This window comes from Pseudomonas sp. HD57-3, assembly GCF_056113135.1.
This window is the reverse complement of sequence record NZ_CM148568.1, coordinates 1,511,427-1,569,097: the sequence shown is the minus strand read 5'-3', so window position 1 is coordinate 1,569,097 and position 57,671 is coordinate 1,511,427. Positions and strand designations below refer to the sequence as shown.

Sequence of the window (57,671 nt, the reverse complement as noted above, 5' to 3'; positions counted from 1 at the left end):
GCGGCAGTACCGTCAAAGTAACGATGGTTGTGTGCCTTGAACTCCTCGGTCTGTGCAGTACCGATTGCTCGACCTGCATCAACGCCACGACCATGATCCCACCCGCGCAGGAACTCGCCACGAGACTCCGGCAATCGGAAGTTACCCGCGCCCTCATTACCCTTGTTGTAAGTCGTGCCGAGATACGCCGCCAGATCCGGATAGGTCGCAATGCTTTGCACACTGCCATCCAGTTCGAGATAGCCGGGTGGAACAAGCCCTGTCGGAAAAGCCATGACGGCACCAACCGGTACGGCTGACTTGAGCCTTTCCACTTCCTTTGCCAGCGCGGCTACGTCGATGTTTCCCTGATTGACCGGGGCGTTCCAGGCCTTGATGCACCACATGACGGCGATGTTGCGCGGACGAGTTTCAATCCCCCCGGAGTTAACGGTTGTAGTTGGGGAGGTCAGGTTGTTGGAGTCAGGCCCTGAAGTAGCCAAAAAACCGCCTGTGGCGGGAGGTGTCACGACTCCGTTGACAATGCCCGCTGCGGTCCCCCCGAAAGGGTCAATGTTCGCAGCTGCGCCATCAAAATACCTGTGACTGTGAGACTTGAGTTCATCCGCCTGAAAACTGCTGACTTGACGCCCCGCGTCTACACCCCGCCCATGATCCCAACCGCGCAAAAACTCCCCACGCGCCTCCGGCAAGCGGAAATTCCCGACACCCTCATCCCCCTTGTTGAACTTGCCGCCCAGATAGGCGCTCAAGTCCGGGTAGGTCGCGCTGCTCTTGACGCTGTTGTCCAGCTCAAGAAAACCCGGTGGCGGAGTATCGACAGGGAAGGCCACAATCGAGCCCACCGGCAGCGCCGAGGCCTTGGCAATCAGCGCCTCGACTTCAGCCTTGGTGTACGAATCCTTGATGCCGAAACCGGCCAGCGTGTCGGGATTCGACCCGGCCGTCGCGCGACCGTATTCGTCGACGCTCAGACTTTTGTAGGTGCCGGCAGCAATCCCGGTACGCCCCGCGAGCATCTTGAATGTCAACGCGGTTGTGCCGAGGGTAATTGGCGCATTGGTGGTCAGGTGCCACAGCGAATCGCCGTTGAGCGTGCCCTCTTCCACCATCACCGTCAGGCCTGGCGTGACCTTGGCGCTGACGTTGGCATCATTCGCCCGAATCCAGTTACCGTTGGCGACGATCCACAGGCCGTTGTCCTTGGCCAGGGTCTGGTTCGGCAGCAACACGCGATCACCGGCGATCACCGCCACGCCGTCGATCTGCTGTGCACCGTTCAACACCACGTTGGCGGTGGCGGCGACACGTACCGATTGCTTGCCATCGAGTTTGCCGAGTTCTTCGGCGAGATAACTCATGACCCAGGCGCGAGTGGCCTTGACCACGGTGTCGTCGATCAGCAGCGTCACCAGCGAGGCATTGCTGGTCTCGAAAATCGAGCGGATGTAGAACTCCTTGCCCGAGCCGGAGTTAGCCAGAACCGGCTTGAACGACTCCGGGTATTTGACGATCGCGTAGAGAATGCCGGTGTCGGTCCACAGACCGGCTTCACGCACGTACCAGCCACCGACGTCCGGCGGGATGGTGACTTCGGCGAGCAGCCAGCTCGGATTCTTCTCGTCCTGGAACAACGCGTTGAGCGGACCGCGCCAGACTTCGCGCTTCAGCGCGGTGGCGGTTGCTGCCGGGTTGTAGACCCCGCCCTCGCCACCGTCGCCGACGGAAATCTGCGTCAACTTGATCGGTACGCCCGCTGCCTTGCAGGCGGTTTCGTAGGCAATCCCTGCGTTGGTGAGCAGGGTGTAATAGTCAGCCATTCAGGCCCCCTGAGGATAAATAGTGGATGTTTCGACGGTGTACAGCGCCGCCGCCATGAAGGCCTCGCCGGATGTCTCGAGCCCTTCGAGGAACACCGGATAAACCGTGGTCAGCTCACCGCAGAAGGTCGCGGCGCCGATGACGTGATTGCCGAAGGCGCTGAGGCCGACCGACACCGACAGCACGTCCCGCTCGCTCTTGGCATCAGCCAGGCGCCGGTCTAGACGGGCGTCGATTTCTTCGCTGTAGGGTTGTTCGCTGAAGGCCCGCACGGAAAAGCTGTAAGGCTCGCCGGGCGGGGTCTGTTCGTACCAGGCGCGGATTTCCGGCCTGAGCTGCAACCCCTTGGCGGCGTTCTCCAGCGCCTTGCGAGTGCCGGCCTGGCGCGCGGTGGGCCAGGCCAGTTCGACGGTCAGGCGCTTTTCCGCTTCCGGTGCGTCGGTGCTCCACTCGGCAACACCACGATCCGCCGCGAGATACGGCAGGAATGCGACGGGTGTCGAAGCCGGGTTCATCAGTTCGGGAAACGGCGGCGCGACGCGGTCAAGCAATGCGCCGAAGCCGATGTCGAGTGCCCGTTCCAGCGCCGAGCTGTTCGCCGGCAGCAGGGTCGGACTCGGTGTCTGATCGGTCATAGCGTCTGCACCTCGACTTCGACCGCCGTGCAGTACGGCGCTTGAAACGCCGAGCACACAACGGAATCCAGAGGTTCAAGAATCTGCAATTGCACGGCGCCGGCGCTGTGCAGCGTGTAGTCGATCCAGCTCGGATCGACCCGGCCTTCCAGGCGATGGCAGCTGTCGGCGTAGGCCTGCAAATGCTGCTGCGCGGCGACTTTGGTCAGGCCCGAATCCGGACCGGAATTGATCTTCGCCACCACGCGGATTTTGTAGCGCTGAATCTCGGCGGCCTGCACCGTCACCTTGTCCGTCTCGGGACAAACGTCGGGCCGTGCAAAGTGTCGACGTACGCCTTCGAGCAGCGTCGGGGACGGTGTACCGTCGCCCTCGCGGGCAAGCACAGTGACTTGCACTTCACCCGGTGCAGTGCGACGGCCGTTACCGTCTTTGACCTGCGCGGCGAGGCCGTCCGGGTCGAAGGTGTAAGTGACATTCACGACACCCGCATCGGTGGATTCGACTTTCACCGTCGGCCGTTCGCCCAAGGTGAACACCTCGCGGCGATACTGCATCCGCGAACCTGCTGCCGGCGCATGGGGCGCCAGGTAATAGCGCAGCCGGGCGTCATCGTCGCTCTCGTAAATCGCCGGTACCGGCGGGAATGCCGCCGGGTCGCCCGGATCGAGCAACTGTCGCTCCAGGCCCATGTCCGCCAGCCGCGCATCAAGATTGCTGCCGGTGGCCCACCACGCCAGCATCTGCTTGATCCGGGCGTTGTATTTGCGTTCGTGGGTTTGCAGGCGAACGCAGAAAGCTTCAAGCGCGAGGGTCAGCAGTTCGCTTTCGTTTTCCAGGCTGGTCTTGAGTTTTTCCGCGCTCTGCGGCGAGCGTGCGCCGACGTACTCGATGACGAAGGTCTTGAACTCGGCGAGCAGATCCTCGAAGGCATCGACCTTGATCAAGGAGGGTTCGGCCAACTGGTTCTGGCCGGGGATCAACATGCTCATGTCACAACCTCGAAAGTCTGTTGGCGGTTTTTCCAGGTGCCGGCGAATCGCAACAGCAATCCCGCGCCCTGTCGGGTGGCGACGATGACGCCGGGCTGGAAATCGCTGATGCCATTTTGCGGGTTGTAGAACGCCTGGGCTGCGTGGCTCTGGGCGAGCAACAGGATGTCGTCGCCCAGGTTCTGCCCCAGCAGCGTGGGGATCAGCGAACCGTATAAGGGCCGTTTTTGCCGGGTGCCCAGCGGCGTGGTCAGGGCCCGGGTCGCGCGCTGCACGAACTGCAGCCAGTCGTCGACCGTGGCCCCGCTGTCTCTATCGATTCCGATCATGGGAAGCTCTTGATTCAGGGGCTGATGACGCGGCCCTGGTGATCCACCAACGGGCCGCTGAAATGCACGCCCGAGGCGTCGATGGTCAGGCCGACCGCGCCCAGTTGCAGGTTGATCGCTTGCGGGGTCATCGCCAGCCGTGCCGGACCGATGCTCAGCTCAAGCGCTTCGCGAGAACCGTTGAAGGCGGCCGGACCGTTTTGCCAATGCAGGGTGTGCGTCGCGTCGTCGTAGCCGCTTTCGCTGCCGTCCTGATGGACGCGACGAGTCAACGTCGGCACCGTCGAGGTCGGCGGAAAACGGTCACTGTTCAGGCCGAACAGCGCCACGCTTTGCGCGCCGCTTTCACCGCTGCCGTAGTTGAACAGCAGACACTGTTCGCCCACCGTCGGGATCCGCGACTCACTCTGCGCGCCGGCGCTGGGGTTGAAGAACTTGATGGCGGGTGTCAGTAATCCACCGTGGCTGACCCTGCAGGTGTTGCTCGCGGCATCGACGTCCTGACAGATGCCGATGCGGCAATAACTCTCGGCGCGCCGGTGCAGGTCTTCGATCTCTGCTTCCATCTCGGCCAGGCGCTCGATGATCGGGCCCAGCTGCATTCGCAGTAACGCGTCGAACATCGGTCAGGCCTCCAGCGAGGTGTATTGGTCGGGGTCGTCGATGTCGCTGACTTCCCAGGTGCGGGCGAATTTCGGCGTGCCGAGCGGATCGTCCAGCAGAGTCGGGCCGAGGTAGAGCGTCTGGTTGAACGACAGGGTCCAGGCTTTGTTCGGCTGATCGGCGCGGATGAGCACTGACGGCAATCCATCAATGTTCATCGGCAGATCGCATTGCTCGCCAGGCAAGCCCCAGCGGTTGTCGGTGACCAGGTTTTTCAGTGCGGCGATTAAATCGCACGCCGCAAACGCCGTGGCAGACAGCGCCGGAATGATTTGCAGCGACAGCGTCAGCACATGAGCGATGCGCCCGTTGGCGGCGCGCTCCCCCGGTGCATTTCGCTCGATGTCGATCAGCACCCAGGCCTTGTCGCCGGGGGCCGTGAAGTCATCGTGATTACCGACCTGCACGTTCAGGTCGGCGTTGTTGCGCAAGGCTGTCGCCATCGCCGTGAACAGCTGCGAAGGCTGCTGAATCGGTGTGGGCATGCTTGACCTCCTTTTCTGATGTCCACGCGAAGTCCCGCCGCACACAGTGCAACGAGGCAGGAAAGTGAAGGGTTTACTGTGAGTCGCGGGGCGGGATTTCGCAGACGCCAATGCGCTTGGCGGCCCAGCGTTCATAAAGACCGATGGCTACGTCGGCACCGGCCATTGCTGTCAGGCAACCGATCGCGCACGCGGCCCAGATGGACATACCGGCGGCATACAGCAGCATGATCGCCGACACTCCGCAGATAACGCAGGCCCCGGAACGCAACGCCAGACGCCGGATCAACGCCCAGCCGCGTGCGCCCTCCTTGTCAGCGCGCCACATTTCGCCGGATACGCCGCCCACCAGGGCGAGCAGAATGACCAGCCAGATCGGCATGTCCGCCAACGCTTGTTGCTCGTTTGTCATGTCACGCCTCCTGGTGTGATGGATGAGTGGTGTGTGTTGGGTTCAAACGATTTCTCTTGAGGTAGGCATTCCAAAAAGCCCGGCGCAGAGTCCGGGCTTTTCAGTAATGCGCTCCCGATGACTGAACTGGCTGAGCGCCTGGGACAGTCGCACCCGGTCAGTTGATATCGCAGGCTGTCAGTAAGGAGCTACTGGCCAGACAATATTTGCCGGATAACCCGGCTGCTTATCGATGTCGCTGACGGCAATCGAATACTGCTTGTGCGCCAGCAACTGAGCCTCGTCCGCGGCCGAAGCGACGCCGAGGTCAACTTTGAACTGCAGGGAATTCAGCAGCAGCCAGTTGGCGGCAAAATTCAGCAATTGCCATTTCTGTTGCTCGGCTTCGTTACGCAGGTCTTCGTCGGACGGCGGGGTAAATGTCCAGACCTCATTAAAGGTCGCCGACCAACCCACACGAATTTCGCTGTTACCGGTGACATCAACCCAGAAGGACGTCGGCGAAGCCGGTGCGTCCGGGATGACCTCACTTTCTCTCAGCTGGGTGACTTTGCTGTATTCAACCAGTGCATAGAGATTCATGGTTTAACTCCTTGGTTTGTTGTTGATCCAGATGCGTGCGGTGATGAAACCTGGCAGGCATTCCAAAAAGCCCGGCAATTGGCCGGGCTTTTCAGTAATGCGCTCCTTCGCCTTCCTTCAATCCTGTGTTCGTGAAGGAAGCTGACTTTTCGGCGCTACTGGCGCGGTACGAGTCCATTCAAATTGTTTTTCCGACCGCGGTCCCTGCCCGCCGGATAACTGCTTCTGGTGCTTTACGCTGCACACCCGGGCCAGTTGCCAACCCTCTGAACCGTTGAGGCCGGTTCATCGCTGCCTGTTCTTGTGGAACTAAAGAGCTGTTGTTGCCAGCCGCTTTGTCGAGCGGCTTGGTGGCAAGAATATGCATGGATGCATATACAGTCAATGCGCAAATGCATTTATTTATGCACGAGAAATGCACGGATGCATGAAAGCCCCGTCGTTCAAGGGTTGGCCGGTTTTCTACAGGCGAAAAAAAACCCGCCGAGGCGGGTTTTGTCAGAAAGGAATCAGGTTATCGGGCGTACATGCCCCACCAGAAGACGTGACCGAGGATGACGATCTGCTCTTCCTGCATATCCTGGAAGCTGTAGTCCTCGTCCGGGTGTTCATCGCGATTGAAGCTGCGCAGACGGATACCGGTAGGCAGGCGATAGAGCTGCTTCACTCGCAATTGACCGTTGTGGTTGATCGCATAAAGATCGCCATCAATGATGTCGCCGATCCCGCACTTGCCGGCATTGACGCCGACCGTGGCGCCGTCGCGCAGTACCGGCAACATGCTGTTGCCCCGTACCGTCACGCATTTGGCCTGATCGAACTGCACACCGTTATGGCGCAGGCTGCGCTTGCCGAAGCGCAGGCTGGAGCGTTCGCTCTCTTCGATGACGAATCTTCCTGATCCAGCAGCCAATTCAACCTCGCGAAGAAAGGGCACCGACACCTCGTCGTCATCGACGGGGGTGTCGTCGTCCCACAGGCTTATGTCCTTGAGTTCGGAATGCAACTCGTCGCGTCCGGCGTTGGCGGCGGGCGCAACATCCGCGCGCCCGCGCAACTGATCTGTGCTCACGGCAAAGTACTCGGCGATCTTCGAGATGTGTTTATCCGAAGGATCGACGATCTTCCCGCTGAGAATCCGCGAGAGCGTGGATTGAGGCACGCCGGTGCGACGGTGGAGCTCCGTGGGGGAGATCCCGTGCTGGTCGAGCAGTGCTCTTAAGACGGTAGATACGTTGCGTTTTTGCATAACGCGCATAGTGCTTGAAGTTTTTCGCGAAGACAAATGCTGATTTGCATAAATCGTGCATAGTCGACCTTTTCAAGCCGGATAGCTGTCACCCGGCCGCGATGCCTGCGTCCGACAGACCGCCCATGGTAACCTTGCGCCCATCGCGGAAATGCCCGGCCACTGCCGCGCTTTTGCCCCACACCTTTGAACGAGTTGCCTGACAATCCGATGAATAAAGCCGTCTCCGACCTGTCCTCCCACACTCCGATGATGCAGCAGTACTGGCGCCTGAAGAATCAGCACCCGGACCAGCTGATGTTCTACCGCATGGGCGACTTCTACGAGATATTCTACGAAGACGCGAAGAAGGCGGCCAAGTTGCTGGACATCACCCTGACCGCGCGCGGGCAGTCGGCGGGTCAGGCGATTCCGATGTGCGGGATTCCGTATCACGCGGCGGAAGGCTACCTGGCGAAGCTGGTCAAGCTCGGCGAGTCGGTGGTGATCTGCGAACAGGTTGGCGACCCGGCTACCAGTAAAGGCCCGGTGGAACGTCAGGTGGTGCGGATCATCACCCCGGGCACCGTCAGCGACGAGGCGTTGCTGGATGAGCGTCGCGACAACCTGATCGCGGCGGTGCTGGGCGACGAGCGCCTGTTCGGCCTCGCCGTGCTGGACATCACCAGCGGCAACTTCACCGTGCTGGAGATCAAGGGCTGGGAGAACCTGCTGGCGGAGCTGGAGCGGGTCAATCCGGTCGAGTTGCTGATCCCGGATGACTGGCCAAAGGATCTGCCGGCGGAAAAACGCCGTGGGGTACGTCGTCGCGCACCGTGGGATTTCGAGCGCGACTCGGCGCTGAAAAGTCTCTGTCAGCAATTCTCCACTCAGGATCTGAAAGGCTTCGGCTGCGAAACCCTGACCCTGGCGATCGGCGCCGCCGGTTGCCTGCTGGCATATGCCAAGGAAACCCAGCGCACCGCCCTGCCCCATCTGCGCAGCCTGCGCCATGAGCGGCTGGACGACACCGTGGTGCTGGACGGCGCCAGCCGCCGTAACCTGGAGCTCGACACCAACTTGGCTGGTGGCCGCGACAACACCCTGCAATCGGTGGTCGACCGTTGCCAGACCGCCATGGGCAGCCGTTTGCTGACCCGTTGGCTCAACCGTCCGCTGCGCGACCTGACCGTGCTGCTGGCTCGTCAGACCTCGATCACTTGCCTGCTCGACCGCTATCGCTTTGAAAACCTGCAACCGCAGCTCAAGGAAATCGGCGACATCGAGCGGATCCTGGCGCGGATCGGCCTGCGCAATGCCCGCCCTCGCGACCTTGCACGCCTGCGTGATGCACTCGGCGCACTGCCTGAACTGCAAGTGGCGATGACCGATCTGGAAGCACCGCACCTGCAGCGTCTGGCGTCCACCACCAGCACCTACCCGGAACTGGCGGCGCTGCTGGAAAAAGCCATCATCGACAACCCGCCGGCGGTCATCCGTGACGGCGGCGTGCTGAAAACCGGTTACGACAGTGAACTCGACGAGCTGCAATCGCTGAGCGAGAACGCAGGCCAGTTCCTGATCGATCTGGAAGCCCGGGAAAAGGCCCGCACCGGCCTCGCCAACCTGAAAGTCGGCTACAACCGCATCCACGGTTACTTCATCGAATTGCCGAGCAAGCAGGCCGAGTCGGCGCCGGCAGACTACATCCGCCGTCAGACCCTTAAAGGTGCCGAGCGCTTCATCACACCAGAACTGAAAGAGTTCGAAGACAAGGCGCTGTCGGCCAAGAGCCGCGCTCTGGCTCGCGAGAAGATGCTCTACGAGGCGTTGCTGGAAGATCTGATCAGCCAGTTGCCGCCGTTGCAGGACACCGCTGGCGCGCTGGCCGAACTGGACGTACTGAGCAACCTCGCCGAGCGTGCGCTGAATCTCGACCTGAATTGCCCGACCTTCGTCAGCGAACCGTGCATGCGCATTTCCCAGGGTCGTCACCCGGTGGTCGAGCAAGTGCTGACCACGCCGTTCGTGGCCAACGACCTGAGCCTGGACGACAACACCCGCATGCTGGTGATCACCGGCCCGAACATGGGCGGTAAATCCACCTATATGCGCCAGACTGCACTGATCGTGCTGCTGGCCCACATCGGCAGCTTCGTGCCGGCGGCCAGTTGCGAACTGTCGCTGGTGGACCGGATCTTCACCCGGATCGGTTCCAGCGACGACCTCGCTGGCGGGCGTTCGACCTTCATGGTGGAAATGAGCGAAACCGCGAACATCCTGCACAATGCCACCGAGCGCAGCCTGGTGCTGATGGACGAAGTCGGTCGCGGCACCAGCACCTTCGACGGTCTGTCCCTGGCGTGGGCAGCAGCGGAACGTCTGGCGCAGCTACGCGCCTATACTCTGTTTGCGACGCACTATTTCGAACTGACCGTTTTGCCGGAAGCCGAACCGCTGGTGGCCAACGTTCACCTCAACGCTACCGAGCACAACGAACGCATCGTGTTCCTGCACCATGTGTTGCCGGGGCCGGCGAGCCAGAGTTATGGCCTTGCGGTCGCACAGCTGGCCGGCGTGCCGAGCGAGGTGATCGTGCGCGCTCGTGAGCACCTGAGCCGCCTGGAAGATACCGCGCTGCCGCATGAGGCGCCGAAACCGGCCGCCAAGGGCAAACCGGCGACACCGCAGCAGAGCGACATGTTTGCCAGCCTCCCGCATCCGGTGCTGGATGAGTTGGCGAAACTGGATCTGGATGACGTGACACCGCGTCGTGCACTCGAAATGCTCTATGCACTAAAGAACCGGATCTAAGCACCGACGAACCGGATATAACGCAAACGGCTTCAAGCTGTTAGAATCTCGCGCGGTTCGGGATGCTGCTGGCTAATAGCCTGGCTGGCAGACATCGCTCCCGAACCTGGCGACCCCAACCGTGAAGGGGCAACGCTGCCGCCGCCTGAGGAGAAAATTAGAAATGACCTTCGTCGTCACCGACAACTGCATCAAGTGCAAGTACACCGACTGCGTAGAAGTCTGTCCGGTGGACTGCTTCTACGAAGGCCCGAACTTCCTGGTGATTCACCCGGATGAGTGCATCGACTGCGCCCTGTGCGAACCGGAATGCCCGGCCGTCGCCATTTTCTCCGAGGACGAAGTTCCGGAAGAGATGCAGGAGTTCATTCAGCTGAACGTTGAGCTGGCCGAGATCTGGCCGAACATCACCGAGAAAAAAGAATCGCTGCCGGATGCCGAAGAGTGGGATGGCGTCAAAGGCAAGATCAAAGACCTCGAACGCTGATCTGTCCCGCGTTTGAAGAAAAGGCCCCTCGCGGGCCTTTTTGCTTTTCCCGGTTTTGCTTTTCTTCGGGCAAAAAAAAGGGGCGGTTTGACCCGCCCACATTTTTTCCCTATTCCCTGTGTTCCTTTTCATCGTCCTGATGAATCGCTTCCTGCGATGTCCGTTCCCCTCTTCCTTGAAGGGCGTGTCTATCCGTCGACACAACCCAGATACTAGAGATTTCCCCGCCGGGGGCAACCGGCCTCCAGCGCACGAGCCTGTTGTCATAAGCCCTTCACATTAAAAAATAACCATATAAATCATTAAGTTATGAATCAACAACGATCGTAATCGCCTTCAGCGGCAGTGTAAAAATAACGAACACTTACGATACAGTCAGCAAAGGCTTACAACGCAAACCTACAAGCTGGGAACGTATCCGCCCTTTCAGTGCGCCAACAAAAAGCCCCGAACCAGTCGGGGCTTTCTGGATAGCGGTCATGCGGGTGGCTTATTGAAACAGCGACTCGCTCGACAGGCCGTTTTTCTCGAGAATTTCACGAAGGCGCTTGAGGCCTTCAACCTGGATCTGTCTCACCCGTTCCCGGGTCAGGCCGATCTCCAGGCCTACATCTTCCAGCGTGCTGCTCTCGTGGCCGCGCAGGCCGAAGCGGCGCACGACCACCTCGCGTTGCTTGTCGGTCAGTTCCGAGAGCCATTGATCGATGCTCTGCGACAGGTCGTCATCCTGCAGCAGTTCGCACGGATCGGTCGGACGATCATCCGTCAGGGTATCCAGCAGGGTTTTATCCGAATCCGGACCCAGCGAGACGTCGACCGAAGAAACCCGCTCGTTCAGGCCCAGCATGCGCTTGACCTCGCCCACCGGTTTTTCCAGCAGGTTGGCAATTTCTTCGGGTGAAGGTTCGTGGTCGAGCTTTTGCGTCAGCTCCCGTGCAGCCCGCAGGTACACGTTGAGCTCCTTGACCACATGGATCGGCAACCGGATGGTCCGGGTCTGATTCATGATCGCGCGTTCGATGGTCTGACGAATCCACCAGGTCGCGTAGGTCGAGAAGCGGAAGCCGCGCTCGGGATCGAACTTTTCCACCGCGCGGATCAGTCCGAGGTTGCCCTCTTCGATCAGATCCAGCAGCGACAGCCCCCGATTGACGTAACGCCGGGCGATCTTGACGACCAGCCGCAGGTTACTTTCGATCATGCGCTTGCGCCCGGCAGGATCGCCACTTTGCGACAAGCGCGCAAAATGAACTTCTTCTTCCGGGGAGAGCAGTGGGGAAAAGCCGATTTCGTTGAGGTACAGCTGCGTGGCATCGAGTGCCCGAGTGTAATCGATGTACTTATGTTGTTTAAGTGAAGCGGAGTGTTTGGATTTGGCACGAACGGAAGGTGGAGCAGCCCCTTCATCATTCGACATCGAATCCGAATCGATGCCGGTCTCCATCAGGAGAACCTCATCGTCGATGTCAAACTCCGGCACTTCTTTACTGAGAGCCATTGTTATAGTCCTTTGGTGAGTTCGACCCCAAGCTCAAGCGACGCCTTTATCCTTGGCAACGCTGGAGCCTGTCCCCTCTACGCGACGGAACAGGCTGGTCTGCAAATCAACGTCTTGGCAGGAACTGCAGCGGATCTACAGGTTTACCTTGTCGGCGAATCTCAAAATGCAGTTTCACCCGGTCTGTACCCGTTGACCCCATTTCGGCAATTGTCTGTCCGACCTTGACCTGCTGTCCCTCCCGTACCAACAGCCGACGGTTGTGTCCGTAAGCACTGACGTAGGTTTCGCTGTGTTTGATGATGACTAATTCGCCGTAGCCCCTTAAGCCACTCCCGGCGTATACCACCGTCCCATCAGACGCAGCTAAAACAGGCTGTCCCAAATCTCCGGCGATATCAATTCCTTTATTCAAACTACCGTTTGAAGAGAATTTACCAATCAGAATGCCATTAGATGGCCATCCCCAGCCGGTCGGGGCCGGGCCCGGTGGAGGCAGCGGAGTGGGTGCTGGCTTGTTGGCGACGGACGGTACAACCGTAGTGGAAGCCGCGCCGGAACCCGTGGTTGTGGTCGTTGTCGTGCCAATTGCCTGGCGCCGGATAACCGTGGTTTTGCTGGACGAAGACGCTGAGGAACCGGAGTTGGTGACGACCGCCGTCGACGTTGAACCGGTGCGGCCATCGAAGCGAATCGTCTGACCCGGATGGATCGTGTATGGCGTAGGAATATTGTTCCGGGCGGCGAGGGCTTTGTAGTCCCAGCCGTAGCGAAAAGCGATGGAAAACAAAGTATCGCCCGGACGGACTACATACTGCCCGGTCGTCACGACCGGACGCTGGGCCACCGCATTGTTGCGATCGACGACCCGAACGTTGTTCGATTTTGTGCTGGAGCAACCGACCAGCAAGGTGCTCAAGACAAGGCCAGTCACCAGGCGCTGAAAGCTCGTGTTACCCATACGCTGCGCAATGACTGTGAGACTCACCCGCCGCTCCCTTTGTGGTGGCTGAAAAATGTGGAATGCCGATTCCGGCATGAAACTTCGCAAGTATAACGGGCGCAACCGGCTTTACCTTTATAGAAGCGCTATGGCTCGGCGCACACGTTTGCTTGTAGACGATCCATCCTGTTTAAACATTCGCTGCCGCTGTAAGACAGGCGCGTTCGACAGGAATTCAGCGGTCCCGAACAAATGCTCAGGCCAGCGGACCGTTGAGCAATGGCACGAAACGTACCGCCCCGAGAACGTGTCGGGAGAAGCCGTTTTCTTCGCGCACGATCAGCATCAATTGCTGCACTTCACCGGAGCCGACCGGGATCACCATCCGCCCGCCCGGTGCCAGTTGATCAAGCAGAGCCTGAGGCACATCGGTCGCCACCGCCGTGACGATGATGCCGTTATACGGCGCCAGCGCCGGCCAGCCTTCCCAGCCATCGCCCCAACGAAACACCACGTTGCGCAGGTTGAGCTCGACCAGGCGTTCCTTGGCCCGATCCTGCAGCACCTTGATGCGCTCCACCGAGAACACCCGCTCGACCAGTTGCGACAGCACCGCCGTCTGGTAACCGGAACCGGTGCCGATCTCCAGCACTTTATCCAGCGGCCCGGCTTCCAGCAGCAGCTCGCTCATGCGCGCCACCATATAAGGCTGGGAAATGGTCTGGTTGTTGCCGATCGGCAGCGCGGTGTCTTCATAGGCACGGTGCGCCAGCGCTTCATCGACGAACAGGTGTCGCGGGGTGCGGCGGATCACTTCCAGCACGCTGGCGTTGGAAACGCCCTCTTCGTACAGACGCTGGATCAGGCGCTCACGGGTTCGTTGGGACGTCATCCCGATGCCGCTGCGCAGCCTGTCGTCTTGTTCACGAGCCATCAGTTGAGCCCCTCCAGCCAGCCGTCGAGACTTCTGAAGGCATCATTGAAGGTGCGATCGAGCTGCAACGGAGTGATGGATACGTAACCTTGCATCACGGCATGGAAATCGGTGCCCGGCCCGCCGTCTTCCGCATCACCTGCCGCTGCGATCCAGTAACCGGCCTTGCCGCGCGGGTCCACGACTTTCATCGGTGCCGCCGCACGGGCGCGATGGCCGAGACGGGTCAGTTGAATGCCGCGAATGTGATCGATCGGCAGATTCGGAATGTTCACGTTCAGCACCGTGCGCGGTGGCAGATCGAGCCCGGCGTGGGCCTCGACCAGTTTGCGCGCAAAGTAGGCGGCCGTGGGCAAGTTGTCGACCTGGCGCGAAACCAGCGAGAAGGCAAACGACGGGCGCTCGAGAAAGCGGCCCTCGAGGGCGGCTGCCACCGTTCCGGAATACAGCACGTCATCACCCAGGTTGGCGCCCAGGTTGATGCCCGAAACCACCATGTCCGGCTCGCGTTCGAGCAACCCGTTGAGCCCCAGATGGACGCAATCGGTCGGTGTGCCATTGAGGCTGATAAAGCCGTTGGCCAGGTATTGCGGATGCAGCGGACGGTCGAGTGTCAGCGAGCTGCTGGCACCGCTCTTGTCCTGTTCCGGGGCGATAACCACGCACTCGGTGTAATCCGCCAGCGCAGCATAAAGCGCGGCAAGACCGGGCGCAGTCACCCCATCGTCGTTAGAAATCAGAATACGCATGGGCTGTCCGTCTGCCCCACCGGCACCAGATCAACGAGTTCGCGCACCAATACGGTGGCGAAGCATCCGGCCGGGAGGACGAATTCCAGTTGCAGAATGTCAGGCTCGGGATAATGCCACGTCAACCCGCCAATGGGCAGCCGCAGGATGCGACGTTCGTGGCTCATACCGGCATTAATCAACCAATCGCGCAGATCCGCCTCGCGTGCGGCAATCCCCTGCTCCAGATCATGGACAACCCCGGCCGCCGGCGAGTCACCTTCGCCCCACTGTGGACCGGTCGGATGCAGGTCTAGGATCGCCAAGCGCGGGTCGCTGCACTCGGCCTCACCAGCCGGGAAAAAGCTGCGGCTGTCGGTAAACGCCAGCAGATCGCCGACCTGGGCACGCTGCCAAGTGCCATCGGCGACCCGCGCTGCGAGCACCTGATTGAACAGAAAACTGCGCGCGGTCGACAGCAGGCGCGAACGCACATTGCGCTGTTCCGGCAGTGCCTTGCGCGCAGCCCACGAACGGGCATCGACCACGTTGCCGCCGTCATGGCCAAAACGCTGGGCGCCGAAGTAATTCGGGATACCTTGTTTGGTGATCAGTTGCAGGCGCTCGTCGATGGCAGCCTTGTCGCCATTGAACTGGGTCAGGCGCAGGGTGAAACCGTTGGCCGAATGCGCACCGCGCTGCAGCTTGCGCTTGTGGCGGGTGGTCTTGAGGATTTTCAGCGTGTCGTTTTCCGCCGCCGACAGATCCGGATCGGCCTTGCCCGGCAATTGCACGCTGAACCACTGACGGGTCAGCGCCTGACGATCCTTGAGCCCGGCGTAGCTCACCGTACGCAGAGGCACACCGGCGGCCTTGGCGATACGGCGCGCGGCTTCTTCAGTATTCAGGCCGCGCTTTTCCACCCAGATCCACAGGTGCTCGCCGTCACCGCTGAACGGAATGTCGAGGACTTCATCGACCTGAAAATCTTCGGCGATGGCTTTGAGTACCGCGGTGCCGAGGGCGTCGCCATAGGCACGTGGGCCGAGCAGTTGCAGTTCGTTCATGCGCGCAGCAACAAGGCAACGGAATGCACGGCGATGCCTTCTTCGCGACCGACGAAGCCAAGCTTCTCGGTGGTGGTGGCTTTCACGTTCACTTGATCCAGTTCTACTTGCAGATCCGCGGCAATCAGCGCGCGCATCGATTCGATATGAGGGGCCATCTTCGGTGCCTGGGCAACGATGGTGTTGTCGACGTTGCCGACCTTCCAGCCTTTGGCGTGGATCAGACTGACCACGTGACGCAGCAGCACTCGGCTGTCAGCACCCTTGAATTGCGGGTCGGTGTCCGGGAAATGCTTGCCGATATCGCCCAGCGCAGCGGCACCGAGCAAGGCGTCACTCAAGGCATGCAGCAGGACGTCACCGTCGGAGTGAGCGAGCAGCCCGAAGCCGTGTGCGATTCGCACGCCGCCCAGAGTAATGAAATCGCCTTCAGCGAAACGGTGCACATCATAGCCGTGGCCAATACGCATAAAAAAACGCCCCGAATTTTGTCAGGGCGTGATTCTACCTGCATTAGCCCTTGAGGGCGCGTGCGTGATGCTGCAAGTGGTCGTCGATGAAGCTCGCGATGAAGAAATAGCTGTGGTCGTAGCCCGGTTGCAGGCGCAACGTCAGCGGGTGGCCCGCTTGTTTTGCCGCTTGTTGCAGGGCTTCGGGTTTGAGTTGGGTGGCGAGGAAGTCGTCGCGGTCACCCTGATCGACCAGCAGTGGCAGTTTCTCGTCCGCTTCGGCGATCAGTGCACAGGCATCCCATTCGCGCCATTTCGAACGGTCTTCGCCCAGATAGCGGGTGAATGCCTTCTGGCCCCACGGGCAGTCGATCGGATTGTTGATTGGCGAAAACGCCGAAACCGACTGGTAACGACCCGGATTGCGCAACGCACAGACCAGCGCACCGTGACCGCCCATGGAATGGCCGCTGATGCTGCGCTTGTCCGAGGCCGGGAAATGCGCTTCGACCAGTGAAGGCAATTCCTGCACGACGTAGTCATGCATCCGATAGTGTCGCGACCAGGGTTCCTGCGTGGCATTCAGATAAAACCCGGCACCGAGGCCGAAATCCCAGGCCCCGTCAGGATCACCCGGCACATCCGGGCCGCGCGGACTGGTGTCCGGCGCCACGATGATCAGGCCGAGCTCTGCCGCCATGCGCATCGCGCCGGCCTTCTGCATGAAGTTCTCGTCCGTGCAGGTCAGGCCCGACAGCCAGTACAGCACCGGCAACTTGCCGCCCTGCTCTGCCTGCGGCGGCAGATACACGGCAAACACCATGTCGCAACCCAGCACTTCGGAACGATGGCGATAGCGCTTGTGCCAACCGCCGAAACTTTTCTGACAGGAGATGTTTTCCAGACTCATGTAGGACTCCTACGCAGCCACGGCTGCACATCGGCAGCCGTGGCATCGCGATTGATCAGAAATGAATGACGGTGCGAATGCTCTTGCCTTCGTGCATCAGGTCGAAGGCTTTGTTGATGTCTTCCAGGCCCATGGTGTGAGTGATGAAAGTATCCAGCGGGATTTCGCCGCTTTGCGCCATGTCGACGTAGCTTGGCAATTCGGTACGGCCACGCACGCCACCGAACGCCGAACCACGCCAGACGCGGCCGGTGACCAACTGGAACGGACGGGTAGCGATTTCCTGGCCGGCACCGGCCACACCGATGATGACCGACTCGCCCCAGCCTTTATGGCAGCACTCGAGGGCTGCGCGCATCAGTTGCACGTTGCCGATGCATTCGAAGGAGAAATCGACGCCGCCATCGGTCATGTCGACGATCACTTCCTGGATCGGACGATCGAAGTCTTTCGGGTTCACGCAGTCGGTCGCACCCAGTTGCTTGGCGATTTCGAACTTGGCCGGGTTGATGTCGATGGCGATGATGCGCGAGGCCTTGGCTTTCACCGCGCCAATCACGGCCGACAGACCGATGCCGCCGAGACCGAAGATGGCCACGGTGTCACCTGGTTTGACCTTGGCGGTGTTGATCACTGCGCCGATACCGGTAGTCACGCCGCAACCGAGCAGGCAGACCTTTTCCAGCGGGGCATCCTTGGAGATCTTGGCCACGGAGATTTCCGGCAGCACGGTGTACTCGGAGAACGTCGAAGTACCCATGTAATGGAAAATCGTTTGGCCCTTGTAGGAAAAGCGCGAAGTACCGTCCGGCATCAGGCCCTTGCCCTGAGTGGCGCGAATCGCCTGACACAGGTTGGTCTTGCCCGACTTACAGAATTTGCACTGGCCACATTCCGGGGTGTACAGCGGAATCACGTGGTCGCCGACGGCCACCGAGGTCACGCCTTCGCCGATCGCTTCGACGATGGCGCCGCCTTCGTGGCCGAGGATCGACGGGAAGATACCTTCCGGGTCCGCGCCGGACAGGGTGTAGGCGTCAGTGTGGCAAACCCCGGAAGCCACGACGCGCAGCAACACTTCACCGGCCTTGGGCATGGCGACATCGACTTCTACGATTTCCAGCGGCTTCTTGGCCTCGAAGGCAACGGCGGCGCGCGACTTGATCATGCTGACTCTCCAGTGAATCGATTGAATAAAAAACCAGACAGGGAGTGTAGTCCAGCGCTGCTTGATGAATAATCCGGGCAAAAGCAAAACATTATTGCCATACAGGGATAATCCCCATGTCCGAAAACCGCTGGGAAGGCATCGACGAGTTCGTCGCCGTTGCCGATTGCAGCCAGTTCACCGCGGCAGCCGAACGCCTGGGCGTTTCTTCCTCGCACATCAGTCGACAAATCGTACGGCTGGAAGAGCGTTTGCAGACGCGACTGCTGTATCGCAGCACCCGGCGCGTCACGCTTACCGAAGCCGGCCAGACCTTCCTGCAACATTGCCAGCGTCTGCAGGATGGTCGCGAAGAAGCGTTGCGCGCAGTCGGCGACCTGACCAGCGAACCCAAAGGCATGCTGCGCATGACCTGCGCCGTGGCCTATGGCGAACGCTTCATCGTGCCGCTGGTGACCCGGTTCATGGGGCATTACCCGCAACTGCGCATCGATATTGAACTGACTAACCGGCAACTCGATCTTGTGCATGAAGGCCTGGACCTGGCGATCCGCCTCGGTCGTCTTCAGGACTCCCGGCTGGTGGCGACTCGCCTTGCACCGCGACGCATGTATCTGTGTGCATCGCCTTCCTACCTTGAACGGTACGGACGCCCACACAGTTTGTCGGAACTGGGACGACACAATTGCCTGATCGGCAGTTCGGACATCTGGCAGCTTGAACAAAACGGGCGGGAATTTTCCCAGCGGGTACAGGGAAACTGGCGCTGCAACAGTGGGCAAGCGGTGCTCGATGCGGCACTACAAGGTGTCGGACTGTGTCAGTTGCCGGACTATTACGTGCTGGAGCATCTGCACAGCGGTGCGTTGATTTCTTTGCTGGAGGCGCATCAACCGCCGAATACGGCGGTGTGGGCGCTGTATCCGCAGCAACGGCACTTGTCGCCGAAGGTGCGCAAACTGGTGGATTTTCTCAAGGAGGGCTTGGCCGAACGGCCGGAGTATCGGATTTAACGACGGATGGCCCAGCGCTGACGCAACCATTCGAGGTCTTCGGGGCGAGTCACTTTCAGGTTATCCGCACGGCCTTCGATCAAGCGCGGCGCCATGCCGGCCCACTCCATCGCCGAGGCTTCATCGGTGATCACTGCATCGGCCACCAGACTGTCGGCCAAAGCCCGATGCAGCGCACCGAGGCGGAACATCTGCGGCGTATAGGCTTGCCAGATCACACTGCGATCGACGGTTTCCACCACCCGACCGTGCTTGTCGACCCGTTTCAAGGTGTCCTTCGCTGGCACGGCCAACAGGCCGCCGACCGGATCGTTCGCCAGCTCAGCGAGCAATTTGTCGAGATCGTCACGGCTCAGATTGGGCCGCGCCGCATCGTGCACCAGCACCCAGTCCTCGTCGTCGGCACCTTGGGCATGCAGATGAAGCAAGGCGTTGAGCACTGAGCCGGAACGTTCGGCACCACCGTCAACACGCTGAATTCGCGGATCGCTGGCGCTGGCCAGGTTCGGCCAATAGGGATCATCGACGGCAAGACTGACCACCAGGCCCTTCAGGCTCGGGTGATCGAGGAAACAGCCGAGGCTGTGTTCGAGAATTGTGCGCCCGCCCAGTTGCAGGTATTGCTTGGGACGGTCCGCGGCCATTCGGGCACCGACGCCCGCGGCAGGAATCACGGCCCAGAAGGCCGGCAGGGAATCGATCATTGGGCCAACTGGTAAAGGGTTTCGCCGTCCTTGACCATGCCCAGTTCGTGACGAGCCCGCTCTTCAACGGTCTCCATGCCTTTCTTCAACTCGCTGACCTCAGCGTCCATCACCCGGTTGCGCTCCAGCAGGGCTTCGTTCTCGGCGTGTTGATCAGCAATTTGCTGATTCAGTTCGGCGACTTGCGCCAGACTGCCATTGCCCACCCACAGGCGGTACTGCAGACCGGCCAGCAGCAAGAGCAAAACGAGAAACAACCAGTAAGGACTGCGCATCGAATATCAGGTATCCAGTGAAAAAAGACAGCCACGCCAAAACTTTGAAGCATCTGATAGCACGAAGCCTGGAATATCCAGGCTTGTGCATATAAGGCATCAGATTAGTGGCAAATCCATCGCTGTCACGACTTTTCCGACACAATCCGGTGTCTTTCTATCATTTACTGCTCAGCCGCGAAACTCGCTGCGACCGTTGTACTTGGCCTTGCCATTCAACTGCTCTTCGATACGCAGCAGTTGGTTGTACTTGGAAACGCGGTCTGAACGGCACAGCGAACCGGTCTTGATCTGGCCAGCCGAAGTACCCACAGCCAGGTCGGCAATGGTCGAATCTTCGGTTTCGCCCGAACGGTGCGAGATCACGGCGGTGTAACCGGCAGCCTTGGCCATCTGGATGGCTTCCAGGGTTTCGGTCAGGGTGCCGATCTGGTTGAACTTGATCAGGATCGAGTTGGCGATCTTTTTATCGATGCCTTCTTTCAGGATCTTGGTGTTGGTCACGAACAGGTCGTCGCCTACCAGCTGGGTCTTCTCGCCGATCTTGTCGGTGAGGATCTTCCAGCCAGCCCAGTCGGACTCGTCCAGGCCGTCTTCGATCGAGATGATCGGGTAACGCTCGGTCAGACCTTTCAGGTAGTCGGCGAAACCTTCAGCGGTGAACACCTGGCCTTCGCCGGACAGGTTGTACTTGCCGTCTTCGAAGAACTCGCTGGCCGCGCAGTCCAGAGCCAGGGTCACGTCGGTGCCCAGCTTGTAACCGGCGTTGGCAACAGCTTCGGAGATCACTTTCAGTGCGTCTTCGTTGGACGCCAGGTTCGGCGCGAAACCGCCTTCGTCACCGACAGCAGTGCTCAGGCCACGGGCCTTCAGCACAGCTTTCAGGTGATGGAAAATCTCGGTGCCCATGCGCAGACCTTCCGAGAAAGACTTGGCGCCAACCGGCTGAACCATGAATTCCTGGATGTCGACGTTGTTGTCGGCGTGTTCGCCACCGTTGATGATGTTCATCATCGGAACCGGCATCGAGTAAACACCCGGAGTACCGTTCAGGTTGGCGATGTGAGCGTACAGCGGCAGGTCCTGATCCTGTGCAGCCGCCTTGGCCGCAGCCAGGGACACGGCGAGGATGGCGTTGGCGCCCAGGGTCGCTTTGTTTTCGGTACCGTCCAGCTTGATCATCGCGTGATCCAGCGCTTTCTGGTCGCTTGGGTCGGTGCCCAGCAGCAGATCGCGGATCGGACCGTTGATGTTGGCTACCGCCTTGAGCACGCCCTTGCCCAGGTAACGGCTCTTGTCGCCATCACGCAGCTCGAGCGCTTCACGCGAGCCAGTGGATGCACCGGACGGCGCGCAAGCGCTGCCGATGATGCCGTTGTCGAGAAGCACGTCCGCTTCCACGGTGGGATTGCCACGGGAGTCGAGAACTTCACGACCTTTGATGTCGACGATTTTTGCCATTGTTGTAAACACTCCAAAGTTGACGAAAACGACGCAGCTAGAGGAAATCTTTTTACCGTCGGCAAGTGGTGTGCAGCGGGCAGCTTGCAGACGACAACGCTCATACCCGAGGGCATGAGCGACAAATCGTGCGGTACTTTACCGGAGAATTGAGGTTTACGCGGTTTCTACCGTCGGAAAACTCTTCACCAGTTCGTCCAGGGCTTTGAGCTGGGCCAGGAATGGCTCCAGTTTGTCCAGACGCAAGGCGCAAGGGCCGTCGCATTTGGCGTTGTCCGGATCCGGATGCGCTTCGAGGAACAGGCCCGCCAGCGACTGGCTCATGCCAGCCTTGGCCAGGTCGGTGACCTGGGCGCGGCGACCGCCGGCGGAGTCGGAACGACCGCCAGGCATTTGCAGCGAATGGGTCACGTCGAAGAATACCGGGTACTCGAACTGCTTCATGATGCCGAAGCCGAGCATGTCGACCACGAGGTTGTTGTAGCCGAAGCTCGAACCGCGCTCGCAGAGGATCAACTGATCGTTACCCGCTTCCACGCACTTGTTCAGGATGTGTTTCATTTCCTGAGGTGCGAGGAACTGGGCTTTCTTGATGTTGATGACGGCATTGGTCTTGGCCATCGCGACGACCAGATCGGTCTGGCGCGACAGAAAGGCCGGCAGCTGGATGATGTCGCAGACCTCAGCGACGACCGCGGCCTGGTCAGGCTCGTGGACGTCGGTGATGATCGGCACGCCGAAGGCTTGTTTGATGTCCTGGAAGATGCGCATGCCTTCTTCCAGGCCAGGACCGCGATAGGAGGTCACAGAAGAACGGTTGGCCTTGTCGAAACTGGCCTTGAAAACGTAAGGGATACCGAGTTTTTCGGTGACCTTCACGTACTCTTCGCAAACCTGCATGGCCATGTCACGGCTTTCCAGCACGTTCATGCCGCCGAACAGCACCATGGGTTTGTCGTTGGCAATCTCGATGTCGCCGACGCGGATGATCTTCTGTGCCATCGGGGTTACGCCTTCTTCTGGTGTTGAGCCAATGCCGCTTTGACGAAGCCGCTGAACAGCGGATGGCCATCGCGTGGCGTCGAGGTGAACTCTGGGTGGAACTGGCAAGCGACGAACCATGGATGATCCGGGGCTTCGACCACTTCAACCAGCGCAGCATCGGAAGAGCGACCGGAGATTTTCAGGCCAGCCTCGATGATTTGCGGCAGCAGGTTGTTGTTCACTTCGTAACGGTGACGGTGACGCTCGACAATCACATCCTTGCCGTAGCAGTCGTGCACCTTGGAGCCGGCTTCAAGCAGGCATTCCTGAGCGCCGAGGCGCATGGTGCCGCCCAGATCGGATGCTTCAGTACGGGTTTCGACTGCACCGGTAGCGTCTTCCCACTCGGTGATCAGACCGACAACCGGATGGCCGCTGGCACGATCGAACTCGGTGGAGTTGGCGTCTTTCCAGCCCAGCACGTTACGGGCGAACTCGATGACTGCCACTTGCATGCCCAGGCAGATACCCAGGTATGGAACCTTGTTTTCGCGAGCGTATTGAACGGCGGTGATCTTGCCTTCCACGCCGCGCAGACCGAAGCCGCCCGGTACGAGAATCGCGTCGACGCCTTCCAGCAGCGCGGTGCCCTGGTTCTCGATGTCTTCGGAATCGATGTAGCGCAGGTTGACCTTGGTACGGTTGGTGATGCCGGCGTGACTCATCGCTTCGATCAGCGATTTGTAGGCGTCCAGCAGCTCCATGTACTTGCCGACCATCGCGATGGTGACTTCGTGCTCTGGATTGAGCTTGGCATCAACGACCTTTTCCCACTCGGACAGGTCGGCGCCATTGCATTGCAGGCCGAAACGCTCGACGACGAAATCGTCCAGACCCTGAGCGTGCAGCACGGCCGGGATCTTGTAGATGGTGTCGACGTCTTCCAGGGAGATCACCGCACGCTCTTCAACGTTGGTGAACAGCGCGATCTTGCGACGCGACGACACATCCACCGGATGGTCGGAGCGGCAGATCAGCACGTCTGGCTGCAGGCCGATCGAACGCAGTTCCTTCACGGAGTGCTGGGTCGGCTTGGTCTTGGTCTCGCCTGCGGTGGCGATGTACGGAACCAGGGTCAGGTGCATCAGCATCGCGCGCTTGGAACCGACTTCCACACGCAGCTGGCGGATGGCTTCGAGGAACGGTTGCGATTCGATGTCGCCAACGGTACCGCCGATTTCCACCAGGGCCACGTCGGCATCGCCGGCGCCCTTGATGATGCGACGCTTGATTTCGTCGGTGATGTGCGGAATCACCTGGATAGTTGCACCCAGGTAGTCACCACGGCGCTCTTTGCGCAGCACGTGTTCGTAGACACGGCCGGTGGTGAAGTTGTTGTTCTGGGTCATGGTCGTGCGGATGAACCGCTCGTAGTGGCCCAGGTCCAGGTCGGTCTCGGCGCCGTCGTGGGTGACGAACACTTCACCGTGCTGGAACGGGCTCATGGTGCCCGGGTCGACGTTGATGTACGGATCCAGCTTCAGCATGGTGACCTTAAGCCCCCGCGCCTCCAGGATGGCCGCCAATGAAGCCGATGCAATGCCTTTCCCCAAAGAAGAAACAACACCGCCCGTGACGAATATGTAGCGCGTCATGAAAAACCCTAGAAGTCTGCGTTAAAGCGGTCCGAGCCGCCGGGGAAAGCGAAGGAAGGCCGAAGCCCCCGATCACCTGCATTAATCACAGTGCACCTTTCAAAAAAACCGCCGCGTTGGGACAGACCGGAAGTGAAAACACCGGTACGTTGCTCGCTACACATTTTTTGGAATCGCCCAGCAAAGACTGCTTGGTAATCGGCAACTCCTGCAATTCAGGCGAATCCACAGAAGTTGTATCAAGAAGGGAGCGTAGTCTACCGGAATGCCCCCTTCATCTCAAACCTTGATCTTCGTCCAAAGGCTGCCAATGCAATCGCCAGCCTTCCATTGCATTGCCGTCGAGCCCCGGCAGGTTCGCCACGGCGAGCAATTCTTCACCGCGAAACAGCAGCGGCAATCTGCCACGCACGAAGCCCGGCACCGCGCGCTCATTGAGCAGGCGCTTGAGATCGCGATGTCCGCGATCCGCCAGATGCATCACCTCGCCGCCCTGCCGATAGCGGATCTGCAGCGGCCCGACGGGAGTCTGGCCGATGAACATGACACGTCCGTTATCGGGCAAGCGTAGCGCTGACGACAGGTCATGCCAGTCGCCGCTGACCACCGGCGTACGTAGCCATTGCCCGCTGAGCCACCACAAGCGACCGGCGCTGCGATGCAGCTCGCCATCCGCCAGGCGCCAGACAGGCGAGGCATCGTTGCCGGCATCACGCAGGTCCGCCCAACCCGACCAATGGTCGGTATCCGGCAGTCGGGTCAAAGGTTCAAGCCAGTGGCTGAGTGCATTTCGCTGACGGGCCTCGGACAAACTCTCGATGACTGCGAACTCCAGTGACGGCAATCCAGACCACTCGAGCGCAATGGGCAAGCTCGATTGAGCCAGATCGATTTGCGCCAGCTCATCAAGCAACCCCTGCGCCTCACGCAAATGCGCCGCACTGCGAGCCATGCTGGCATGCGCCTGCGGCCAGCGACCGGTCAGCAGCGGCAGGACCTGATGGCGCAGATAGTTGCGTGAGAACTGCCGATCCTGATTCGACGGGTCCTCGACCCAACGCAGGCTATGGCTCTGCGCATAGGCTTCCAGTTCTGCACGCGTAACGTCGAGCAACGGCCGAACCAGACTGCCCTGCCCCAGCGCTCGCGTGGCCGGCATTCCAGACAACCCACGCACACCGGCGCCACGCAGCAGGCGAAACAACAGCGTTTCAGCCTGATCATCGCGATGCTGCCCGGTCAGCAGCACATCATTGGCCTGAGTCGCCGCACTGAACGCTGCATAGCGCGCATCCCGCGCAGCCCGCTCCAGACTGGCGCCCGGCTGCACCTGCACACGCACCACTTGCAGCGGCACCGCCAGTTCATCGCAGACAGCCTGACAATGCGCCGGCCACGCGTCGGCCGCAGCCTGAAGGCCGTGATGGACATGAATGGCGCTTAGTGCCGGAATGGATCGGGTTTTGGCGAGACTGGCCAGAAGGTGCAGCAGAACGGTGGAATCGAGGCCACCGGAGAAGGCGATGCGCCAATGGGAAGCACCGAGCCAGGGCTTGAGATTGCGCAGAAGCCTGGAAGGCAAATCAATCGAGGGCTGACCCATTTTTCTACCTTTTCACAAACCAAATGTGGGAGCGGGCTTGCTCGCGAAAGCGGTGAAACAGCCAACACAGTCGTTGAATGTTACATCGCATTCGCGGGCAAGCCCGCTCCCACAGTGTTTTGCATCGTTGGCCGAAACGGCTCGACTTAGAGGCCGTAGCTCATCAGACGATCGTAACGACGCTTGAGCAGCGCTTCGTTGTCGAACTTCCTCAGCATCGCCAGTTGCGAGCTCAGCTCGGCGCGGATCGAGGCAGCGGCCGCAGCCGGATCGCGGTGAGCGCCACCCAGAGGCTCGCCGATCACCTTGTCGACGATGCCCAGGCCTTTCAGACGCTCGGCAGTGATGCCCATCGCTTCAGCAGCATCCGGCGCTTTCTCTGCGGTTTTCCACAGAATCGAAGCGCAACCTTCCGGCGAAATCACCGCGTAGGTCGAGTACTGCAGCATGTTCAGCTGGTCGCACACGCCGATCGCCAGTGCACCGCCGGAACCACCTTCACCAATCACGGTGGCGATGATCGGGGTTTTCAGGCGAGCCATGACGCGCAGGTTCCAGGCAATCGCTTCGCTCTGGTTGCGCTCTTCGGCGTCGATGCCAGGGTAGGCACCCGGGGTGTCGATGAAGGTCAGGATCGGCATCTTGAAACGCTCGGCCATTTCCATCAGGCGGCAAGCCTTGCGGTAGCCTTCCGGACGCGGCATGCCGAAGTTGCGGCGTACCTTTTCACGCACTTCACGACCCTTCTGGTGACCGATCACCATCACTGGCTGGTCTTCCAGACGTGCCACGCCGCCCACAATGGCCGCGTCGTCGGAGAAGTGACGGTCACCGTGCAGTTCGTCGAACTCGGTGAAGATGTGCTCGATGTAGTCCAGGGTGTAAGGACGTTTCGGGTGACGCGCCAGACGAGCGATCTGCCAGCTGGTCAGCTTGCCGAAAATGTCTTCGGTCAGCGTCTTGCTCTTGTCCTGCAGGCGGGAGATCTCATCGCCGATATTCAGCGAATTGTCATTACCGACCAAGCGCAACTCTTCGATCTTGGCTTGCAGGTCGGCGATCGGCTGTTCGAAATCTAGAAAATTCGGGTTCATAGGCGTCCGTCTTGGGTCGTGTCCCAAATGAGCTTGGGCCGGCCGGTTGTCTATTCGCGCCCTACCTTAAGGGAGAGGCGCGCTGAGGTCGAGATTAAAAATTCAGGTTGTGAGCAGGCGCTTTGATGGCACCTGCCGGTCAACGGTATTGGAGGAAGACGTTGTCTCGCCCGAACTGGTCACGCAGGGCTTGAATCAAGGCATCCGCCGGGTCGATCCGCCAGGTCTCGCCAAACTGTAGCAAGGTCTTCGCATCGGGACTGGTGTACTCCATGGTGATCGGGCACGCCCCGCGATGACGCTTGAGCAAATCACCCAACCAGCGTAGCTGATCGCCTTTCAGGTCCTGGGTCTGCAACTTCAGGCGCAGGCTCTCGGCCAGGTTGGTGCGCGCATCTTCCATGCTCATCACCCGCTTGACCCGCAGCCGCAGACCACCGGAGAAGTCATCGTTGCTGACCTCGCCTTCGACCACCACCATCGCATCGGTCTGAAGCAGCGATTGCGCGGAGTGGAACGCATCGGCGAACAGCGACGCCTCGATCCGCCCGGAGCGGTCGTCGAGGGTGATGAAGCCCATCTTGTCGCCCTTTTTGTTCTTCATCACCCGCAGGGCGATGATCATCCCCGCCACGGTCTGGGTGTCCCGGGCCGGTTTCAGGTCGATGATGCGCTGACGGGCGAAACGGCGGATTTCACCTTCGTACTCGTCAATCGGGTGACCGGTCAGGTACAGGCCCAAGGTGTCTTTTTCACCTTTGAGGCGTTCCTTGAGCGTCAGCTCTTTCGCCTTGCGGTGGATCGCGTAAACGTCCGCGTCTTCCTCGACGAACAGCCCGCCAAACAGGTCGGCGTGGCCGCTGTCACGGGTGCGCGCGGTCTGCTCGGCCGACTTGATCGCCTCTTCCATCGCCGCCAGCAGCACGGCGCGGTTGCGGTCGATGTTGGCCTGATAAGCCTTTTGTTCGTCGTGGAAATACGGGCCGAGGCGATCCAGCGCGCCGCTGCGGATCAGACCGTCCAGCGTGCGCTTGTTGATGCGTTTGAGGTCGACCCGGGCGCAGAAGTCGAACAAATCCTTGAACGGACCGGCCTGACGCGCCTCGGTGATTGCTTCCACCGGGCCTTCGCCGACGCCTTTGATCGCACCCAGGCCATACACGATGCGGCCTTCGTCGTTCACCGTAAACTTGAACTCCGAAGTGTTCACGTCCGGCGCATCGAGGCGCAGCTTCATCGTGCGCACTTCCTCGATCAAGGTCACGACCTTGTCGGTGTTGTGCATGTCCGCCGACAGTACCGCGGCCATGAATGGCGCCGGGTAGTGAGCCTTCAGCCAGGCAGTCTGGTACGACACCAGGCCGTAGGCGGCGGAGTGGGATTTGTTGAAGCCGTAACCGGCGAATTTCTCTACCAGGTCAAAAATGTTACCGGCCAGATCCGCGTCGATATTGTTCGACGCGCAACCCTCAATGAAACCGCCGCGCTGCTTGGCCATTTCCTCGGGTTTCTTCTTGCCCATCGCCCGACGCAGCATGTCCGCACCACCGAGGGTGTAACCGGCCATGACCTGGGCGATCTGCATCACCTGTTCCTGATACAGGATGATGCCGTAGGTCGGCGCCAGCACCGGCTGCAAACCTTCGTACTGGTAATCCGGGTGCGGATAAGCAAGTTCCGCGCGACCGTGCTTACGGTTGATGAAGTCATCCACCATGCCGGACTGCAGCGGGCCCGGACGGAACAGGGCCACCAGTGCGATCAAGTCTTCGAGGCAGTCGGGCTTGAGCTTTTTGATCAGCTCTTTCATGCCACGGGATTCGAGCTGGAATACCGCAGTGGTTTCAGCTTTTTGCAGCAGCTGATAGGTCGGCTTGTCATCCAGCGGGATGAACGCGATGTCCAGCGGCGGCTCGTTGACCTTCGCGCGGTCGCGGTTGATGGTTTTCAGCGCCCAGTCGATGATCGTCAGGGTCCGCAGGCCGAGGAAGTCGAACTTCACCAGACCGGCCGCCTCAACGTCATCCTTGTCGAACTGGGTCACCAGACCGTCGCCGGCCTCGTCGCAATAGATCGGCGAGAAGTCGGTCAGTTTGGTCGGCGCGATGACTACACCACCGGCGTGTTTACCGACGTTACGCACCACGCCTTCGAGCTTGCGCGCCATCTCCCAGATTTCCGCCGCTTCTTCATCGACCTTGATGAAGTCGCGCAGGATTTCTTCCTGCTCGTAGGCTTTTTCCAAAGTCATGCCGACTTCGAACGGAATCATCTTCGACAGGCGATCCGCCAGGCCGAACGACTTGCCCTGGGCCCGCGCCACGTCGCGCACCACAGCCTTCGCGGCCATGGAACCGAAGGTGATGATCTGGCTTACGGCGTTACGGCCGTACTTTTCGGCCACGTAATCGATTACCCGGTCGCGACCATCCATGCAGAAGTCGACGTCGAAGTCGGGCATCGATACCCGTTCCGGGTTGAGGAAACGTTCGAACAGCAGGTCATATTCCAGCGGGTCGAGGTCGGTGATCTTCTGCACATAGGCTACCAGCGATCCGGCACCCGACCCCCGGCCAGGGCCCACCGGCACGCCGTTGTTCTTGGCCCACTGGATAAAGTCCATCACGATCAGGAAGTAACCGGGGAACCCCATCTGGATGATGATATCCAGCTCGAAATTCAGCCGGTCGACGTAGACCTGACGCTTGGCCTCGTAGTCTTCGGTGGTGTCCTTGGGCAGCAGCACGCTGAGGCGATCTTCCAGACCGTCGAACGACACCTTGCGGAAATACTCGTCGATGGTCATGCCATCGGGAATCGGATAGTCGGGCAGGAAGTGCTTGCCCAGCTTCACGTCGATGTTGCAGCGCTTGGCGATCTCGACGGTGTTCTCGATCGCATCCGGCAGGTCGCTGAACAGTTCGGCCATTTCCTCGGCGCTTTTCAGGTACTGCTGATCGCTGTAGTTCTTCGAACGCCGCGGATCGTCGAGGGCCCGGCCCTCACCGATGCAGACGCGGGTTTCGTGAGCGGCGAAGTCTTCCTGCTTGATGAAGCGCACATCGTTGGTGGCGACCAGTGGTGCGCCAAGCTTGTCGGCCAGGGCCACGGCGCCGTGCAGTTGTTCTTCGTCATTCGGACGGTTGGTGCGCTGGACTTCCAGATAGAAACGATCCGGGAACACCGCCATCCATTCGCGCGCCAGGGTTTCGGCCTCGGCAGGGTTGCCGCCGATCATGGCCATACCGATCTCGCCTTCTTTGGCGGCGGACAGCATGATCAGGCCCTCGTTGGCCTCGGCGACCCATTCGCGCTCAATGATGATCATGCCGTTGCGCTGACCTTCGATGAAGCCACGGGAAATCAGCTCGGTCAGGTTGCGATAGCCCTGGGCATTCATGACCAGCAGGCTGAGGCGGCTCAGCGGACCATCCGGGTCCTTGTTCGACAGCCACAGGTCGGCGCCGCAGATCGGTTTGATCCCCGCGCCCATGGTGTTTTTATAGAATTTGACCAGCGAACACATGTTGTTCTGGTCGGTCACCGCAACGGCCGGCATGCCCATGCCGGTCAGGGCCTTGACCAGCGGCTTGATCCGCACCAGCCCGTCGACCAGGGAGTATTCAGTGTGCAGGCGTAGATGAACGAATGAAGCCGGCATAGTGATCCTGTCCAGTTACATAGAGACAACAAGGCCCGGATTGTACCGGGCCCCGAACAAAACATCAGCCTCGCCGCTAAACCTGCGCGAGACCTTCCAGCGCTTCATAAGCCTGCCGCACCGGGGCAAAGGAACGCCGGTGAATCGGCGTCGGCCCGAGCCGCACCAGCGCTTCCAGATGAACGGGCGTCGGGTAACCTTTATGGCCACCGATGCCGTAACCCGGGTAGATCAATTCGAACGCCGCCATCTCGCGGTCGCGGCTGACCTTGGCCAGAATCGAGGCCGCGGCGATGGCCGGGACCTTGCTATCGCCCTTGACCACCGCTTCGGAACGCATCGGCAGTTTCGGGCAGCGGTTGCCGTCGATCATCGCCAGTTTCGGCTGGATGTGCAGGCCAGCAACAGCGCGCTGCATTGCCAGCATGGTGGCGTGAAGGATGTTCAGTTCGTCGATTTCTTCGACCTCGGCGCGGGCGATGCACCAGCTGAGCGCCTTCTCGCAAATTTCGTCGTAGAGCTTTTCCCGCTTGGCTTCGGTGAGTTTTTTCGAGTCGTTGAGACCGAGAATCGGCCGGTTCGGATCGAGGATCACCGCTGCGGTGACGACCGCGCCGCACAACGGGCCGCGACCGACTTCATCGACACCGGCCACCAGCTCTTCGACTTCGGCGACCAGGGTGAAATCCAGGCCCATCTGCATGCTTGTCTTGCTCATCGTGTTTGCCCGATCAGGTTCAGAACGGCGTCAGCCGCCTGATTGGAAGCGTCCAGGCGCAGAGTGCGATGGATCTCGTCGAAGCCGCGAGTCTGCTCTTCGCCACCGTCGATCAACGGCGACAAGGTCTGGGCGAGCGCCTCGACCGTCGCATCATCCTGCAACAATTCCGGCACCAGCAATCGCTGGGCCAGCAGGTTTGGCAGGGATACGTACGGGCTCTTCACCATGCGCTTGAGAATCCAGAACGTCAGCGGCGCAAGGCGATAAGCCACGACCATCGGGCGCTTGTACAGCAGCGCTTCCAGGGTCGCCGTCCCCGACGCGATCAGAACCGCGTTGCACGCCGCCAGGGCCAGATGGGATTTGCCATCGAGTAGGGTCACCGGCAGGTCGCGGCCGGCCAGCAGCTCTTCGAGCTGGGCACGGCGCTCGGGGTTGGCGCACGGTATGACGAAACGCACGCCCGGGCGCATGGCCCGCAGGCGTTGGGCGGTATCGAGGAACAGCGCACCCAGACGACTGACTTCGCCGCCCCGGCTGCCGGGCATCAAAGCCACCAGCGGGCCGTCCGGCAGACCGAGTTCGGCACGCGCAGCGGAGCGATCGGCCTCCAGTGGAATGGTGTCGGCCAGCGTGTGGCCGACGAACCGCACCGGTACGCCCTTCTCTTCGTAGAATCTGGCTTCGAACGGCAACAGCGTGAGCATCAGGTCGCAGCCTTCACGGATCTTCAGCACCCGCTTCTGCCGCCATGCCCACACCGAAGGGCTGACGTAGTGCACAGTCTTGATCCCGGCCTGACGCAGCTTGAGTTCGATATTGAGGTTGAAATCCGGCGCATCAATGCCGATGAACACATCCGGCTTTTCAGCGATAAGCGTGGCGATCAGGTCCTTGCGGCGCTTGAGCAATTCACGCAACCGACCGAGAACTTCCACCAGCCCCATGACCGACAGACGCTCCATCGGAAAATACGAGGTCAGGCCTTCGGCCTGCATCAGCGGGCCGCCGACACCGATGAACTCCACCGCAGGATGCTGTGCCTTGAGGGCACGCATCAGACCGGCGCCCAGAATGTCACCGGAAGCCTCCCCCGCCACCAGCGCAATACGCAGATTGGCCATGGTCAGCGGGTGATGCCGCGGGTCGACGACTGGATGGAGTCACGGAACATCGCGACTTCCGGGAACTGTGCAGACGGCTCGGCCAGTTCAGCCAGCGCCTGTTCGACGGTCAGGCCCTGGCGATACACCGTTTTGTACGCACGGCGCAGGGCGTGAATGGCGTCTTCGCTGAAACCGCGACGACGCATGCCCTCGAAGTTCATGCTGCGCGCTTCGGCCGGGTTGCCGAATACGGTAACGAACGCCGGTACGTCCTTGCCGATCGCCGTGCCCATGCCGGAAAAGCTGTGGGCGCCAATGTGGCAATACTGATGCACCAGGGTGAAACCGGACAGGATCGCCCAGTCATCAACGTGCACATGGCCGGCCAACGCAGTGTTGTTGACCAGGATGCAGTGGTTGCCGATGACGCTGTCATGTCCGATGTGGGCATAGGCCATGATCAGGTTGTGATCACCCAGGGTCGTTTCGGAACGATCCTGAACGGTGCCACGGTGAATCGTCACACCTTCGCGGATGACGTTGTGGTCACCGATTACCAGGCGAGTTTCTTCGCCCTTGTATTTCAAGTCCGGCGTGTCTTCGCCTACCGAGGAAAACTGGTAGATGCGGTTGTGCTTGCCGATACGGGTCGGACCTTTGAGGATCACGTGTGGCCCGATGACCGTACCCTCGCCGATTTCCACACCTGCACCGATGATCGACCACGGGCCGACCTCGACGCCATCAGCCAGGACGGCCGACGGATCGATGATTGCGCGAGGGTCAATCAAACTCATAGCTTGCGTTCCGCACAGATGATTTCAGCCGAGCAGACCGGTTTGCCATCGACCGAAGCCTGGCATTCGAACTTCCAGATCTGACGCTTGCAGCTGATGAACTTGGCTTCGAGGATCAACTGATCACCCGGCAGCACCGGCTGGCGGAAGCGCAGCTTGTCGGAACCGACGAAGTAGTAAAGCGTGCCGTCGGCCGGTTTCACGTCAAGCATCTTGAAACCGAGGATCCCGGCAGCCTGAGCCATCGCTTCGATGATCAGCACGCCCGGCATGATCGGATGCGCAGGGAAGTGACCATTGAAGAACGGTTCGTTGATGCTGACATTCTTGTAGGCGCGAATGCGCTTGCCTTCCGTATCCAGCTCCACTACCCGGTCCACCAGCAGGAACGGGTAACGGTGAGGCAGGTATTCGCGAATCTCGTTGATGTCCATCATTTCGGGGGGAAGCCTATGTAAAGATTGGGAGCGCGACTGACGCGCACTCCTCTAGCAAATCAAGGAGGCAGTCCAGAGGCTGTGCACACTTGATATGGAAATGGTATCAGCCTTCAGATGAAGCATTACCGTCGGGGGTCACTTCCCCGGACCGCTTTTCCAGCTGTTTCAAACGTCGCGCGATGTCATCGAGCTGACGAATACGGGCCGCGCTTTTGCGCCATTCGGCCGCAGGTTGCATAGCTGTGCCGGAAGAATAGGCACCCGGCTCGGTAATCGAGTGGGTCACCATGGTCATCCCGGTCAGGAATACGTTGTCGCAAATATCGATGTGCCCTACCAGGCCAACACCCCCGGCGAGCATGCAGTGCTTGCCGATTTTGGTGCTGCCGGAAATCCCCACGCACGCTGCCATGGCGGTGTGATCACCGACCTGTACGTTGTGGGCGATCTGAATCTGGTTGTCGAGCTTCACACCGTTGCCGATCACGGTATCGGCCAACGCACCGCGGTCGATGGCGGTATTCACGCCGATCTCCACATCGTCGCCGATGGTCACGCCACCGATCTGGGCAATTTTCTGCCAGATGCCCTTCTCGTTGGCAAAGCCGAAGCCTTCACCGCCGAGCACGGCCCCGGACTGGATCACCACGCGTTTGCCGATCCGCACATCGTGATACAGCGTGACCCGCGGGGCCAGCCAGCCGCCCTCGCCGATTTCACTGCGGGCACCGACGACGCAATGTGCACCAAGTGTCACGCCTGCACCGATTCGAGCACCGGCTTCGATCACCACGAAGGGACCGACACTGGCGCTCGGATCGACCACGGCATCCTCGGCGATCACCGCCGTCGGATGAACGCCGGCAGTTGCCTTGGGCTTCGGATCGAACAGATGGGAAATGCGTGCGTAAGCCAGATAAGGATCCGGCACCACCAGCGCATCACCGGCATAACCTTCCGCGTCGGCAGCCTTGAGCAACAGGGCTGCAGCTTGCGAGCCTGCCAGGTATTTACGGTATTGGGGGTTTGCCAGAAAGCTCAACTGAGCTGGGCCAGCCTCCTGCAAGGTGGCTAGCCCAGTGATTTGCTTCTCGGGGTCGCCACTCAGGGTGGCGCCGAGGAACTCGGCCAACTGGCCGAGCTTGATGGTCACGGTCATGGGTTACTTCAGCTGATTCATGCGCTCGATAACCTGGCGCGTGATGTCGTACTGAGGTTTGACATCGATCACTGCGCCACGCTCGAACACCAGGTCAAAACCACCTTTCTTGATGACTTCTTCCACTGCGCTATCCAATTTCGGCTTCAGTTGCTTGAGCATTTCGCGGTCGGCAACGGCCTTGGCTTCGTTCAGTTCCTTGGACTGGAACTGGAAGTCACGAGCCTTTTGCTTGAACTCAAGCTCCAGACGCTCGCGCTCGCCTTGCTGCATCTTGTCGCCACCGGCCATCAGACGATCCTGAATGCCCTTGGCGCTGCTTTCCAGGGTCTTGAGTTTGGTCAGTTGCGGGCCGAACTTCTTCTCGGCATCCACGGCGTACTTCTTGGCCGCGTCGGATTCCAGCAGAGCCATCTGATAGTTCAGAACGGCGATTTTCATGTCGGCAAATGCCGGGCCTGCCACCAGTACGGAGGCCAGGAGAACCAATTGAGTCAACTTACGCACGATGCACTCCTACAAAATCCATTGTCGTTATCTTGGGTCAGACGCTTAGAACGTCTGGCCGAGGGAGAATTGGAACACTTGAGTTTCAGCGTCATCCGGTTTCTTGATCGGCATCGCCAGCGCAAAACTCAGCGGGCCCAGTGCGGTGACCCAGGTCACGCCGACACCGACGGAACTGGCCATGTTGCTCAGGCTGATGTCGTTGCATTTGGTGTTGGACTTCGAGCCGTCGCTGTTAACAGTGTCTTTGCACTGCGAGTCAAACACGTTACCGACATCCCAGAATACCGAGGTACGCAGGGAGCGCTGGTCCTTGACGAACGGCAGCGGGAACAGAACCTCGACACCACCCTGGATCAGGACGTTACCACCGAAAGGCAGCGGATCCTGGTCCGGATCTCGCAACGTACCATTGGCACCGGTACTCGGAGTACTACGCGGACCCAGCGTACTGTCCTTGAAGCCACGAACCGAGTTGAAACCACCAGCATAGTAGTTTTCATAGAACGGCAAGCCGTCGGTCGAACCATAACCGTCGCCATAACCCAGTTCGGTGTGCAGGCGCATGGTGTAGTTTTCGCTCAGTGGCTGGAACAACTGGCCACGGTAGTCGAGTTTGAAGAACGACAGGTCACTGCCTGGAATTGTGCTTTCCAGGGTCAGGCTCTGAGAGCGACCGCGAGTTGGCAGAACGCCCTTGTTCAGAGTCGACTCGGACCAGCCAGCGGAAGCCTTGAAGTTCAGGTAGTTGTCGCCTTCACGGTTCACGAAGTCAAAAATCTCGTCAACGGTGTATTTACCGGTCTTGATCTTGTCCTGCTGCACCGACATGCCGAAGGTCAGACGGGAGGTCTCGCTGATCGGATAACCGACGTTGACACCAGCCCCCAGACTGTCGACGGCATAGCTCGCAACATCGACATCCAGATCGTCATAGTCGGTGGTGCGGTAGAACGCGTTGTAACCCAGGCTCACACCATCGGCGGTCCAGTAGGGGTCAACGTAACCGAAGTTGTAGCGGCTCTGGTATTCGCTGCGGGTCAGGCCGACGCTGACGCGGTTACCGGTACCGAGGAAGTTGTTCTGGGTGATCGAACCACCGAGGATCAGACCGGCACTCTGGGCGAAACCGACGCTGGCGGTGATCGAACCGGAAGCCTGCTCTTCAACGCTGTAGTTCACGTCAACCTGGTCATCGACACCTGGCACGGCCGGAGTCTCGACGTTGACTTCCTTGAAGAAGCCCAGACGCTCAAGACGGGTCTTGGACTGGTCGATCAGGTAGGTCGAAGCCCAGCCACCTTCCATCTGACGCATTTCACGACGCAGCACTTCGTCCTCGGACTTGGTGTTGCCACGGAAGTTGATGCGGTTGACGTAGGCACGCTTGCCCGGATCGACAGCAAACAGGATGTCGACGGTGTGATCTTCGTCGTGCGGTTGTGGCACGCCGTTGACGTTGGCGAAGGTGTAACCCTCGTTACCCAGACGACGGGTGATCAGTTCGGAGGTGGTGGTCATCAGCTTGCGCGAGAACACCTGGCCTTTCTGCACCAGCAACAGCGACTTGACCTGGTCCTCAGGGACTTTCAGGTCACCGCTGAGCTTGACGTCACGAACGGTGTACTTCTCGCCTTCGTTGACGTTGACGGTGATGTAGACGTGCTTCTTGTCCGGGGTGATGGACACCTGGGTCGAGGCGATATCCATGTTGATATAGCCGCGGTCCAGGTAGTAGGAACGCAGACGCTCCAGGTCACCGGACAGTTTTTCACGGGCGTACTTGTCATCGTTCTTGAAGAACGACAGCCAGTTGGTGGTTTTCAGCTCGAACAGGTCGGTCAGGTCTTCCTCGGGGAAAACCGTGTTGCCCACCACGTTGATGTGCTGAATGGCAGCGACGGTGCCTTCGTTGATCTTCACTTTCAGGCCGACACGGTTGCGCGGCTGCGAGACCACTTCGGTATCGACGGTAGCCGAGTAACGACCTTGTGCAACATATTGACGTTGCAGCTCGTTACGCACGCCTTCGAGGGTCGCGCGCTGGAAGATCTCGCCTTCGGCCAGACCGGATTGCTTGAGGCCCTTCATCAGGTCTTCGGTGGAGATCGCCTTGTTGCCTTCGATCTCGATGCTCGCGACCGATGGACGTTCGACGACCGTGATCACCAGAACGTTGCCTTCGCGGCCCAGCTGGATATCTTGAAAGAAACCGGTTTTGAACAACGCACGAGTGGATTCCACCAGGCGACGATCATCCGCCTGCTCGCCGACGTTCAACGGCAAGGCACCAAAGACGCTACCCGCGGAGACCCGCTGGAGGCCATTGACGCGAATATCAGAGATAGTGAAGGACTCGGCGTGAACTTCGGCGATCATCAATACGGTGAGAACCGCAGTTAGCAGCAGACGTTTCATGAAGTCCTTTCTTATTCCAACTGGCAATAAACAAACTGCCGCAAAATGCGGCAGATTCGCAATTCAGCGAAGCGTTACAGACGACCCAGATCGTTGACCAGAGCAAGCAACATCACCCCGACCACCAAACTGATACCGATCTGTATCCCCCAACCTTGCACCCGATCCGACAAGGGACGACCACGCGCCCACTCGATCAGATAAAACAACAAATGCCCCCCATCCAGTACAGGAATGGGCAGCAAATTCAGAACCCCCAGGCTAATACTCAGATAAGCAAGGAAATTCAGGAAATCAGCGACGCCCGACTGGGCAGAAGCGCCCGCCACTTTAGCAATGGTTATCGGTCCACTCAAGTTTTTTACCGAGAGCTCGCCGAAGAGCATTTTCTTCAGTGAATCCAGCGTCAGGACGCTCATGGTCCAAGTACGACGGGCACCCTCGCCAATCGCTGCCAAAGGCCCGTAGCTGACCTCGCGGATCATTTCCGGCGGCCAGTCGACAGCCTTCACACCCGCCCCCAGGTAACCGCTTGGAGACTTTTTATCGCCACGCGCGGCCAGTGTCACAGGGACGTCGATTTGAACACCGTCGCGCTCGACGCGCAGCACGATTTTGGTATCAGGACGCGTACGAACGGTGTCGACCACCTGCTGCCAGTCATCCAGCGCCTTGCCATCCAGCGTCAGCAGGCGATCGCCGGTTTTCAGCCCGGCTGCCTGGGCCGGACCTTTCGGGTCGAGTTCGGCCAGCACCGGCGGCAATGCCGGACGCCAAGGGCGAATGCCGAGAGAGCGAATCGGATCCGGCTCGTCAGCCCCCTTGAGCCATTTATCGAGTGCCAGTTCACGAGGCGTATCAGCCGTAGAGCCCTGCTCGCGCACCAGTACCTGCAAGGAACCGCTTTCCCCGAGACGTCGCACCAGTTGCAGGTTGACCGCAGCCCAGCCCGAGGTCGGCTCGCCATCGATCGCGACGATCTCCTGACCGGCGCTCAGCCCAGCCGTTGCGGCGATGCTGCCGGACTCCACCGAACCGATGACCGGGCGAATCTGCTCGCTGCCGAGCATGGCCAGCACCCAGAAGAACACCAGTGCGAGCAGAAAGTTGGCCACAGGGCCGGCCGCGACGATGGCGATACGCTGACGAACGGACTTGCGATTGAATGACTGATGAAGCTGATCGGCCGGTACTTCGCCTTCGCGCTCATCGAGCATCTTGACGTAGCCACCCAGCGGAATGGCCGCGACCACGAACTCGGTACCCTGCTTGTCATGCCAGCGCAGCAGCGGCATGCCGAAGCCCACGGAGAAACGCAGAACCTTGACGCCACAGCGACGCGCGACCCAGAAATGGCCGAATTCGTGAAAGGTGACCAGCACACCCAGAGCGATCAGGGTGCCGGCAATCATATAGAGCGCGCTCATCTACTTTCTCCGCAATCCTGTCCAGTGCCGCGTGAAGCCATGTGTTGCAAGACCTATCGGCCGTGACGACTCAACCACTGTCCGGCCAATGTCCGGGCAGTCGCGTCCGCGGTGAACACCGCATCGAGATTGTCCAGGGCCACCACAGGCTCGAGGTTCAAGACTTCCTCGATGATACTCGCGATTTCCAGGTAGCGAACCCGTCCGTCGAGAAACGCGGCAACCGCCACTTCATTCGCCGCATTGAGCATGGCCGGGGCGCTGCTTCCCGCCTCGGCAGCCTGCCGCGCCAGACGCAGGCACGGAAAGCGCTCTTCGTCGGGGGCTTCGAAATCCAGGCGCGCAACAGCAAACAAATCCAGCGGCGCCACGCCCGAATCGATGCGCTCAGGCCAGGCCAGAGCATTGGCAATCGGCGTACGCATGTCGGGATTGCCCAATTGCGCCAGCACCGAGCCGTCCACATAATCGACCAGCGAATGAATCACGCTTTGTGGATGGATCACCACTTCGACTTGCGAAGGCTTGGCATCGAACAACCAGCAGGCCTCGATCAACTCGAGCCCCTTGTTCATCATGCTGGCCGAATCGACCGAGATCTTGCGACCCATCGACCAGTTCGGGTGCGCACACGCCTGGTCAGGTGAAACATGCGCCAGTTCGGCCATCGGCGTCTGCCGGAAAGGGCCGCCAGAGGCTGTCAGCAAAATCCGGCGGACCCCAACCTTGCTCAACCCGCGAGCAAAGTCCTGCGGCATGCACTGGAAAATCGCGTTGTGCTCGCTGTCGATCGGCAACAGGACCGAACCGCTCTTGCGCACGGCCTGCATGAACAAGGCGCCAGACATGACCAGCGCTTCCTTGTTGGCCAGAAGAATCTTCTTGCCCGCCTCGACAGCCGCGAGGGTCGGACGCAGGCCGGCGGCGCCGACGATGGCAGCCATGACAGCATCCACCTCCGGCGCAGCAGCGACCTGACACAAGCCTTCCTCGCCGACCAGCACCTGCGTCGACAGGCCCGCCGCACGCAAATCGTCCTGCAAACTGCGAGCAGCGCCGGCTTCCGGCACTACTGCATATTTCGGGAGATGGCGAACACACAGGGCAAACAGTTCGCTCAGACGCGTAAACCCGCTCAGGGCAAAAGCCTGATAACGCTCCGGATGCCGGGCGATGACATCCAGGGTGCTCAGACCGATCGAACCGGTCGCGCCCAGGACGGTAATCTGCTGCGGGCGACTCACGACGCCGCCATCCACAACAGCACCGCAAAGACCGGAATCGCAGCCGTCAGGCTGTCGATGCGATCCAGCACGCCACCGTGGCCGGGCAGCAGATTACTGCTGTCCTTGATGCCGGACTGACGCTTGAACATGCTTTCGGTCAGATCGCCCACCACCGAGATGAAGACAATCACCGCAGCGCCGATCAAGCCCTTGAACAGTTGCGCCACCGTCCAGTCACGGAACAGCGCGACCAGGGTGGTGATGACCAGGCTCAGCGCCAGACCGCCGTAAACGCCTTCCCAGCTTTTGCCGGGACTGACTTGCGGCGCCAGTTTGCGCTTACCGAACGCGCGACCGGAGAAATACGCCCCGATATCAGCACCCCAGACCAGCACCATCACGGCCATGATCAGCCAGTTGCCGAGCGGGTATTGCTTGATCTGCACCAGCCCTTGCCAGGCGGGCAACAGAATCAGCAAACCGATCACCAGCTTGCTCGCGGCACTGGACCAACGCTCGCTGGAACGCGGGTACGTCAACACCAGCCACGTCGCCAGTGCCCACCAGATCACCGAAGCGCCCAGCACCCATGGCGCCAGTCCCGGAAGGATGTACATGACGAACAGCATCAGCGCGACCACCGCCGCGTAGCCGACACGAAATGCCTGCGCGGTAAAGCCGGCCAGACGCGCCCATTCCCAGGCACCCAGACTCACGACCAGACCGATGAACAGGGCAAAACCGGAACCTTCGAGCAGGAAAAACCCGCCCAGAGCGATCGGCAGCAGAATCAGTGCAGTGATGATGCGTTGTTTAAGCATTAAACCCGGGCTCCAGCTTCGACCTGCTCGCTCGTTTTACCGAAGCGACGCTGGCGCAAAGCGAAATCGGCCAGCGCATTGCGCATGGCTTCGTGTTTGAAGTCCGGCCAGAACAGGTCGGAGAAGTACAACTCGGCGTAAGCCAGCTGCCACAAGAGGAAATTGCTGATGCGGTGCTCGCCACCGGTGCGGATGCACAAGTCGGGCAACGGCAGATCACCGGTGACCAGACAGGTCTGCAGCAGATCCGGCGTGATGTCTTCCGGCCGCAGATGACCGGCCTGAACTTCACGCGCCAGACGCTGCGCCGCTTGCGCAATGTCCCACTGACCACCGTAGTTGGCGGCGATCTGCAGGATGAAACGGTTGGCACCGGCAGTCATCGCTTCCGCTTCACGCATGGCGGCCTGAAGCTCAGGATGAAACCGCGTACGGTCACCAATGATGCGCAGACTTATGTTGTTGTCGTTCAGGCGCTTGGCCTCGCGACGCAACGCCTTGAAGAACAGATCCATCAAGGCGCTGACCTCATCGGCCGGGCGCTGCCAGTTTTCACTGGAAAAAGCGAACAGGGTGAGCACCTCAACCTTGGCCTCGGCACACACCTCAATCACCGCCCGTACAGCATCCACGCCCGCTTTATGCCCGGCGACACCCGGCATGAAGCGTTTTTTCGCCCAGCGATTATTGCCATCCATGATGATCGCGACATGGCGCGGCACCGCGGACGGCGCAGTCTGCTTGGTCTTGTCCATTTAAAACTCGACCCTTATACGGCCATCAGGTCTTTTTCTTTCTCGTCCGTGGCCTTGGTGATCTGAGCCTCGGATTCTTTGGTCAGCTTATCGATATCAGCGATGGCACGACGCTCTTCGTCTTCGCTGATTTCCTTGTCCTTGACCAGTTTCTTGAGCTCGCCCAAGGCATCACGACGAATATTGCGCACGGCAACACGCGCGTCTTCAGCAGCGCTACGCGCCTGCTTGGTGAAGCCTTTACGCGTTTCCTCGGTGAGGGCCGGCATAGGGATCAACAGCAACTCACCCAGGTTGGTCGGGTTGAGGTTCAGACCGGCGCTCTGGATTGCCTTGTCGACGGCAGCGAGCATGTTGCGCTCGAACGCCACGACCTGCAGGGTGCGCGAGTCTTTCACGGTGACGTTGGCAACGCCGCTCAGCGGGGTGTCAGTGCCGTAGTAAGGCACCATGACGCTGCCGAGGATGCTCGGGTGAGCCTTGCCGGTACGAATCTGGCCGAACGCGTGGTTCAGAGACTCCAGGGATTTCTGCATACGCGCTTGGGCGTCTTTCTTGATTTCGTTGATCATTGTTGGCCTTCCTCGATCAAAGTCCCTTCTGCGCCGCCGTGCACAATGTTCAGCAGGGCGCCGGGCTTGTTCATGTTAAATACGCGCAGCGGCATCTTGTGATCGCGGCACAGGCAGATAGCCGTCAGATCCATTACACCCAGCTTGCGATCCAGTACTTCATCGTATGTCAGATGATCGAACTTCTCGGCATGCGGGTCTTTGAACGGGTCAGCGGTGTAGACGCCATCGACCTTGGTCGCCTTGAGCACGACATCAGCGTCGATTTCAATGGCGCGCAGGCAGGCTGCCGAATCCGTGGTAAAGAACGGATTGCCGGTACCGGCCGCGAAGATCACCACGTCCTTGGAGTTCAGGTGGCGCATGGCCTTGCGACGGTCATAGTGATCGGTCACACCGACCATGGAGATGGCCGACATCACGATGGCCGAGATATTGGCACGTTCCAGCGCGTCGCGCATGGCCAGGGCGTTCATCACAGTGGCCAGCATGCCCATGTGGTCGCCCGTGACCCGATCCATGCCGGCCTTGCTCAGCGCTTCACCGCGGAACAGGTTGCCACCACCGATCACCAGACCGACCTGGACGCCGATGCCGACCAGCTGGCCGACTTCCAGCGCCATGCGATCCAGCACCTTCGGATCGATCCCGAACTCTTCCGAGCCCATCAGGGCCTCGCCGCTAAGCTTGAGTAGAATGCGTTTATAGCGAGCCTGATAACCACTGCCCTGCTGAGCCATTGCGAATCTCTCCTGCGGCGTATTTTAAAAATTCTTTGCGAGCTGTTTACAGCTGGCGTTCACTCTAGCTTGGCGCTGCTTCAGCGCCATCGGAACATGGCTTTGTAAGTCAGTTCCAAGGGGAAACCAATTAAAAATTGGTAACCCTATCTGAAAAGAGGCTGCGCGCGTGAGCGGGCAGCCTCTTTCGGGCGACAGTTGAAAAACCGTCTTATTGCTTGGCGGCAGCCAGCTGGGCAGCAACTTCTTCAGCGAAGTTGTCGACCGGCTTCTCGATGCCTTCGCCTACTTTGAAGTAGGTGAAGGAAACGATTTCAGCGCCGCCTTTCTTGGCCAGCTCGCCAACCTTGATTTCAGGGTTCTTGACGAACGCCTGCTCAACCAGGCTTGCTTCTGCCAGGAACTTGCTGATACGGCCTTTGACCATGTTCTCAACAATGTTTTCTGGCTTGCCTTTGATTTTTTCTTCGTTCAGCTGCAGGAACACAGCTTTTTCACGCTCGATCGCTTCGTCGGAGACTTGCGAAGGCAGCAGGAACTCAGGGTTGCTTGCAGCAACGTGCATTGCGATGTCTTTGGCCAGCTCGACGTCGCCGCCTTTCAGGACAACAGCAACACCGATTTTGTTGCCGTGCAGGTAGGTGCCGACTACGTCGCCTTCTACTCGCACCAGGCGACGGATGTTGACGTTCTCGCCTACTTTGGCAACCAGTGCTTCGCGAGCGGCTTCTTGAGCAGCGATCAGCGGAGCTGCGTCGGTGAGCTTGTCAGCGAATGCTTTGTCAACGCTGGCAGCAACGAAGTTTTTGAAGTCGTCCTGCAGAGCCAGGAAGTCGGTCTGCGAGTTGACTTCGATCAGAACGGCAGCCTTGCCGTCGTCCTTGATGGCGATAGCGCCTTCAGCGGCAACGTTGCCAGCTTTCTTGGCAGCCTTGATCGCGCCCGAAGCACGCATGTCATCAATGGCTTTTTCAATGTCGCCGCCAGCCTTTTCCAGGGCTTTCTTGCAATCCATCATGCCTTCGCCGGTACGCTCGCGCAGTTCTTTGACCAACGCTGCAGTAATTGCTGCCATTTTCAAATTCCTCTTGGATAGGTTTTCAACCATTCCACCCGATCGAACGGGCGTTCAATTCTTCCCGAGCCACCTTGTAGCCGCTGCACGTTACAGATGCTGTAGCTGCGCTGCCGACAAATGGTTTTCGAGGTGGCAAAAAGGGGGCCAAGCCCCCTTTTTGCTTACTGAGTCAACGCCAGGGCGTCAATTACTCAGCTGCAGCCTGAGTTTCTTCAGCTGCGAATTCTACAGTACCGCCAGCAACGTTGTTGCGACCGCGGATGACTGCGTCAGCCATCGAACCCATGTACAGCTGGATAGCGCGGATTGCGTCATCGTTGCCTGGGATGATGTAGTCAACGCCTTCCGGGCTGCTGTTGGTATCGACAACGCCGATGACCGGGATGCCCAGCTTGTTGGCTTCGGTGATCGCGATGCGCTCGTGGTCAACGTCGATCACGAACAGTGCGTCTGGCAGACCGCCCATATCCTTGATGCCGCCCAGGGAGCGATCCAGCTTCTCAAGATCGCGAGTGCGCATCAGCGCTTCTTTCTTGGTCAGCTTGGCGAAAGTACCGTCTTCGGCTTGTACTTCAAGGTCACGCAGACGCTTGATGGAAGCACGAATGGTTTTGAAGTTGGTCAGCATGCCGCCCAACCAGCGGTGATCGACGTACGGCGAGCCGCAACGTGCTGCTTCTTCAGCAACGATCTTGCCAGCGGAACGCTTGGTGCCGACGAACAGAATCTTGTTTTTGCCCTGGGCCAGACGCTCTACGAAAGTCAGAGCTTCGTTGAACATTGGCAGGGTTTTTTCAAGGTTGATGATGTGAATCTTGTTACGCGCGCCGAAAATGTACTTACCCATTTTCGGATTCCAGTAACGGGTTTGGTGACCGAAGTGCACACCGGCCTTCAGCATATCGCGCATGTTGACTTGGGACATGATAGTTCCTTGATAAGTCGGGTTGGGCCTCCACGTATCCCAATGACCAACCATTGATCCGAGGATCAAAGGCACCCAGGCCATCGTGTCGACACGTGTGTGGGTTAATGCTCTCGGGGCTATCCCCGGAAAGCGGCGCATTTTATACCACAGGGACGACGCAAACGGAACCCGGAATCTGCAATCGCGTCAGGGACATGCGCGCCAACCCCTTGGAATCGGGACAATGCACCGCATTGTATAGAGAGAAGCGATGCATGCAGGCGCGGATTTGCGCCTTTGGTCTGTTAGAATCGCGTTTTTCGGGGCCGCCATATCAACAGTCGCGCCCCTGTTCGTATCAGCAAGCGCCGCCGAGCGCAGAGAGAGCCTGTATGACCGTCACCCTCAAAACCCCCGAGGACATCGCTGGCATGCGTGTCGCCGGCAAACTGGCCGCCGATGTGCTGGAAATGATTGCCGAGCACGTCAAGCCGGGCGTGACCACCGATGAGCTGAACCAGATCTGCCACGACTATATCGTCAACGTGCAGCAGGCCATCCCTGCCCCGCTCAACTACAAGGGCTACCCGAAGTCGATCTGCACCTCGATCAACCACGTGGTCTGCCACGGCATCCCGAACGACAAGCCGCTGAAAAACGGCGACACCCTGAACATCGACGTCACGGTGATCAAGGACGGCTACCACGGCGACACCAGCCGCATGTTCCACGTCGGCACCGTGCCGGTCTGGGCGGAGCGCCTGTCGCAGATCACCCAGGAATGCATGTACAAGGCGATCGAGATCGTCAAACCCGGCTGCCGCCTCGGCGACATTGGTGAAATCATCCAGAAGCACGCTGAAAAGAACGGCTTCTCGGTGGTGCGCGAGTTCTGCGGCCACGGCATCGGCAAGGTGTTCCACGAAGAACCGCAGATCCTGCACTACGGCCGCGCCGGCACCGGCATGGAACTGAAGGCTGGCATGACCTTCACCATCGAGCCGATGATCAACCAGGGCAAGGCCGACACCAAAGTACTGGGCGACGGCTGGACCGCGATCACCAAGGATCGCAAGCTGTCGGCACAGTGGGAACACACTTTGCTTGTCACCGACACCGGCTACGAGATCTTCACCCTGCGCAGCGACGACACCATCCCGCGCATCTCGGCCTGATCCAGACACCGTTCCCAGCCTATAGAAGGAAAGCCAATCGATGCCGCAGGTGGATCCCGAACTCTTCGACCGCGGTCAGTTCCAGGCTGAACTGGCCCTGAAAGCGAGTCCCATCGCGGCATTCAAGAAGGCGATCCGCCAGGCCCGCGAAGTGCTCGATGCACGCTTTCGGGCCGGTCGCGACATCCGGCGACTGATCGAAGACCGGGCCTGGTTCGTCGACAATATCCTGCAAAAGGCCTGGGACCAGTTCGACTGGAGCGAAGACGCCGACATCGCGCTGGTCGCGGTCGGCGGCTACGGTCGCGGCGAATTGCACCCCTATTCCGACATTGACCTGCTGATCCTGCTGGACAGCGCCGACCACGAAATTTTCCGCGATTCCATCGAGCGTTTTCTGACGCTGTTGTGGGATATCGGCCTGGAAGTTGGTCAGAGCGTTCGTTCGGTCGACGAGTGCGCCGAAGAGGCCCGCGCCGACCTGACAGTGGTCACCAACCTGATGGAAAGCCGCACCATCTGCGGCCCCGAGCGCCTGCGCCAGCGCATGCTCGATGTCACCAGTACCGCACACATGTGGCCGAGCAAGGATTTCTTCCTGGCCAAGCGCGCCGAGCAGAAGGCTCGCCACCACAAGTACAACGACACCGAATACAACCTGGAACCCAACGTCAAAGGCTCGCCCGGCGGACTACGGGATATTCAGACGATTCTGTGGGTGGCCCGTCGTCAGTACGGCACCCTGAACCTGCGCGCCCTGGCCGGCGAAGGATTCCTGGTCGAGAGCGAAAACGCCTTGCTCGCGTCCTCCCAGGAATTCCTCTGGAAGGTGCGTTACGCCCTGCACATGCTCGCCGGACGCTCCGAAGACCGCTTGCTGTTCGATCACCAGCGCACCATTGCCGGGCTGCTGGGTTTTGAAGGCGACGACGCCAAACAGGCTGTCGAAAACTTCATGCAGCAGTACTTCCGCGTTGTGATGAGCATCGCCCAGCTCAGCGACCTGATCATCCAGCACTTCGAGGAAGTCATCCTCGCCCCGGAAGACGAAGCCCCGCCGCAGCCGATCAACTCGCGTTTCCAGCTGCACGACGGCTACATCGAGGCACGCAACGACAACGTATTCCGCCGCACGCCGTTTGCCATGCTCGAGATCTTCGTGCTGATGGCCCAGCAGCCGGAAATCAAAGGTGTGCGTGCCGACACCATTCGTCTTCTGCGAGAAAACCGTCATCTGATCGACGACAACTTCCGCAACGACATCCGCAATACCAGCCTGTTCATCGAGCTGTTCAAGTGCAAGATCGGCATCCACCGCAACCTGCGGCGGATGAACCGTTACGGCATTCTCGGGCGCTATCTGCCGGAGTTCGGCTTTATCGTCGGGCAGATGCAGCACGACCTGTTCCACATCTATACGGTCGATGCGCACACGCTGAACCTGATCAAACACCTGCGCAAGTTGCAGTACACGCAGGTGTCGGAGAAATTCCCGCTGGCCGCCAAACTCATGGCCAAACTGCCCAAGCCTGAACTCATCTATATGGCGGGCCTGTATCACGACATCGGCAAGGGCCGGCATGGCGATCACTCGGAGATCGGCGCGGTCGATGCGGAGGCGTTCTGCCAGCGTCACCAACTGCCGGTGTGGGACAGCCGCCTGATCGTGTGGCTGGTGCAGAACCACCTGGTGATGTCGACCACCGCCCAGCGCAAGGATCTGTCCGACCCGCAGGTGATTCATGACTTTGCGCTGGCGGTCGGTGACGAAACCCGTCTCGACTACCTGTACGTGCTGACCGTGGCCGACATCAACGCGACCAACCCGACCTTGTGGAACTCGTGGCGCGCCAGCCTGTTGCGCCAGCTCTACACCGAGACCAAGCGCGCCCTGCGCCGTGGCCTGGAGAATCCGGTGGATCGCGAAGAGCAGATCCGCCAGACCCAGAGTGCCGCGCTGGACATTCTGGTGCGCGGCGGCACCGATCCGGATGACGTTGAGCAATTGTGGGCGCAACTGGGCGATGACTACTTCCTGCGCCACACCGCCGGCGACGTGGCCTGGCACACCGACGCCATCCTTCAGCAACCGGCCGACGGCGGTCCGCTGGTGCTGATCAAGGAAACCACCCAGCGCGAGTTCGAGGGCGGCACGCAGATCTTCATCTATGCACCGGACCAGCACGATTTCTTCGCCGTGACCGTGGCCGCGATGGACCAGCTCAACCTGAACATTCACGACGCCCGGGTCATCACGTCCAGCAGCCAGTTCACCCTCGACACCTACATCGTGCTCGACACCGATGGCGACTCGATCGGCGACAATCCGGTCCGGGTCAAGCAGATTCGCGACGGCCTGACCGAAGCGCTGCGCAACCCGGCTGACTACCCGACGATCATCCAGCGTCGGGTGCCGCGCCAGCTCAAGCATTTTGCGTTCGCCCCGCAGGTGACGATCCACAACGACGCCCAGCGTCCGGTGACCGTGCTGGAACTCACGGCACCGGATCGCCCGGGCCTGCTGGCACGGGTTGGCGGGATTTTCCTCGAGTTCGACCTGTCGCTGCAGAACGCCAAGATCGCCACCCTGGGCGAGCGGGTGGAAGACGTGTTCTTCATCACCGACGCCCACAATCAACCGCTGTCCGACCCGCTGCTGTGCAGCCGTTTGCAGGATGCCATCGTCGAACAGCTGAGCGTCAATCAGGAACCCGATATCAAACTGTCGCGCATCAGCATTTGATTGCGCGCCCGGATTCAACCGCTTTGCACGAGATCCCGCACCGATGAACAACGCTCTGTCCCAGCTTCAGCCCTACCCGTTCGAAAAGCTCCGCGCCCTGCTCGGCAGCGTCACGCCAAACCGGGACAAGCGCCCGATCGCGCTGTCCATCGGCGAACCGAAGCATCGCTCGCCAAGCTTTGTCGCCGAGGCGCTGGCGAATAATCTGGATCAGATGGCGGTGTACCCGACCACCCTCGGCATCCCGGCCCTGCGCGAAGCCATCGCTGCCTGGTGCGAACGTCGCTTCAGCGTGCCGGGCGGCTGGATCGACCCGGCGCGCAACGTGCTGCCGGTCAACGGCACCCGCGAAGCGCTGTTCGCCTTCACCCAGACCGTGGTCAACCGTGGCGACGACGCGCTGGTGGTCAGTCCGAACCCGTTCTATCAGATCTACGAAGGCGCGGCGTTCCTCGCCGGGGCTAAGCCGCATTACCTGCCCTGCCTGGACGAGAACGGCTTCAACCCGGATTTCGACGCCGTTTCGCCGGACATCTGGAAACGCTGCCAGATCCTGTTCCTCTGCTCGCCGGGCAACCCGACCGGCGCGCTGATTCCGGTCGACGTGCTGAAAAAGCTGATCGCCCTGGCCGACGAATACGACTTCGTAATCGCCGCCGACGAGTGCTACAGCGAACTGTACTTCGACGAACAGACGCCGCCGCCAGGCCTGCTCAGCGCCTGCGCCGAACTGGGTCGCAAGGACTTCAAGCGTTGCGTGGTGTTCCACAGCCTGTCCAAGCGCTCGAACCTGCCGGGCCTGCGCTCCGGTTTCGTTGCCGGCGACGCCGACATCCTCAAGGGCTTCCTGCTGTACCGCACCTACCACGGCTGCGCGATGCCGGTTCAGACCCAATTGGCCAGCGTCGCCGCGTGGAATGATGAAGTGCACGTACGCGCCAACCGTGCGCTGTATCGCGAGAAGTTCGATGCCGTGCTGGCGATCCTCAGCCCGGTGATGGACGTGCAGCGCCCCGATGGCAGCTTCTACCTGTGGCCGAATGTGCAAGGCGACGATGCCGCGTTCTGCCGCGATCTGTTTGCCGAAGAACACGTGACTGTGGTGCCGGGTTCGTACCTGTCCCGTGACGTCGATGGCGTCAATCCGGGTGCCGGGCGCGTTCGGATGGCGCTGGTTGCGCCGCTGGCGGAATGCGTCGAGGCTGCCGAGCGTATCCGCGATTTCGTCCTGCGCCACAAGTAATGCCTGAACGCCCGTGCCGGGCAATCCGGCACGGGCGCCTCATACATCGGGTTACAGATCCTTCAACTATTTACCCCACTTGCCAGCCGGCCAGACGTTAGTCTTGAGCTGCGCAATACGCTGCGCCCAAATAAATCAAAACTTTAACTTCAAGGACGAAGTAAACATGAGCACTCTGCTGGATTGCCAACTCATTCAATGGCCCGATGATCAAGCCGCCTACATGGCAGCCGTCAATGAAAATTCCGACAACGCAGGCAAAACTACCGGCGTTCGGCGCAAACGCTCCGTCATCAATTATTCAAAATTGTGGGCCAATGGCCGAACCTTGAAAGTGGCTTTCATGGACGCACCCGACACCGACCACAAGGACAAGATAATCGCCGCCGCCAACCAATGGTTACCGTACATCAATCTGAAGTTTGAATTTGTCGACGATTTGAAAGGCGACATCCGGATTGCGACAAAGAACAATGACAACAGCTCGATGCTCGGCACCGATGCGCTATTGATCCACCCCGACCATCCCACCATGAATCTGGGGGTCAAACCGGAACATGAAGACTTTGAGGTCATCGTGATCCACGAATTCGGTCACGCACTGGGTGCAATGCACGAACATCAGCACCCGAAGGCCAATATTCCGTGGGATAAGCCAAAGGTGTATGAGTTCTACAAGAACCGTGAAATGAACCCGCTCACCGAGCAGCAGGTCGACAGGAACCTGTTCGCTTCCTTCGACACGCTGGACGCGATCTACACCTCCTACGACCGAAAATCGATCATGCACCACCCGGTGGCAAACACATTGACGCTGGGCAACTGGGAGGTACCGATCAACCGCCGGATCAGTAAAAAGGACAAGCGACTGATGCGACTGCTTTATCCAAAATAAACAATCCATACCGACATAAAAAGTTCGCCGGGTGCAATACCTTGCGAACTTTCAATATCACGCAATACAACCCGACTTTGTTCAGCCCGCACTTTCCTTTAACTTTCACCCGCCTTTTATCCGGTCCAACTTGCCCGGAATAAATAACAGCCTATCGGATCAACATCAGTACGGACACTTAGCATGAGCTCCGCAACACTTTGCCTTACAGAAAGAACGGTTTCGCTACAACGCACTTATGAAGTCGCTGTAGCCGAGAACCCAACCAATGAAAAAATCTCGGCATCCACCCGTAAAAAACGAGCCGTCGGGAAGCACGGTTACTTCTGGGCGCCAGGCCGGACCTTGCGCATCGCATTCCTGAATGGTGATCAAGCGTTCAGGGACGCCGTCAAATCTGCGGCGAACAACTGGCTACCCCATATCAACCTGACGTTCGACTTTGTCGACGGTAAGTCAGGGGATATCCGTATCAGCAGCGAACCCGGGGTTTACTGGTCGATAATCGGAACCAACGCACTGCTGGTCGAAGCAGAAGACCCCACCATGAGGCTGTCTCCCGATCATATGCTCGCCCCGGCGTTGTTCACCGCCAATGTCATCCATGAGTTCGGACATGCACTGGGTGCCGAACATGAACATCTGCACCCCGAATCGAACATCCCCTGGAACAAGCCTGCGGTTTACGCCGCACACGGGGTGGCCGAAGACGCCGACGAGGACGATTACGCCCGCCGATCTGTCGATGAACGCTACTTCAATCTGCTCGACGCCAGCGATTTCGACTATTCGCCCTACGATCCGAAATCGATCATGCATTACGCCGTGCGCCGGAGCTGGACCCACGGCGACTTCAAGATTGATCTGAATCTGGTGCTCAGCGACAAGGACAAGGCGTTCATGGCGAAGGCCTACCCGTTTCCCGCAGCACAAACGGCGTAACCGGCACGGAACTGGTCGACGCGTTTATTTGACCTGCCCCAGATTCGCCTCACTCAGATCCAGCTCGCCCAACACTTCACGCAACACATCATCACCGATCTGGTGCTGACGGCTTAGGCTGTACAACTCAAGGCGTTGCGCGCGCAGCGCCTTGAGCCGCAAGCGGCGTTCGAGCAGATCCATCTGGAACGCCAGCGCTTGGGCTTCGGCCGAATCGTTGAACACCTCCAGTTGATGCCGATACTCGGACATGATCCGCGCCTTGAGCTCCGCTGCCAGTGCGGCTTGCGCGGCGTCCTGCGGGTTGACCTCTTCGGTTTCCAGCGCATGAATCGCCGCTTCGGCGGTTTTGCGCCAGGCGTCGCGCACTTCCTGCCGGCGTTTGTCATCCGGACTCTTTTCGATGCCGCGCAACAGCAACGGCAGCGCAATACAGGCCGCCACCAGCGACAACAGGATCACCCCGGCGGCGATGAAGATCAGCAGATCGCGCTCGGGGAACGCCTCGCTGCCCATCAGCATCGGCACCGACATCACGCCTGCCAGGGTCACCGCCCCGCGCACACCGCCGACGGTCAGCAGCCAGCAGGACCGGGCGGTCGGCACTTGTGTCAGATCACCCTTGCCGCGCAGACGGCGCAACAACACCGACAGACGCCAGATGCTCTGCACCCAGATAAAACGCAACAGCACCAGCGCCAGGAAGATCGCCACCACGTCGAGGCAGCGGTAGAACAGCGTCGGCCACAACGACGTCTCGTGACTGACCACCGCCTTGATAATGTCCGGCAGTTGCAGACCGAGCAGCAGGAAGATCAGGCCATTGAAGGCGAATTCCAGTAACGACCAGACACTGCGGTTGAGCAAACGCGTGCTGGTCTGGCGCGGCAGCAGGTCGAGCCAGCTCTGCATCATCCCCGCTGCCACTGCCGAAAGAATGCCCGAGGCGCCAAGCCGTTCGGCCAGCACGTAAGCGGCGAATGGCAGCAGCAACATGAACACCACGTGGGTCGCCGGATCATCCCAGCCCCGGGCGATCATCCAGGCGCGCAACCGGCCGACCAGCCAGCTCAGCGCCACACCGACCGCCAGCCCGCCGACCGCCACCAGCACGAAGGTCAGACTGGCATTGGCCAGGGAAAACGCACCGGTCACCGCAGCAACCAAGGCGAATTTGAATGTCACCAGGCCCGAGGCATCGTTCATCAGCGCCTCGCCTTGCAACATATGCATCAGCGGCGTCGGCAAACGGTTTTGCGCGATGGCCGAAACCGCCACGGCGTCGGTCGGCGACAGCACCGCCGCCAGCGCAAAGGCCACCGGCAATGGAATTGTCGGCAGCAACCAATGAATGAAGTAACCGGCGCCGACCACGGTAAACAGCACCAAACCAACGGCGAGCGTCAGCACCGGTCCGCGCAGGCGCCACAATTCGCGCTTGGGCATGCGCCAGCCATCGGAAAACAGCAGCGGCGGCAGGAACAGAAACAGGAACAGTTCGGGATCGAGGGCCACGTGCAGGCCGAGGGTCGGCCAGGCCAGCAAGGCACCGGCGGCGATCTGCACCAGTGGTAGCGGCAGCGGAATCACCCGTCCCACCAGGCGCGAGACACTGACCAGCATCAGCAAGATCAGGACGGTATAAGCAGTTTGCATAAAGCGGAAATCCCGGACAATCGACAGCGTTGAACTGCCATATTAGCCGCTTAGGCTGTGGCTGACCGTTGCACCTATGTCGCAGGCGCCTACAGCAAAAGCAACCTCGGCGCCGCGAAACCGTCTGGTCATGGCATAATCCGACACCATTTTTTTCCAGCACCTGTAAAGGGGGCAATTCCTTGACCGTTTCAAGCAAAACGTTGCACCTTTTCGGCATCAAAGCCTGCGACACCATGAAAAAGGCGCGCACCTGGCTCGATGAACACGCTGTCAGCTATGACTTCCACGATTACAAGACCGCCGGCATTGACCGTGAGCACCTGACCCAATGGTGCGACGAGCATGGCTGGCAAACGGTGTTGAACCGCGCAGGCACGACCTTTCGCAAACTCGACGACGAACGCAAAGCCGATCTCGACCAGTCGAAAGCCATCGAACTGATGCTCGCTCAACCCTCGATGATCAAGCGCCCGGTGCTCGATCTCGGTGACCGAACCCTGATTGGCTTCAAGCCAGATATCTACGCGGCCGCCCTCAAGTAAGCAGCCCGTCACTTTTTGTAGAGGTATTCACATGTCCAACTCCCTGTTCAGTATTGCCTTCGGCGTCGGCACCCAGAACCGTCAAGGCGCATGGCTGGAAGTGTTCTACGCTCAGCCACTGTTGAATCCTTCGGCTGAACTGGTCGCCGCTGTTGCACCGATCCTCGGCTACACCGAAGGCAATCAGGCGATCACCTTCACCACCGCACAAGCCGCCCAACTGGCTGAAGCCGTGAAAGGCATCGACGCGGTACAAGGCAAGCTGCTGACTCGTCTGGCCGAAAGCCACAAGCCGCTGGTCGCCACCCTGCTGGCCGAAGACGCTCAGCTGACCTCGACTCCTGAGGCTTATCTGAAGCTGCATCTGCTGTCCCATCGTCTGGTCAAGCCGCACGGCGTGAGCCTGGCCGGGATCTTCCCGCTGCTGCCAAACGTGGCCTGGACCAGCCAGGGCGCGATCGACCTGAGCGAACTGGCCGAGCTGCAACTCGAAGCCCGTCTGCGCGGCGAGCTGCTGGAAGTGTTCTCGGTGGACAAGTTCCCGAAAATGACCGACTACGTGGTACCGGCCGGCGTGCGTATCGCTGACGCTGCACGTCTGCGTCTGGGCGCCTACGTGGGCGAAGGCACCACCGTGATGCACGAAGGTTTCATCAACTTCAACGCCGGCACTGAAGGCCCGGGCATGATCGAAGGCCGCGTATCCGCTGGCGTCTTCGTCGGCAAGGGTTCGGACCTGGGCGGCGGTTGCTCGACCATGGGCACCCTGTCGGGCGGCGGCAACATCGTGATCAAGGTCGGCGAAGGCTGCCTGATCGGCGCCAACGCCGGTATCGGTATCCCGTTGGGCGACCGCAACACCGTCGAGTCGGGCCTGTACGTGACCGCCGGCACCAAGGTGGCGCTGCTGGACGAGCACAACAACCTGGTCAAAGTGGTGAAAGCCCGTGAACTGGCCGGTCAGACCGACCTGCTGTTCCGTCGCAATTCGGAAACCGGCGCTGTGGAGTGCAAAACCCACAAATCGGCGATCGAACTGAACGAAGCGCTGCACGCTCACAACTAAGCGCCAGAAGTTCACCTGAGGGAGCCGACCTGTTTACGATGGCGTTCGAACGATCGCCATCGCGGGCAAGCCCGCTCCCACAGGGTTCGGCGTTAACCCGCCCATCTTCACCAGGGCTTGAAACCGTGATGATTCCCTCCCCCTGGCGCGCCGATTTCCCGGCCATCGCCGCCCTGCAACGGCAAGACCAGACCTATCTGGACAACGCCGCCACCACGCAAAAACCCCAGGCCCTGCTCGACGCGCTGGCGCATTACTACGCCAATGGCGCGGCCAACGTGCATCGTGCCCAGCATCTGCCCGGCGCCCACGCCACGCAGGCGTTCGAGGACAGCCGCCTGAAGGTTGCCCAGTGGCTGAATGCCGGTGACAGCGGGCAGATCATCTTCACCCACGGCGCCACCAGTGCGCTGAATCTCCTGGCTTATGGCCTGGAACATCTTTTCCATCCGGGCGATGAAATTGTCATCAGCGCCCTGGAGCATCACGCCAACCTGCTGCCGTGGCAGCAACTGACGCAACGTCGCGATCTGAAGCTGGTGATCCTGCCGCTGGACGATGACGGCGTGATCGACCTCGCCGCCGCCGTTCACCTGATCGGCCCGCGCACCCGCTTGCTGGCGGTCAGCCAGTTGTCCAACGTGCTTGGGGCCTGGCAACCGTTGCCGGCGCTGCTGGCGATGGCCAAGGCGCACAACGCGCTGACCGTGGTCGATGGCGCTCAAGGCGTGGTCCACGGCCGGCATGACGTGCAGGCGCTCGGTTGCGATTTTTACGTGTTTTCCAGCCACAAGTTGTACGGCCCCGATGGCCTCGGCGTGCTGTTCGGGCGCAACGCAGCCCTGGAGCAACTTCGCCCGTGGCAGTTCGGCGGCGAGATGGTGCTGGAAGCCAATTATCACGACGCGCGTTTCCGCCCTGCCCCACTGGGCTTCGAAGCCGGAACGCCGCCAATTGCCAGCGTGATCGGCCTTGGCGCGACCCTCGACTACCTCGCGGGTCTGGATCAGGACGCGGTGTCCGCCCACGAAGCGGCGCTGCACGACTATCTATTGCGCGGCCTCGCCGCCCGTAATGGCATCCGTCTGCTGGGCAAGCCGCAACTCGCACTGGCCAGTTTTGTCGTCGAAGGCGTGCACAACGCCGATCTGGCGCATTTGCTGACCGAACAGGGCATAGCCGTGCGCGCCGGACATCACTGCGCGATGCCACTGCTCAAGCGTTTCGAACTGGCCGGGGCGATTCGCGTGTCGCTGGCGCTGTACAACGATTCCGAGGATCTGGAGCGCTTCTTTGAAGCGCTGGATCAGGCGCTGGAGTTGTTGCGATGAGCCTGCCGGTCGAGGCCGCCGAAGCGCTGCAAACGTTTCAGAACGCCGCCGGCTGGGAACAGCGGGCGCGGCTGTTGATGCAGTTTGGTGATCGTCTGCCGCCGTTGAGCGATGCGGACAAATGCGACGCCAATCGGGTGCACGGCTGTGAAAGCCAGGTGTGGCTGGTCGGTGAATTGCGCGACGACCGCTGGCAATTCGCGGCGAGCAGCGATGCGCGGATGATTCGCGGGTTGGTGGCGTTGCTGCTGTTGCGGGTCAACGGCTTGACCCCAAGCGAGCTGCAACAGGTGGATCTGCCGGACTGGTTCAATCAGTTGGGGCTGTCGCGGCAGTTGTCGCCATCGCGCAGCAATGGCTTGAATGCCGTGCTGCAACGAATGCGTGAACTCGCCCCTGACTGATCGTTCCCACGCTCTGCGTGGGAATGCAGCCCGGGACGCTCCGCGTCCCATGCCGAAGCGGACGCGGAGCGTCCAATGAGGCATTCCCACGCAGAGCGTGGGAACGATCGGCGATCGGTCACGCAGTCATGTACTTCAGGCCTGAGACTTGACCCGATCCGCCGGGCGCCGAACGCCCGCCACAATCTTGTCCACAGCCTTGGTCGCCGCGACCATGCCGAACGTCGCCGTCACCATCATCACCGCGCCAAACCCGCCGGCGCAGTCCAGTTTCACGCCGTCACCGACGAAACTCTTCTGCAGGCAAATACTGCCGTCCGGTTTCGGATAGCGCAGCTGTTCGGTGGAGAACACACACGGCACGCTGTAATGGCGAGTCACTGTGCGCGAGAAGCCGTAGTC

General features: G+C 60.1%; 54 protein-coding genes (2 of these 54 cut by a window edge). 12 read left to right on the top strand and 42 right to left on the bottom strand.

Going from position 1 to position 57,671, the window contains the following annotated elements:
* The 9 genes from AC0R79_RS06965 to AC0R79_RS06925 form a co-directional block, all read right to left on the bottom strand.
* Positions 1-1,820: the 5' portion of a phage tail-collar fiber domain-containing protein gene (locus tag AC0R79_RS06965; RefSeq protein ID WP_474733827.1), read on the bottom strand. It extends 991 nt beyond the left edge of the window; the window shows 1,820 of its 2,811 coding nt (coding positions 1-1,820); its start codon is at positions 1,818-1,820; its stop codon lies off the left edge, out of view.
* Positions 1,821-2,456, bottom strand: coding sequence for a phage tail protein I (locus AC0R79_RS06960; RefSeq protein WP_127797076.1), 636 nt, complete (start codon positions 2,454-2,456; stop codon positions 1,821-1,823).
* On the bottom strand, positions 2,453-3,448 hold the full coding sequence (locus AC0R79_RS06955) for a baseplate J/gp47 family protein (protein WP_474733825.1): 996 nt from the start codon (positions 3,446-3,448) through the stop codon (positions 2,453-2,455). Before AC0R79_RS06955 ends, AC0R79_RS06960 begins: the two co-directional genes overlap by 4 nt.
* Positions 3,445-3,777 (bottom strand): phage baseplate protein, encoded by a 333-nt coding sequence (locus tag AC0R79_RS06950; RefSeq protein ID WP_085683341.1) that lies wholly within the window; start codon positions 3,775-3,777, stop codon positions 3,445-3,447. The genes AC0R79_RS06955 and AC0R79_RS06950 overlap by 4 nt, the downstream gene beginning before the upstream one ends.
* A gap of 14 nt (positions 3,778-3,791) precedes the next feature.
* Positions 3,792-4,400, bottom strand: coding sequence for a phage baseplate assembly protein V (locus AC0R79_RS06945; RefSeq protein WP_273896392.1), 609 nt, complete (start codon positions 4,398-4,400; stop codon positions 3,792-3,794).
* 3 nt (positions 4,401-4,403) lie between these two features.
* A complete protein-coding gene (locus AC0R79_RS06940; protein ID WP_474733822.1) occupies positions 4,404-4,925 on the bottom strand; it encodes a hypothetical protein in 522 nt (173 codons plus the stop codon).
* A gap of 73 nt (positions 4,926-4,998) precedes the next feature.
* On the bottom strand, positions 4,999-5,337 hold the full coding sequence (locus AC0R79_RS06935) for a phage holin family protein (protein ID WP_064593815.1): 339 nt from the start codon (positions 5,335-5,337) through the stop codon (positions 4,999-5,001).
* 177 nt (positions 5,338-5,514) lie between these two features.
* Positions 5,515-5,919 carry a tail fiber assembly protein gene (locus tag AC0R79_RS06930; protein ID WP_474733820.1) on the bottom strand — a complete coding sequence of 135 codons (405 nt, stop codon included), beginning with the start codon at positions 5,917-5,919 and terminating at the stop codon, positions 5,515-5,517.
* Between the two features lie 514 nt (positions 5,920-6,433).
* On the bottom strand, positions 6,434-7,168 hold the full coding sequence (locus AC0R79_RS06925; RefSeq protein WP_041475154.1) for an XRE family transcriptional regulator: 735 nt from the start codon (positions 7,166-7,168) through the stop codon (positions 6,434-6,436).
* A 210-nt stretch (positions 7,169-7,378) separates the two neighbouring features.
* On the opposite strand from AC0R79_RS06925, the gene mutS reads away from it, so the two are divergent.
* Positions 7,379-9,961: a DNA mismatch repair protein MutS gene (gene mutS, locus AC0R79_RS06920; RefSeq protein WP_375745683.1), complete on the top strand. Its 2,583-nt coding sequence runs from the start codon at positions 7,379-7,381 to the stop codon at positions 9,959-9,961.
* A gap of 163 nt (positions 9,962-10,124) precedes the next feature.
* A complete protein-coding gene (gene fdxA, locus AC0R79_RS06915) occupies positions 10,125-10,448 on the top strand; it encodes a ferredoxin FdxA (RefSeq protein ID WP_007908827.1) in 324 nt (107 codons plus the stop codon).
* A 490-nt stretch (positions 10,449-10,938) separates the two neighbouring features.
* On the opposite strand, the gene rpoS is transcribed toward fdxA, so the two are convergent.
* The 8 genes from rpoS to AC0R79_RS06875 form a co-directional block, all read right to left on the bottom strand.
* Complete coding sequence (gene rpoS, locus AC0R79_RS06910; RefSeq protein ID WP_007954831.1) at positions 10,939-11,946, bottom strand: RNA polymerase sigma factor RpoS; 1,008 nt, start codon at positions 11,944-11,946, stop codon at positions 10,939-10,941.
* Positions 11,947-12,052: 106 nt separating this feature from the next.
* On the bottom strand, positions 12,053-12,934 hold the full coding sequence (locus AC0R79_RS06905; RefSeq protein ID WP_474733817.1) for a peptidoglycan DD-metalloendopeptidase family protein: 882 nt from the start codon (positions 12,932-12,934) through the stop codon (positions 12,053-12,055).
* Positions 12,935-13,145: 211 nt separating this feature from the next.
* Entirely contained in the window at positions 13,146-13,781 is a 636-nt protein-coding gene (locus AC0R79_RS06900) for a protein-L-isoaspartate(D-aspartate) O-methyltransferase (RefSeq protein ID WP_170844894.1), read from the bottom strand.
* A gap of 41 nt (positions 13,782-13,822) precedes the next feature.
* Entirely contained in the window at positions 13,823-14,572 is a 750-nt protein-coding gene (surE, locus tag AC0R79_RS06895) for a 5'/3'-nucleotidase SurE (protein ID WP_007954824.1), read from the bottom strand.
* On the bottom strand, positions 14,560-15,618 hold the full coding sequence (truD, locus tag AC0R79_RS06890) for a tRNA pseudouridine(13) synthase TruD (RefSeq protein ID WP_085688685.1): 1,059 nt from the start codon (positions 15,616-15,618) through the stop codon (positions 14,560-14,562). The genes surE and truD overlap by 13 nt, the downstream gene beginning before the upstream one ends.
* The gene (gene ispF, locus AC0R79_RS06885; protein WP_007954821.1) at positions 15,615-16,088 is read right to left on the bottom strand and encodes a 2-C-methyl-D-erythritol 2,4-cyclodiphosphate synthase; all 474 of its coding nucleotides are present in this window, start codon (positions 16,086-16,088) and stop codon (positions 15,615-15,617) included. Before ispF ends, truD begins: the two co-directional genes overlap by 4 nt.
* 43 nt (positions 16,089-16,131) lie before the next feature.
* Positions 16,132-16,977, bottom strand: a complete 846-nt coding sequence (fghA, locus tag AC0R79_RS06880) for an S-formylglutathione hydrolase (protein WP_085605227.1) — start codon at positions 16,975-16,977, stop codon at positions 16,132-16,134.
* Between the two features lie 55 nt (positions 16,978-17,032).
* Positions 17,033-18,145 (bottom strand): S-(hydroxymethyl)glutathione dehydrogenase/class III alcohol dehydrogenase, encoded by a 1,113-nt coding sequence (locus tag AC0R79_RS06875; RefSeq protein WP_007954819.1) that lies wholly within the window; start codon positions 18,143-18,145, stop codon positions 17,033-17,035.
* A gap of 116 nt (positions 18,146-18,261) precedes the next feature.
* Between AC0R79_RS06875 and AC0R79_RS06870 the strand changes: the two genes are divergently transcribed.
* Entirely contained in the window at positions 18,262-19,158 is an 897-nt protein-coding gene (locus AC0R79_RS06870; RefSeq protein WP_474733814.1) for a LysR substrate-binding domain-containing protein, read from the top strand.
* Here the strand turns inward: AC0R79_RS06870 and ispD are convergent.
* The 23 genes from ispD to rpsB all read right to left on the bottom strand — a co-directional run bounded on the left by ispD (position 19,155) and on the right by rpsB (position 45,287).
* Positions 19,155-19,862: a 2-C-methyl-D-erythritol 4-phosphate cytidylyltransferase gene (gene ispD, locus AC0R79_RS06865; protein WP_474733812.1), complete on the bottom strand. Its 708-nt coding sequence runs from the start codon at positions 19,860-19,862 to the stop codon at positions 19,155-19,157. The two genes, AC0R79_RS06870 and ispD, sit on opposite strands and share 4 nt — an antisense overlap.
* On the bottom strand, positions 19,859-20,137 hold the full coding sequence (ftsB, locus tag AC0R79_RS06860; RefSeq protein ID WP_003222158.1) for a cell division protein FtsB: 279 nt from the start codon (positions 20,135-20,137) through the stop codon (positions 19,859-19,861). Before ftsB ends, ispD begins: the two co-directional genes overlap by 4 nt.
* Before the next feature lie 171 nt (positions 20,138-20,308).
* Positions 20,309-21,598 (bottom strand): phosphopyruvate hydratase, encoded by a 1,290-nt coding sequence (gene eno, locus AC0R79_RS06855; protein WP_007954808.1) that lies wholly within the window; start codon positions 21,596-21,598, stop codon positions 20,309-20,311.
* Positions 21,599-21,754: 156 nt separating this feature from the next.
* Positions 21,755-22,600: a 3-deoxy-8-phosphooctulonate synthase gene (kdsA, locus tag AC0R79_RS06850; protein WP_007954807.1), complete on the bottom strand. Its 846-nt coding sequence runs from the start codon at positions 22,598-22,600 to the stop codon at positions 21,755-21,757.
* A gap of 5 nt (positions 22,601-22,605) precedes the next feature.
* Complete coding sequence (locus AC0R79_RS06845) at positions 22,606-24,237, bottom strand: CTP synthase (protein ID WP_007954805.1); 1,632 nt, start codon at positions 24,235-24,237, stop codon at positions 22,606-22,608.
* A 274-nt stretch (positions 24,238-24,511) separates the two neighbouring features.
* Complete coding sequence (gene tilS, locus AC0R79_RS06840; protein ID WP_474733808.1) at positions 24,512-25,840, bottom strand: tRNA lysidine(34) synthetase TilS; 1,329 nt, start codon at positions 25,838-25,840, stop codon at positions 24,512-24,514.
* A 146-nt stretch (positions 25,841-25,986) separates the two neighbouring features.
* Positions 25,987-26,934, bottom strand: a complete 948-nt coding sequence (locus tag AC0R79_RS06835; RefSeq protein ID WP_474733807.1) for an acetyl-CoA carboxylase carboxyltransferase subunit alpha — start codon at positions 26,932-26,934, stop codon at positions 25,987-25,989.
* Between the two features lie 139 nt (positions 26,935-27,073).
* Positions 27,074-30,595, bottom strand: a complete 3,522-nt coding sequence (gene dnaE / locus AC0R79_RS06830) for a DNA polymerase III subunit alpha (RefSeq protein WP_221532913.1) — start codon at positions 30,593-30,595, stop codon at positions 27,074-27,076.
* A 76-nt stretch (positions 30,596-30,671) separates the two neighbouring features.
* Positions 30,672-31,298 (bottom strand): ribonuclease HII, encoded by a 627-nt coding sequence (gene rnhB, locus AC0R79_RS06825; RefSeq protein ID WP_007954798.1) that lies wholly within the window; start codon positions 31,296-31,298, stop codon positions 30,672-30,674.
* Between the two features lie 11 nt (positions 31,299-31,309).
* Positions 31,310-32,440: a lipid-A-disaccharide synthase gene (lpxB, locus tag AC0R79_RS06820; protein ID WP_085697334.1), complete on the bottom strand. Its 1,131-nt coding sequence runs from the start codon at positions 32,438-32,440 to the stop codon at positions 31,310-31,312.
* 2 nt (positions 32,441-32,442) lie between these two features.
* Positions 32,443-33,219 (bottom strand): acyl-ACP--UDP-N-acetylglucosamine O-acyltransferase, encoded by a 777-nt coding sequence (lpxA, locus tag AC0R79_RS06815; RefSeq protein ID WP_007954792.1) that lies wholly within the window; start codon positions 33,217-33,219, stop codon positions 32,443-32,445.
* The gene (gene fabZ, locus AC0R79_RS06810) at positions 33,216-33,656 is read right to left on the bottom strand and encodes a 3-hydroxyacyl-ACP dehydratase FabZ (RefSeq protein ID WP_003222142.1); all 441 of its coding nucleotides are present in this window, start codon (positions 33,654-33,656) and stop codon (positions 33,216-33,218) included. Before fabZ ends, lpxA begins: the two co-directional genes overlap by 4 nt.
* 106 nt (positions 33,657-33,762) lie before the next feature.
* Complete coding sequence (gene lpxD / locus AC0R79_RS06805) at positions 33,763-34,818, bottom strand: UDP-3-O-(3-hydroxymyristoyl)glucosamine N-acyltransferase (protein WP_085748111.1); 1,056 nt, start codon at positions 34,816-34,818, stop codon at positions 33,763-33,765.
* Between the two features lie 3 nt (positions 34,819-34,821).
* Positions 34,822-35,325 (bottom strand): OmpH/Skp family outer membrane protein, encoded by a 504-nt coding sequence (locus tag AC0R79_RS06800; RefSeq protein ID WP_003222140.1) that lies wholly within the window; start codon positions 35,323-35,325, stop codon positions 34,822-34,824.
* Between the two features lie 45 nt (positions 35,326-35,370).
* A complete protein-coding gene (gene bamA, locus AC0R79_RS06795) occupies positions 35,371-37,743 on the bottom strand; it encodes an outer membrane protein assembly factor BamA (RefSeq protein ID WP_127797063.1) in 2,373 nt (790 codons plus the stop codon).
* A gap of 74 nt (positions 37,744-37,817) precedes the next feature.
* Positions 37,818-39,170 carry a sigma E protease regulator RseP gene (gene rseP / locus AC0R79_RS06790; RefSeq protein ID WP_007954785.1) on the bottom strand — a complete coding sequence of 451 codons (1,353 nt, stop codon included), beginning with the start codon at positions 39,168-39,170 and terminating at the stop codon, positions 37,818-37,820.
* 53 nt (positions 39,171-39,223) lie between these two features.
* The gene (ispC, locus tag AC0R79_RS06785) at positions 39,224-40,414 is read right to left on the bottom strand and encodes a 1-deoxy-D-xylulose-5-phosphate reductoisomerase (RefSeq protein ID WP_474733802.1); all 1,191 of its coding nucleotides are present in this window, start codon (positions 40,412-40,414) and stop codon (positions 39,224-39,226) included.
* Positions 40,411-41,217, bottom strand: a complete 807-nt coding sequence (locus tag AC0R79_RS06780) for a phosphatidate cytidylyltransferase (RefSeq protein ID WP_007954781.1) — start codon at positions 41,215-41,217, stop codon at positions 40,411-40,413. Before AC0R79_RS06780 ends, ispC begins: the two co-directional genes overlap by 4 nt.
* Complete coding sequence (uppS, locus tag AC0R79_RS06775) at positions 41,217-41,972, bottom strand: polyprenyl diphosphate synthase (protein WP_007954779.1); 756 nt, start codon at positions 41,970-41,972, stop codon at positions 41,217-41,219. The genes AC0R79_RS06780 and uppS overlap by 1 nt, the downstream gene beginning before the upstream one ends.
* Positions 41,973-41,986: 14 nt before the next feature.
* Positions 41,987-42,544: a ribosome recycling factor gene (gene frr, locus AC0R79_RS06770; RefSeq protein ID WP_007954771.1), complete on the bottom strand. Its 558-nt coding sequence runs from the start codon at positions 42,542-42,544 to the stop codon at positions 41,987-41,989.
* The gene (gene pyrH / locus AC0R79_RS06765) at positions 42,541-43,284 is read right to left on the bottom strand and encodes a UMP kinase (RefSeq protein WP_003222124.1); all 744 of its coding nucleotides are present in this window, start codon (positions 43,282-43,284) and stop codon (positions 42,541-42,543) included. Before pyrH ends, frr begins: the two co-directional genes overlap by 4 nt.
* Before the next feature lie 211 nt (positions 43,285-43,495).
* Positions 43,496-44,359, bottom strand: a complete 864-nt coding sequence (tsf, locus tag AC0R79_RS06760; RefSeq protein ID WP_011332682.1) for a translation elongation factor Ts — start codon at positions 44,357-44,359, stop codon at positions 43,496-43,498.
* 190 nt (positions 44,360-44,549) lie between these two features.
* A complete protein-coding gene (gene rpsB, locus AC0R79_RS06755) occupies positions 44,550-45,287 on the bottom strand; it encodes a 30S ribosomal protein S2 (RefSeq protein ID WP_008052780.1) in 738 nt (245 codons plus the stop codon).
* Positions 45,288-45,661: 374 nt separating this feature from the next.
* Here rpsB and map point away from each other — a divergent pair, with 374 nt between their 5' ends.
* From map to AC0R79_RS06730, 5 genes are all read left to right on the top strand, one after another.
* Positions 45,662-46,444, top strand: a complete 783-nt coding sequence (map, locus tag AC0R79_RS06750) for a type I methionyl aminopeptidase (RefSeq protein WP_127797061.1) — start codon at positions 45,662-45,664, stop codon at positions 46,442-46,444.
* A gap of 40 nt (positions 46,445-46,484) precedes the next feature.
* A complete protein-coding gene (locus tag AC0R79_RS06745) occupies positions 46,485-49,187 on the top strand; it encodes a [protein-PII] uridylyltransferase (protein WP_007954768.1) in 2,703 nt (900 codons plus the stop codon).
* Between the two features lie 43 nt (positions 49,188-49,230).
* Positions 49,231-50,430, top strand: a complete 1,200-nt coding sequence (dapC, locus tag AC0R79_RS06740; RefSeq protein WP_127797060.1) for a succinyldiaminopimelate transaminase — start codon at positions 49,231-49,233, stop codon at positions 50,428-50,430.
* A 166-nt stretch (positions 50,431-50,596) separates the two neighbouring features.
* Positions 50,597-51,325, top strand: a complete 729-nt coding sequence (locus AC0R79_RS06735) for a M12 family metallopeptidase (RefSeq protein WP_127797059.1) — start codon at positions 50,597-50,599, stop codon at positions 51,323-51,325.
* A gap of 183 nt (positions 51,326-51,508) precedes the next feature.
* Positions 51,509-52,267 (top strand): zinc metalloprotease, encoded by a 759-nt coding sequence (locus tag AC0R79_RS06730; RefSeq protein WP_375745665.1) that lies wholly within the window; start codon positions 51,509-51,511, stop codon positions 52,265-52,267.
* Between the two features lie 24 nt (positions 52,268-52,291).
* Here AC0R79_RS06730 and AC0R79_RS06725 read toward each other — a convergent pair whose 3' ends face one another.
* A complete protein-coding gene (locus AC0R79_RS06725; protein WP_085748104.1) occupies positions 52,292-53,923 on the bottom strand; it encodes a Na+/H+ antiporter in 1,632 nt (543 codons plus the stop codon).
* Positions 53,924-54,105: 182 nt separating this feature from the next.
* Here AC0R79_RS06725 and AC0R79_RS06720 point away from each other — a divergent pair, with 182 nt between their 5' ends.
* From AC0R79_RS06720 to AC0R79_RS06705, 4 genes are all read left to right on the top strand, one after another.
* Complete coding sequence (locus tag AC0R79_RS06720) at positions 54,106-54,468, top strand: ArsC family reductase (RefSeq protein ID WP_003222107.1); 363 nt, start codon at positions 54,106-54,108, stop codon at positions 54,466-54,468.
* A gap of 31 nt (positions 54,469-54,499) precedes the next feature.
* Positions 54,500-55,534, top strand: coding sequence for a 2,3,4,5-tetrahydropyridine-2,6-dicarboxylate N-succinyltransferase (gene dapD, locus AC0R79_RS06715; RefSeq protein WP_007954762.1), 1,035 nt, complete (start codon positions 54,500-54,502; stop codon positions 55,532-55,534).
* 125 nt (positions 55,535-55,659) lie between these two features.
* On the top strand, positions 55,660-56,865 hold the full coding sequence (locus tag AC0R79_RS06710; protein WP_474733796.1) for an aminotransferase class V-fold PLP-dependent enzyme: 1,206 nt from the start codon (positions 55,660-55,662) through the stop codon (positions 56,863-56,865).
* Positions 56,862-57,269 (top strand): SufE family protein, encoded by a 408-nt coding sequence (locus AC0R79_RS06705; RefSeq protein WP_474733793.1) that lies wholly within the window; start codon positions 56,862-56,864, stop codon positions 57,267-57,269. The genes AC0R79_RS06710 and AC0R79_RS06705 overlap by 4 nt, the downstream gene beginning before the upstream one ends.
* 135 nt (positions 57,270-57,404) lie before the next feature.
* Here AC0R79_RS06705 and tcdA read toward each other — a convergent pair whose 3' ends face one another.
* A protein-coding gene (gene tcdA, locus AC0R79_RS06700; protein WP_085647789.1) for a tRNA cyclic N6-threonylcarbamoyladenosine(37) synthase TcdA crosses the window boundary here: on the bottom strand, positions 57,405-57,671 show its 3' end. The gene runs 552 nt beyond the window's last position; 267 of the gene's 819 nt are visible here — the last part of the coding sequence; its start codon lies off the right edge, out of view; the stop codon is at positions 57,405-57,407.

Bases quoted from the DNA above. Each gene is read 5' to 3' on its own strand.
- AC0R79_RS06780 (WP_007954781.1), bottom strand. From the start codon at position 41,217: ATGCTTAAACAACGCATCATCACTGCACTGATTCTGCTGCCGATCGCT.
- lpxA (WP_007954792.1), bottom strand. From the start codon at position 33,219: ATGAGTTTGATTGACCCTCGCGCAATCATCGATCCGTCGGCCGTCCTG.
- AC0R79_RS06950 (WP_085683341.1), bottom strand. From the start codon at position 3,777: ATGATCGGAATCGATAGAGACAGCGGGGCCACGGTCGACGACTGGCTG.
- dapC (WP_127797060.1), top strand. From the start codon at position 49,231: ATGAACAACGCTCTGTCCCAGCTTCAGCCCTACCCGTTCGAAAAGCTC.
- tilS (WP_474733808.1), bottom strand. From the start codon at position 25,840: ATGGGTCAGCCCTCGATTGATTTGCCTTCCAGGCTTCTGCGCAATCTC.
- ispD (WP_474733812.1), bottom strand. From the start codon at position 19,862: ATGATCGATTCCCTGCCGGCCTTCTGGGCCGTGATTCCTGCCGCGGGC.
- AC0R79_RS06730 (WP_375745665.1), top strand. From the start codon at position 51,509: ATGAGCTCCGCAACACTTTGCCTTACAGAAAGAACGGTTTCGCTACAA.
- AC0R79_RS06845 (WP_007954805.1), bottom strand. From the start codon at position 24,237: ATGACGCGCTACATATTCGTCACGGGCGGTGTTGTTTCTTCTTTGGGG.
- frr (WP_007954771.1), bottom strand. From the start codon at position 42,544: ATGATCAACGAAATCAAGAAAGACGCCCAAGCGCGTATGCAGAAATCC.
- eno (WP_007954808.1), bottom strand. From the start codon at position 21,598: ATGGCAAAAATCGTCGACATCAAAGGTCGTGAAGTTCTCGACTCCCGT.
- tsf (WP_011332682.1), bottom strand. From the start codon at position 44,359: ATGGCAGCAATTACTGCAGCGTTGGTCAAAGAACTGCGCGAGCGTACC.
- rpoS (WP_007954831.1), bottom strand. From the start codon at position 11,946: ATGGCTCTCAGTAAAGAAGTGCCGGAGTTTGACATCGACGATGAGGTT.
- AC0R79_RS06955 (WP_474733825.1), bottom strand. From the start codon at position 3,448: ATGAGCATGTTGATCCCCGGCCAGAACCAGTTGGCCGAACCCTCCTTG.
- AC0R79_RS06835 (WP_474733807.1), bottom strand. From the start codon at position 26,934: ATGAACCCGAATTTTCTAGATTTCGAACAGCCGATCGCCGACCTGCAA.
- uppS (WP_007954779.1), bottom strand. From the start codon at position 41,972: ATGGACAAGACCAAGCAGACTGCGCCGTCCGCGGTGCCGCGCCATGTC.
- rseP (WP_007954785.1), bottom strand. From the start codon at position 39,170: ATGAGCGCGCTCTATATGATTGCCGGCACCCTGATCGCTCTGGGTGTG.
- mutS (WP_375745683.1), top strand. From the start codon at position 7,379: ATGAATAAAGCCGTCTCCGACCTGTCCTCCCACACTCCGATGATGCAG.
- pyrH (WP_003222124.1), bottom strand. From the start codon at position 43,284: ATGGCTCAGCAGGGCAGTGGTTATCAGGCTCGCTATAAACGCATTCTA.
- AC0R79_RS06875 (WP_007954819.1), bottom strand. From the start codon at position 18,145: ATGATCAAGTCGCGCGCCGCCGTTGCCTTCGAGGCCAAGAAGCCGCTG.
- AC0R79_RS06930 (WP_474733820.1), bottom strand. From the start codon at position 5,919: ATGAATCTCTATGCACTGGTTGAATACAGCAAAGTCACCCAGCTGAGA.
- fabZ (WP_003222142.1), bottom strand. From the start codon at position 33,656: ATGATGGACATCAACGAGATTCGCGAATACCTGCCTCACCGTTACCCG.
- AC0R79_RS06900 (WP_170844894.1), bottom strand. From the start codon at position 13,781: ATGACGTCCCAACGAACCCGTGAGCGCCTGATCCAGCGTCTGTACGAA.
- bamA (WP_127797063.1), bottom strand. From the start codon at position 37,743: ATGAAACGTCTGCTGCTAACTGCGGTTCTCACCGTATTGATGATCGCC.
- AC0R79_RS06705 (WP_474733793.1), top strand. From the start codon at position 56,862: ATGAGCCTGCCGGTCGAGGCCGCCGAAGCGCTGCAAACGTTTCAGAAC.
- fdxA (WP_007908827.1), top strand. From the start codon at position 10,125: ATGACCTTCGTCGTCACCGACAACTGCATCAAGTGCAAGTACACCGAC.
- AC0R79_RS06870 (WP_474733814.1), top strand. From the start codon at position 18,262: ATGTCCGAAAACCGCTGGGAAGGCATCGACGAGTTCGTCGCCGTTGCC.
- AC0R79_RS06945 (WP_273896392.1), bottom strand. From the start codon at position 4,400: ATGTTCGACGCGTTACTGCGAATGCAGCTGGGCCCGATCATCGAGCGC.
- map (WP_127797061.1), top strand. From the start codon at position 45,662: ATGACCGTCACCCTCAAAACCCCCGAGGACATCGCTGGCATGCGTGTC.
- ispF (WP_007954821.1), bottom strand. From the start codon at position 16,088: ATGCGTATTGGCCACGGCTATGATGTGCACCGTTTCGCTGAAGGCGAT.
- AC0R79_RS06725 (WP_085748104.1), bottom strand. From the start codon at position 53,923: ATGCAAACTGCTTATACCGTCCTGATCTTGCTGATGCTGGTCAGTGTC.
- fghA (WP_085605227.1), bottom strand. From the start codon at position 16,977: ATGAGTCTGGAAAACATCTCCTGTCAGAAAAGTTTCGGCGGTTGGCAC.
- dapD (WP_007954762.1), top strand. From the start codon at position 54,500: ATGTCCAACTCCCTGTTCAGTATTGCCTTCGGCGTCGGCACCCAGAAC.
- AC0R79_RS06735 (WP_127797059.1), top strand. From the start codon at position 50,597: ATGAGCACTCTGCTGGATTGCCAACTCATTCAATGGCCCGATGATCAA.
- lpxB (WP_085697334.1), bottom strand. From the start codon at position 32,440: ATGGCCAATCTGCGTATTGCGCTGGTGGCGGGGGAGGCTTCCGGTGAC.
- surE (WP_007954824.1), bottom strand. From the start codon at position 14,572: ATGCGTATTCTGATTTCTAACGACGATGGGGTGACTGCGCCCGGTCTT.
- kdsA (WP_007954807.1), bottom strand. From the start codon at position 22,600: ATGGCACAGAAGATCATCCGCGTCGGCGACATCGAGATTGCCAACGAC.
- AC0R79_RS06935 (WP_064593815.1), bottom strand. From the start codon at position 5,337: ATGACAAACGAGCAACAAGCGTTGGCGGACATGCCGATCTGGCTGGTC.
- dnaE (WP_221532913.1), bottom strand. From the start codon at position 30,595: ATGCCGGCTTCATTCGTTCATCTACGCCTGCACACTGAATACTCCCTG.
- lpxD (WP_085748111.1), bottom strand. From the start codon at position 34,818: ATGACCGTGACCATCAAGCTCGGCCAGTTGGCCGAGTTCCTCGGCGCC.
- rpsB (WP_008052780.1), bottom strand. From the start codon at position 45,287: ATGTCCCAAGTCAACATGCGCGATATGCTGAAGGCCGGTGTGCACTTC.
- truD (WP_085688685.1), bottom strand. From the start codon at position 15,618: ATGAACGAACTGCAACTGCTCGGCCCACGTGCCTATGGCGACGCCCTC.
- rnhB (WP_007954798.1), bottom strand. From the start codon at position 31,298: ATGCAGATGGGCCTGGATTTCACCCTGGTCGCCGAAGTCGAAGAGCTG.
- AC0R79_RS06745 (WP_007954768.1), top strand. From the start codon at position 46,485: ATGCCGCAGGTGGATCCCGAACTCTTCGACCGCGGTCAGTTCCAGGCT.
- AC0R79_RS06925 (WP_041475154.1), bottom strand. From the start codon at position 7,168: ATGCAAAAACGCAACGTATCTACCGTCTTAAGAGCACTGCTCGACCAG.
- ftsB (WP_003222158.1), bottom strand. From the start codon at position 20,137: ATGCGCAGTCCTTACTGGTTGTTTCTCGTTTTGCTCTTGCTGCTGGCC.
- AC0R79_RS06940 (WP_474733822.1), bottom strand. From the start codon at position 4,925: ATGCCCACACCGATTCAGCAGCCTTCGCAGCTGTTCACGGCGATGGCG.
- AC0R79_RS06960 (WP_127797076.1), bottom strand. From the start codon at position 2,456: ATGACCGATCAGACACCGAGTCCGACCCTGCTGCCGGCGAACAGCTCG.